63 protein-coding genes and 4 pseudogenes are annotated in these 57,671 nt (G+C 32.8%); 42 read left to right on the forward strand and 25 right to left on the reverse strand.

Translation table 11 applies throughout. From position 1 onward, the window contains the following. Positions 1–3: 3 nt before the first annotated feature. Complete coding sequence (locus L8T27_RS27065; protein ID WP_237944357.1) at positions 4–285, forward strand: hypothetical protein; 282 nt, start codon at positions 4–6, stop codon at positions 283–285. Between the two features lie 477 nt (positions 286–762). Here the strand turns inward: L8T27_RS27065 and L8T27_RS27070 are convergent, their stop codons facing one another. After that, positions 763–1,125, reverse strand: a complete 363-nt coding sequence (locus tag L8T27_RS27070; RefSeq protein ID WP_237944358.1) for a hypothetical protein — start codon at positions 1,123–1,125, stop codon at positions 763–765. Between the two features lie 457 nt (positions 1,126–1,582). On the opposite strand from L8T27_RS27070, the gene L8T27_RS27075 reads away from it, so the two are divergent. From L8T27_RS27075 to L8T27_RS27085, 4 genes are all read left to right on the forward strand, one after another. Beyond that, positions 1,583–1,903: a hypothetical protein gene (locus L8T27_RS27075; RefSeq protein ID WP_237944359.1), complete on the forward strand. Its 321-nt coding sequence runs from the start codon at positions 1,583–1,585 to the stop codon at positions 1,901–1,903. A gap of 87 nt (positions 1,904–1,990) precedes the next feature. Beyond that, positions 1,991–2,428 (forward strand): hypothetical protein, encoded by a 438-nt coding sequence (locus L8T27_RS27080; protein WP_237944360.1) that lies wholly within the window; start codon positions 1,991–1,993, stop codon positions 2,426–2,428. A gap of 32 nt (positions 2,429–2,460) precedes the next feature. Further along, positions 2,461–2,541 carry a hypothetical protein gene (locus L8T27_RS29020; RefSeq protein ID WP_481858883.1) on the forward strand — a complete coding sequence of 27 codons (81 nt, stop codon included), beginning with the start codon at positions 2,461–2,463 and terminating at the stop codon, positions 2,539–2,541. An 18-nt stretch (positions 2,542–2,559) separates the two neighbouring features. Further along, complete coding sequence (locus L8T27_RS27085) at positions 2,560–3,105, forward strand: hypothetical protein (protein ID WP_237944361.1); 546 nt, start codon at positions 2,560–2,562, stop codon at positions 3,103–3,105. Between the two features lie 479 nt (positions 3,106–3,584). Here the strand turns inward: L8T27_RS27085 and L8T27_RS27090 are convergent, their stop codons facing one another. Next, positions 3,585–5,204, reverse strand: coding sequence for a MutH/Sau3AI family endonuclease (locus L8T27_RS27090; RefSeq protein WP_237944362.1), 1,620 nt, complete (start codon positions 5,202–5,204; stop codon positions 3,585–3,587). Between the two features lie 131 nt (positions 5,205–5,335). Between L8T27_RS27090 and L8T27_RS27095 the strand changes: the two genes are divergently transcribed. Together L8T27_RS27095 and dcm are read left to right on the forward strand one after the other, a co-directional pair. Next, positions 5,336–5,554 (forward strand): helix-turn-helix domain-containing protein, encoded by a 219-nt coding sequence (locus L8T27_RS27095; RefSeq protein WP_237944363.1) that lies wholly within the window; start codon positions 5,336–5,338, stop codon positions 5,552–5,554. Continuing rightward, positions 5,547–6,941, forward strand: a complete 1,395-nt coding sequence (gene dcm, locus L8T27_RS27100; RefSeq protein ID WP_237944364.1) for a DNA (cytosine-5-)-methyltransferase — start codon at positions 5,547–5,549, stop codon at positions 6,939–6,941. Before L8T27_RS27095 ends, dcm begins: the two co-directional genes overlap by 8 nt. 48 nt (positions 6,942–6,989) lie before the next feature. On the opposite strand, the gene L8T27_RS27105 is transcribed toward dcm, so the two are convergent. Next, positions 6,990–7,634 (reverse strand): EcsC family protein, encoded by a 645-nt coding sequence (locus tag L8T27_RS27105; protein ID WP_248574515.1) that lies wholly within the window; start codon positions 7,632–7,634, stop codon positions 6,990–6,992. A gap of 591 nt (positions 7,635–8,225) precedes the next feature. Between L8T27_RS27105 and L8T27_RS27110 the strand changes: the two genes are divergently transcribed. The 4 genes from L8T27_RS27110 (at position 8,226) to L8T27_RS27125 (ending at position 12,913) form a co-directional block, all read left to right on the forward strand. Then, complete coding sequence (locus tag L8T27_RS27110; RefSeq protein ID WP_237944366.1) at positions 8,226–8,777, forward strand: hypothetical protein; 552 nt, start codon at positions 8,226–8,228, stop codon at positions 8,775–8,777. A 332-nt stretch (positions 8,778–9,109) separates the two neighbouring features. Next, positions 9,110–9,343, forward strand: a complete 234-nt coding sequence (locus tag L8T27_RS27115; protein WP_237944367.1) for a hypothetical protein — start codon at positions 9,110–9,112, stop codon at positions 9,341–9,343. Between the two features lie 132 nt (positions 9,344–9,475). Beyond that, entirely contained in the window at positions 9,476–11,629 is a 2,154-nt protein-coding gene (locus L8T27_RS27120; protein ID WP_237944368.1) for a DUF5011 domain-containing protein, read from the forward strand. A gap of 759 nt (positions 11,630–12,388) precedes the next feature. Further along, a complete protein-coding gene (locus L8T27_RS27125) occupies positions 12,389–12,913 on the forward strand; it encodes an RsfA family transcriptional regulator (protein WP_237944369.1) in 525 nt (174 codons plus the stop codon). A gap of 180 nt (positions 12,914–13,093) precedes the next feature. Here L8T27_RS27125 and L8T27_RS27130 read toward each other — a convergent pair. Beyond that, positions 13,094–13,797, reverse strand: a pseudogene (locus L8T27_RS27130) (family 4 glycosyl hydrolase); the annotation flags it as partial. A 773-nt stretch (positions 13,798–14,570) separates the two neighbouring features. On the opposite strand from L8T27_RS27130, the gene L8T27_RS27135 reads away from it, so the two are divergent. Further along, positions 14,571–15,134 (forward strand): sigma-70 family RNA polymerase sigma factor, encoded by a 564-nt coding sequence (locus L8T27_RS27135; protein WP_237944370.1) that lies wholly within the window; start codon positions 14,571–14,573, stop codon positions 15,132–15,134. Continuing rightward, the gene (locus tag L8T27_RS27140) at positions 15,097–16,098 is read left to right on the forward strand and encodes a DUF4179 domain-containing protein (RefSeq protein WP_237944371.1); all 1,002 of its coding nucleotides are present in this window, start codon (positions 15,097–15,099) and stop codon (positions 16,096–16,098) included. Before L8T27_RS27135 ends, L8T27_RS27140 begins: the two co-directional genes overlap by 38 nt. A gap of 75 nt (positions 16,099–16,173) precedes the next feature. Here L8T27_RS27140 and L8T27_RS27145 read toward each other — a convergent pair. Next, positions 16,174–17,297 (reverse strand): IS3 family transposase gene (locus tag L8T27_RS27145; RefSeq protein WP_237944372.1). Its coding sequence is split into 2 segments (ribosomal slippage): positions 16,174–17,051 and positions 17,051–17,297, totalling 1,125 coding nucleotides; the frame shifts between segments, so codons are not numbered across the junction. A gap of 24 nt (positions 17,298–17,321) precedes the next feature. Here L8T27_RS27145 and L8T27_RS27150 point away from each other — a divergent pair. From L8T27_RS27150 to L8T27_RS27175, 6 genes are all read left to right on the forward strand, one after another. Then, on the forward strand, positions 17,322–17,615 hold the full coding sequence (locus tag L8T27_RS27150; protein ID WP_237944373.1) for a hypothetical protein: 294 nt from the start codon (positions 17,322–17,324) through the stop codon (positions 17,613–17,615). A gap of 564 nt (positions 17,616–18,179) precedes the next feature. After that, positions 18,180–19,373 (forward strand): MerR family transcriptional regulator, encoded by a 1,194-nt coding sequence (locus L8T27_RS27155; protein ID WP_237944374.1) that lies wholly within the window; start codon positions 18,180–18,182, stop codon positions 19,371–19,373. Between the two features lie 2 nt (positions 19,374–19,375). Further along, complete coding sequence (locus L8T27_RS27160) at positions 19,376–19,897, forward strand: NUDIX domain-containing protein (RefSeq protein WP_237944375.1); 522 nt, start codon at positions 19,376–19,378, stop codon at positions 19,895–19,897. A 22-nt stretch (positions 19,898–19,919) separates the two neighbouring features. Beyond that, complete coding sequence (locus L8T27_RS27165) at positions 19,920–20,375, forward strand: hypothetical protein (protein WP_237944376.1); 456 nt, start codon at positions 19,920–19,922, stop codon at positions 20,373–20,375. Between the two features lie 143 nt (positions 20,376–20,518). Beyond that, complete coding sequence (locus L8T27_RS27170) at positions 20,519–20,962, forward strand: DinB family protein (RefSeq protein ID WP_237944377.1); 444 nt, start codon at positions 20,519–20,521, stop codon at positions 20,960–20,962. Between the two features lie 226 nt (positions 20,963–21,188). After that, the gene (locus L8T27_RS27175) at positions 21,189–21,725 is read left to right on the forward strand and encodes a DUF3916 domain-containing protein (RefSeq protein ID WP_237944378.1); all 537 of its coding nucleotides are present in this window, start codon (positions 21,189–21,191) and stop codon (positions 21,723–21,725) included. A 287-nt stretch (positions 21,726–22,012) separates the two neighbouring features. Here L8T27_RS27175 and L8T27_RS27180 read toward each other — a convergent pair whose 3' ends face one another. Then, on the reverse strand, positions 22,013–22,207 hold the full coding sequence (locus tag L8T27_RS27180; protein WP_237944379.1) for a hypothetical protein: 195 nt from the start codon (positions 22,205–22,207) through the stop codon (positions 22,013–22,015). Between the two features lie 376 nt (positions 22,208–22,583). Here L8T27_RS27180 and L8T27_RS27185 point away from each other — a divergent pair, with 376 nt between their 5' ends. From L8T27_RS27185 to L8T27_RS27200, 4 genes are all read left to right on the forward strand, one after another. Further along, positions 22,584–23,624, forward strand: coding sequence for a serine hydrolase domain-containing protein (locus L8T27_RS27185; protein WP_237944380.1), 1,041 nt, complete (start codon positions 22,584–22,586; stop codon positions 23,622–23,624). Between the two features lie 177 nt (positions 23,625–23,801). Then, positions 23,802–24,023 carry a DUF6366 family protein gene (locus L8T27_RS27190; protein WP_237944422.1) on the forward strand — a complete coding sequence of 74 codons (222 nt, stop codon included), beginning with the start codon at positions 23,802–23,804 and terminating at the stop codon, positions 24,021–24,023. Next, positions 24,004–24,384 carry a hypothetical protein gene (locus L8T27_RS27195; RefSeq protein WP_237944381.1) on the forward strand — a complete coding sequence of 127 codons (381 nt, stop codon included), beginning with the start codon at positions 24,004–24,006 and terminating at the stop codon, positions 24,382–24,384. Before L8T27_RS27190 ends, L8T27_RS27195 begins: the two co-directional genes overlap by 20 nt. A 159-nt stretch (positions 24,385–24,543) precedes the next feature. Next, positions 24,544–24,933, forward strand: coding sequence for a bleomycin resistance protein (locus L8T27_RS27200; RefSeq protein ID WP_237944382.1), 390 nt, complete (start codon positions 24,544–24,546; stop codon positions 24,931–24,933). A 158-nt stretch (positions 24,934–25,091) separates the two neighbouring features. Here L8T27_RS27200 and L8T27_RS27205 read toward each other — a convergent pair whose 3' ends face one another. Next, positions 25,092–25,370: an autorepressor SdpR family transcription factor gene (locus tag L8T27_RS27205; protein ID WP_237944383.1), complete on the reverse strand. Its 279-nt coding sequence runs from the start codon at positions 25,368–25,370 to the stop codon at positions 25,092–25,094. 61 nt (positions 25,371–25,431) lie between these two features. Next, positions 25,432–25,509 (reverse strand): Cas8a1 family CRISPR/Cas system-associated protein, encoded by a 78-nt coding sequence (locus L8T27_RS29025; RefSeq protein ID WP_435408114.1) that lies wholly within the window; start codon positions 25,507–25,509, stop codon positions 25,432–25,434. Between the two features lie 418 nt (positions 25,510–25,927). On the opposite strand from L8T27_RS29025, the gene L8T27_RS27210 reads away from it, so the two are divergent. From L8T27_RS27210 to L8T27_RS27225, 4 genes are all read left to right on the forward strand, one after another. Continuing rightward, positions 25,928–26,392 (forward strand): hypothetical protein, encoded by a 465-nt coding sequence (locus L8T27_RS27210; protein WP_237944384.1) that lies wholly within the window; start codon positions 25,928–25,930, stop codon positions 26,390–26,392. A 345-nt stretch (positions 26,393–26,737) separates the two neighbouring features. Continuing rightward, positions 26,738–26,995, forward strand: a complete 258-nt coding sequence (locus tag L8T27_RS27215) for a hypothetical protein (RefSeq protein WP_237944385.1) — start codon at positions 26,738–26,740, stop codon at positions 26,993–26,995. Between the two features lie 211 nt (positions 26,996–27,206). Further along, entirely contained in the window at positions 27,207–28,502 is a 1,296-nt protein-coding gene (locus L8T27_RS27220; RefSeq protein ID WP_237944386.1) for an IS110 family RNA-guided transposase, read from the forward strand. A gap of 536 nt (positions 28,503–29,038) precedes the next feature. Then, positions 29,039–29,497, forward strand: coding sequence for a YhfM domain-containing protein (locus L8T27_RS27225; protein ID WP_237944387.1), 459 nt, complete (start codon positions 29,039–29,041; stop codon positions 29,495–29,497). A gap of 21 nt (positions 29,498–29,518) precedes the next feature. On the opposite strand, the gene L8T27_RS27230 is transcribed toward L8T27_RS27225, so the two are convergent. Then, positions 29,519–30,511, reverse strand: coding sequence for an IS1595 family transposase (locus L8T27_RS27230; protein WP_237944388.1), 993 nt, complete (start codon positions 30,509–30,511; stop codon positions 29,519–29,521). Positions 30,512–30,783: 272 nt separating this feature from the next. On the opposite strand from L8T27_RS27230, the gene L8T27_RS27235 reads away from it, so the two are divergent. The 8 genes from L8T27_RS27235 (at position 30,784) to L8T27_RS27270 (ending at position 35,422) form a co-directional block, all read left to right on the forward strand. Continuing rightward, complete coding sequence (locus L8T27_RS27235; RefSeq protein WP_349238826.1) at positions 30,784–31,056, forward strand: NUDIX domain-containing protein; 273 nt, start codon at positions 30,784–30,786, stop codon at positions 31,054–31,056. 166 nt (positions 31,057–31,222) lie between these two features. Beyond that, positions 31,223–31,624, forward strand: a complete 402-nt coding sequence (locus L8T27_RS27240; RefSeq protein WP_237944389.1) for a GNAT family N-acetyltransferase — start codon at positions 31,223–31,225, stop codon at positions 31,622–31,624. A gap of 77 nt (positions 31,625–31,701) precedes the next feature. Then, a complete protein-coding gene (locus tag L8T27_RS27245) occupies positions 31,702–31,953 on the forward strand; it encodes a hypothetical protein (protein WP_237944390.1) in 252 nt (83 codons plus the stop codon). 312 nt (positions 31,954–32,265) lie between these two features. Then, positions 32,266–32,769 carry a DUF2716 domain-containing protein gene (locus L8T27_RS27250; protein ID WP_237944391.1) on the forward strand — a complete coding sequence of 168 codons (504 nt, stop codon included), beginning with the start codon at positions 32,266–32,268 and terminating at the stop codon, positions 32,767–32,769. A gap of 218 nt (positions 32,770–32,987) precedes the next feature. Next, on the forward strand, positions 32,988–33,800 hold the full coding sequence (locus L8T27_RS27255) for a hypothetical protein (protein WP_237944392.1): 813 nt from the start codon (positions 32,988–32,990) through the stop codon (positions 33,798–33,800). 178 nt (positions 33,801–33,978) lie between these two features. Beyond that, complete coding sequence (locus L8T27_RS27260; protein WP_237944393.1) at positions 33,979–34,560, forward strand: SMI1/KNR4 family protein; 582 nt, start codon at positions 33,979–33,981, stop codon at positions 34,558–34,560. A 130-nt stretch (positions 34,561–34,690) separates the two neighbouring features. Next, positions 34,691–34,930, forward strand: coding sequence for a hypothetical protein (locus tag L8T27_RS27265; protein ID WP_237944394.1), 240 nt, complete (start codon positions 34,691–34,693; stop codon positions 34,928–34,930). Between the two features lie 75 nt (positions 34,931–35,005). Continuing rightward, positions 35,006–35,422, forward strand: a complete 417-nt coding sequence (locus tag L8T27_RS27270; protein ID WP_237944395.1) for a hypothetical protein — start codon at positions 35,006–35,008, stop codon at positions 35,420–35,422. A gap of 273 nt (positions 35,423–35,695) precedes the next feature. Here L8T27_RS27270 and hepT read toward each other — a convergent pair whose 3' ends face one another. The 3 genes from hepT to L8T27_RS28855 all read right to left on the reverse strand — a co-directional run bounded on the left by hepT (position 35,696) and on the right by L8T27_RS28855 (position 36,935). Next, positions 35,696–36,094 carry a type VII toxin-antitoxin system HepT family RNase toxin gene (gene hepT / locus L8T27_RS27275; protein ID WP_237944396.1) on the reverse strand — a complete coding sequence of 133 codons (399 nt, stop codon included), beginning with the start codon at positions 36,092–36,094 and terminating at the stop codon, positions 35,696–35,698. A 320-nt stretch (positions 36,095–36,414) separates the two neighbouring features. Continuing rightward, entirely contained in the window at positions 36,415–36,804 is a 390-nt protein-coding gene (locus L8T27_RS27280) for a type II toxin-antitoxin system death-on-curing family toxin (RefSeq protein ID WP_237944397.1), read from the reverse strand. Continuing rightward, positions 36,801–36,935, reverse strand: a complete 135-nt coding sequence (locus tag L8T27_RS28855) for a hypothetical protein (protein WP_282581477.1) — start codon at positions 36,933–36,935, stop codon at positions 36,801–36,803. The genes L8T27_RS27280 and L8T27_RS28855 overlap by 4 nt, the downstream gene beginning before the upstream one ends. A gap of 255 nt (positions 36,936–37,190) precedes the next feature. Here L8T27_RS28855 and L8T27_RS27285 point away from each other — a divergent pair, with 255 nt between their 5' ends. Together L8T27_RS27285 and L8T27_RS27290 are read left to right on the forward strand one after the other, a co-directional pair. Further along, the gene (locus L8T27_RS27285; protein WP_237944398.1) at positions 37,191–37,607 is read left to right on the forward strand and encodes a DUF4304 domain-containing protein; all 417 of its coding nucleotides are present in this window, start codon (positions 37,191–37,193) and stop codon (positions 37,605–37,607) included. A gap of 621 nt (positions 37,608–38,228) precedes the next feature. Further along, positions 38,229–38,498 carry a hypothetical protein gene (locus L8T27_RS27290; RefSeq protein ID WP_237944399.1) on the forward strand — a complete coding sequence of 90 codons (270 nt, stop codon included), beginning with the start codon at positions 38,229–38,231 and terminating at the stop codon, positions 38,496–38,498. Between the two features lie 246 nt (positions 38,499–38,744). Here L8T27_RS27290 and L8T27_RS27295 read toward each other — a convergent pair whose 3' ends face one another. From L8T27_RS27295 to L8T27_RS27305, 3 genes and pseudogenes are all read right to left on the reverse strand, one after another. Then, positions 38,745–39,065: a hypothetical protein gene (locus tag L8T27_RS27295; RefSeq protein ID WP_237944400.1), complete on the reverse strand. Its 321-nt coding sequence runs from the start codon at positions 39,063–39,065 to the stop codon at positions 38,745–38,747. Between the two features lie 145 nt (positions 39,066–39,210). Further along, positions 39,211–40,499: pseudogene (istA, locus tag L8T27_RS27300) on the reverse strand (IS21 family transposase). 395 nt (positions 40,500–40,894) lie between these two features. Then, positions 40,895–41,397, reverse strand: a pseudogene (locus tag L8T27_RS27305) (DUF2716 domain-containing protein). Between the two features lie 216 nt (positions 41,398–41,613). Between L8T27_RS27305 and L8T27_RS27310 the strand changes: the two are divergent. Beyond that, the gene (locus L8T27_RS27310) at positions 41,614–41,997 is read left to right on the forward strand and encodes a VOC family protein (RefSeq protein ID WP_237944401.1); all 384 of its coding nucleotides are present in this window, start codon (positions 41,614–41,616) and stop codon (positions 41,995–41,997) included. A gap of 1,121 nt (positions 41,998–43,118) precedes the next feature. On the opposite strand, the gene L8T27_RS27315 is transcribed toward L8T27_RS27310, so the two are convergent. The 3 genes from L8T27_RS27315 to L8T27_RS27325 form a co-directional block, all read right to left on the reverse strand. Beyond that, entirely contained in the window at positions 43,119–44,153 is a 1,035-nt protein-coding gene (locus L8T27_RS27315) for a two-component system sensor histidine kinase NtrB (RefSeq protein ID WP_237944402.1), read from the reverse strand. A 538-nt stretch (positions 44,154–44,691) separates the two neighbouring features. Further along, positions 44,692–44,928 carry a DUF3953 domain-containing protein gene (locus L8T27_RS27320; RefSeq protein ID WP_237944403.1) on the reverse strand — a complete coding sequence of 79 codons (237 nt, stop codon included), beginning with the start codon at positions 44,926–44,928 and terminating at the stop codon, positions 44,692–44,694. A 365-nt stretch (positions 44,929–45,293) separates the two neighbouring features. Next, positions 45,294–45,653 carry a hypothetical protein gene (locus L8T27_RS27325; RefSeq protein WP_237944404.1) on the reverse strand — a complete coding sequence of 120 codons (360 nt, stop codon included), beginning with the start codon at positions 45,651–45,653 and terminating at the stop codon, positions 45,294–45,296. A 137-nt stretch (positions 45,654–45,790) separates the two neighbouring features. On the opposite strand from L8T27_RS27325, the gene L8T27_RS27330 reads away from it, so the two are divergent. Beyond that, entirely contained in the window at positions 45,791–46,609 is an 819-nt protein-coding gene (locus tag L8T27_RS27330; protein ID WP_237944405.1) for a helix-turn-helix domain-containing protein, read from the forward strand. A 125-nt stretch (positions 46,610–46,734) separates the two neighbouring features. Further along, positions 46,735–47,858 (forward strand): IS3 family transposase gene (locus tag L8T27_RS27335; protein WP_481858879.1). Its coding sequence is split into 2 segments (ribosomal slippage): positions 46,735–46,981 and positions 46,981–47,858, totalling 1,125 coding nucleotides; the frame shifts between segments, so codons are not numbered across the junction. A gap of 324 nt (positions 47,859–48,182) precedes the next feature. Here the strand turns inward: L8T27_RS27335 and L8T27_RS27340 are convergent. From L8T27_RS27340 to L8T27_RS27360, 5 genes and pseudogenes are all read right to left on the reverse strand, one after another. Continuing rightward, a pseudogene (locus L8T27_RS27340) lies at positions 48,183–49,334 on the reverse strand (IS3 family transposase). A 72-nt stretch (positions 49,335–49,406) separates the two neighbouring features. Continuing rightward, a complete protein-coding gene (locus L8T27_RS27345) occupies positions 49,407–49,889 on the reverse strand; it encodes a hypothetical protein (RefSeq protein WP_237944407.1) in 483 nt (160 codons plus the stop codon). Between the two features lie 66 nt (positions 49,890–49,955). Then, positions 49,956–50,564, reverse strand: a complete 609-nt coding sequence (locus L8T27_RS27350; protein ID WP_237944408.1) for a DUF421 domain-containing protein — start codon at positions 50,562–50,564, stop codon at positions 49,956–49,958. 247 nt (positions 50,565–50,811) lie between these two features. Further along, positions 50,812–51,048 carry a hypothetical protein gene (locus L8T27_RS27355; RefSeq protein ID WP_237944409.1) on the reverse strand — a complete coding sequence of 79 codons (237 nt, stop codon included), beginning with the start codon at positions 51,046–51,048 and terminating at the stop codon, positions 50,812–50,814. Positions 51,049–51,461: 413 nt separating this feature from the next. Beyond that, positions 51,462–52,661, reverse strand: a complete 1,200-nt coding sequence (locus tag L8T27_RS27360; protein WP_237944410.1) for a Ger(x)C family spore germination protein — start codon at positions 52,659–52,661, stop codon at positions 51,462–51,464. A 375-nt stretch (positions 52,662–53,036) separates the two neighbouring features. Between L8T27_RS27360 and L8T27_RS27365 the strand changes: the two genes are divergently transcribed. Further along, positions 53,037–54,467, forward strand: coding sequence for an alanine/glycine:cation symporter family protein (locus tag L8T27_RS27365; RefSeq protein WP_248574511.1), 1,431 nt, complete (start codon positions 53,037–53,039; stop codon positions 54,465–54,467). A gap of 188 nt (positions 54,468–54,655) precedes the next feature. Here the strand turns inward: L8T27_RS27365 and L8T27_RS27370 are convergent, their stop codons facing one another. Then, complete coding sequence (locus tag L8T27_RS27370) at positions 54,656–55,126, reverse strand: CBO0543 family protein (RefSeq protein WP_237944411.1); 471 nt, start codon at positions 55,124–55,126, stop codon at positions 54,656–54,658. Further along, a complete protein-coding gene (locus L8T27_RS27375; protein WP_237944412.1) occupies positions 55,116–55,613 on the reverse strand; it encodes a CBO0543 family protein in 498 nt (165 codons plus the stop codon). Before L8T27_RS27375 ends, L8T27_RS27370 begins: the two co-directional genes overlap by 11 nt. A 431-nt stretch (positions 55,614–56,044) precedes the next feature. Here L8T27_RS27375 and L8T27_RS27380 point away from each other — a divergent pair, with 431 nt between their 5' ends. After that, the gene (locus tag L8T27_RS27380; protein ID WP_237944424.1) at positions 56,045–57,376 is read left to right on the forward strand and encodes a TrkH family potassium uptake protein; all 1,332 of its coding nucleotides are present in this window, start codon (positions 56,045–56,047) and stop codon (positions 57,374–57,376) included. Positions 57,377–57,671: the final 295 nt, after the last annotated feature.

Genomic DNA, 57,671 nt, shown 5'->3' on the forward strand with positions numbered 1-57,671 from the left:
AGGATGAAGCTGTATTTTAAAGAAGAATATCTAGGTGATATACAGAATGCAAATAGAGAAGGCCCTTGGGTATATGGGACATTCAAACCGAAAGAGAACATTGAAAAGTATAAAATATTTTTAGAGGCCTTAACGAATGAAGACCATAAGTTTGAAGAAGAACAATTTGATGCAGAATGGTTAGATAAAAGGAACTGGTTTATTACCGATGACCAGGGGAATAGAGAAGGAATTGAAATTCCTGCTGTTTATCCAGATGGGGATATTAATTGGCGTTGGAGATAAGAGAATAGTGAATTAGGGAAAGAGCTGCTATTTGTGGCTTTTTTCAGTTAGAAAAATACCAAATTCTTTCCTGTATTAAAGTCAATAAAAAATAGGTTCGGTAAACAATTGCTATCACAAAACAAATTAAATGACGTAAGTATGACTATGAATATAATAACGGCCACTTTAAGGTTCATCTTTATAACCTGGCATCCAACCCCATTTTAATGGACTACATATGCTATTTGATGAAGTGGTTCAACAAACAAACAATAGAGGCATTATGTTAAGTGTCAATGAAGTTAGTAAATATGGCAATTACTTTTGAGCAAGTGAATCGCAAGACATTAAACTGAGTTATACCGCAAGAACCCTCATGTAAATTAGGGTTTCTCGTCTTAAATTTAAAAGCCTCACAATTTATTTAATCCTATACTATGGTTATTAAATCATGGTGTTTACATATGAGGGATAAAAATACAATAATCTAGTTAATTAACTAATTAATGAGGCAGAGTTATCGCCAAGTGTATCTAATTTCACTAAAGAAATCACAAAATTGAAGTGGTTTTTTAGTAAGAACCAATAATCTGGATAGATATAAACAAAGTCTTTCATCACCTCTTCGGAATAATATAGTAGATAATCTACTTTTTTTATTTCGAATTTTTCCAAATCATATAAAAGGGCGTGTTGGATGGTGTAATAATCATTAATTTGATAGATATTTGGTTTTACAATATTCAGGTTATTTGTTTGGATGTAGCTTAACAAATGCTGTTTTTGTAGGCCTACACTATCTTCTTTTGATAAACCTTCTAAGGATATCCGTTCATTTATAAAATAAATAGCATTCATGCATTTACCTCCGTATACAGTGTTATTTCAATGATTGACAGAGTTTGTATGAAATATTCTTTTATTGGAAGATAAAGAAATTTTTATAATCAAATAGGATCATTAAATTTGGAATAATAGAGAGAGGTAATTAACAAAATAACACCAGTTAAAGCAGAAGATAATGATTACTTAATTAAAGGAGAGGTAACGAGTTCAAGTTCACCGTAATAAAGAAGGGGGGGGAATTACTAATTTCTAGCATGTAGTTAAGTTAGTAAGATTAGGTACGATGAATGAAACAAAGAAGAATTATTTAGTATGATATCTGGGCGTAAGAATGGAGTAAGTAAATCTAAAGTTAATTCTGTCCTAAATGATTCAGATTTAGATGCGAAGTAAAATTTAATTGATATCGGCTGAATATTTGTATAATATTGTAATTAACAAAAATATACAAATAAGGTTGGGGATAATCATGAAACGTTTCATTGGTGGTATTATTTTTTTGATTTTGTTATCTGGTTGTGCAGAACAGAATAGCTCCTCCGTTGCAAGCGTAATAAATTACAATGATGAATTGTATATTGCTGCTCCAAAATTAGACAGTAATAATTACTCCATTGATAAAGAATTAGGTACTATACAAGACACAGTTTCACCAACAGATACGAAACCCCAGAAAAACTTTAGTTCGAACTATTATGAAAAAGGTACTGTCATATATTCTTCTAAAGAAGATGAAGATATTATACTAGTTAAAGAAAATGATGAGGTAATTTTATACGAGAAGGAATAGAATATTTTTCTATTCCTTCTTTTTATTTCCATTTTTATGATGTATACTTTATTTTGTCAGAATATTAAATATTTAGGTGGTGTTTTAATGAATGCTTGTAATGAGTTAAGTTTTATAAAGAAAGTAACATCCGTTTTATTGGGAATTATTTTGGGTTTATTAGTTTTGGATGGCTTTCTTTCCAGTGCAGCACCTACAACTGTACACTTGCTTTCAAGAAATGCAGTTGATGGAGGGAATAAGATTCACTATAGTGCTGCTACTGAATATGAGGACTATCTACCTTCTGGGATTTCAGGATGGAATAATCTAGGGGGTCCTAAGTTTGCAAAAGATACTGCTTCTACTGTTCAAGATTTAAAAATTTCTGATGTATATTCAAAAGGTGAAGCTACTTATGGATTATATGTACCGATTATAGGAGGACAGGATAAAATTTACTTTAATATCTATATGATGGACAAGCTACCTTCAACCAATCAAAAGAGTGTAGTAGCCCATGAATTGGTCATGCTATTGGTTTAGGAGATCACTATAGTGGATATTCCGGTGCTTTAATGTATGGTTATGGTAATTCTAATAAAAACACTAAACCACAATCTCATGATAAAAGTGACTTTAATAAACTTTGGAAGTAAAACAAGGGAGATATTAATATGAAATTTCATCTTAAATTTATAAAGGTAACCATTTTTTCTTTCATTAGTACTCTAGTATTGGGTAGTGGTGTATTTGGTGTTTATTCATACTTTTTTAAAGAAAAAGATTCTATTGTTAATGCAAACTATGCTTTTGACCCAAACGAAAAGGAAGAATTGGTGGGGTTCTCATCTAACGTTTTTGTTGGAACTGTTATAAAGAAAGAGACGGAATATCCAGATGAGCCTTTACCACTAACTAGTTATCAAGTTCAAGTAGATGAAAATATTAAAGGAAACCTCACTGGGCAGGTTAATGTTCTTCAAAGAATCGGCTATGATGAAAATAAAAATACTACTATAAAGTTCGAAAATGATGAATTTTTGTCAGAAGGGGAGCAATACTTGTTTTCTACTAACGAAAAAAATGAATTTAATGGATATATAATTTCTACTCCTGTTTTTGGCAATGAACTGTTAACTAAAACAAATGAAGACCAAGTCGTGTCTGAGTTTATAGTAGCAGAGGAAAATGAAGTGGATCCTATGGAAGAAATAGAGTAGTATATTTTATTGAAAGAATAAGAGAACAAAGATTGATTTACTAATTTTTATAAATTATTAAAATAATTTGCAACATGTTACTTTTGATTAGGTATTACCAATGAGGAAAAGTGGATTTTTAAAATACAGATTCATTCCTGTAAAACTCTAATACAACCTCACATTTTAACGAATTAAATATTGTTTTAATTAAATAAAAACAGAGCCATTATTTTAACGGCTCTTTTTAAACTAATCAAGCATTATAACAAAATCTGGGTTTGCAATACTAGCTTTTCTCATAGACATTTCGCTTATCAACCCTTTTTAAATATTAATTCTATTATACCTTTTCTAAATTCCATAATTTAAGTTGTCAACTAATTGCTAACTAAGCAACCATCTTATCTCTACTATGTATTTTTTGCCTAATTCTTAGTTTGGTTCAAACCTTTGAATACTTTTTTCTGAAATCATTTTATTGGTTTAATCGAGTAATCTCATTCAAAAAATTCTTTTACTTGGTGGTACATATAATTTTTATTTAACCAGAGGGCTTGTTTTACCATATAATTATCTGTCAAAATATCTTTCATATCCTCTGGTCTTTCTTTCCAATTTGCAGGAGATGGTAGCCGATCTGAATTTTTACTTTCAAAATAGTCCGACTCGACAGCTGAAGGTCGAATGTGAAGAATTTGAGGACCACTCACTTGGCTCGGCAGATTATTCTCTATTTGGTAACCCTTCTTACTCTTAACACGTTTATACGTTAACTCGACACCATTAATGAGTGTTTGTTTAATAGTTTCCCATGTTTTTTTGACGGTACCCATGAGGTCGTCTTCTGGCATATACCAAAATTTCGCACCCTTGAATATCTCTCCTTCTGGTGTTTCCTCGTAAACAACTAATAAGAATTTTGTTGTGGAAAGGTAGTCATACACTCGGGTATCTTCCCAGTCTAGCATACTAATATCTTTAATGAAGCTAACATTCGATTCAAGTTTAAATCCTTCAGTTGTGATTCTTTTTTCGGATGGTTTTTTTCTCTGATTAGCATTGACGGTAACTATTTTTACAGCAATTCCAGCTTTCTTAAACTCATCTGTTTCTTCTAAATCACCTGTTAGATTAAACATCTTCTGAGCAATTAGCCTTGAACTTGCTTTGTCATTCTTTTCCTTAATTTTTACACCAAATTTTTCTGCTAAGACTTTTTTATCCATATTGTAAAACGGTTTAAACTGATCGAGAATGATTTGTTCAAACGTTTTATGTTTTAACTCAGATAAATCTTTTATGATATGCTCTTGAGGACCAATTTGCTTAGCATCGATGGTTTTATGTAATTCAGGATAGTCATCTTGATAAGAAGAGTAAGTAATTGAACTCTTTAATTCGCCCTGTACAATTCGTTTTGTAATTTCCTTCATGTACGATGGCCTTAAAGAAAAGGCTCTTCTATGTGCCTTCTTATCACTAAAAGGTTGTTTTGTTTGATTCTCTTCACTTTTACTTCCTTTTGTCACTGCGCCAAGGTATTGAGTCATGCCTTCGGAAATATCCTCAGCTTTTCCCTGACGAATCATATCCATTATAATGTTCCAATCATTTTCAATGATTGCCCAATCATCATCTAATAAATCGTTCAAATTAAAAAGAATTGCGTGAGTCATTAAGAAATCTGGATAGATTGGGTATTCTTTTCCTTCAAATTGATAAAAGTTAACTGGATCATATTTATACAACAGGAGTTCTATAAGCTTTGATTTCTTTAAAAAAGAAGAATTTCGAAACTCTCTCTTGTATTCTTCATTGTAATCAAAAATGTTAAGAACTAGTCTTTCTTTGGCCCCCCAGGAGTTTTCTTTTTTGAAAAATTTGAGCCCCGCACATTTGAGCTCTACACCTAGATTATTGAAATCTGCCTCAGGTCGACTGTTATTCGCTAGCCCGAACCAATCTTTTTCAACAGCATTTCCAAGCCAACCTTTATTTCTTGGGCTAGCGTACCACTTATTGACATTCTCTTGTGTGACAAGCTCCTTTATCATTTTACCAACAGCAGCTTCACCACGTTCTTTTATTTCTCGAATTGTTTTATATTCTCTATCCATTGCCATCTCCTTAATAGAAAAACTTAATCTACGGTGCAAATTCATTATAAAATACCTTCAACTTTTTGTCTGTATAGGTTATAATAATTCAATGATACGATATCCCGTATTTTTTAAGGGGAGTAAAAGCTATGATTAAACTACGCTTGAATGAAATTCTCAAAGAGAGAGAAATGCGCCAAAAGGACTTAGCAAAAGCTAGTGGGCTTCGTGAAAGTTCTATTAGCGATATGGTTCGAGGCATCCGTACTACGGTAAATTTAGAACAACTCGAGAAGGTGATGGACTGTTTGGAAATTACCGATTACAACGAAATCTTTGAGAAAGTTGAGGAAAAAGTGAATGTCTAAATATAAAGTATTTTCAATGTTTGACGGGGTTGGGGGCTTCGTGGTAGGTCTTGATAACGCAAACTTAACACTCAAAGAAACGTTCTTTGAAACAACAAACACTAATCAATTTGAACCATCTCGTAAATCACAAGATGCCTTTGAAGTAGGTGTCTATAATTATCCGCATGTTCATCACAGTAATGTTGATATCATGCAGGTTCCAAATGAATATTTCGAGGAAATGAAAGATCAGGGTGTAAACATGATAGTTGGTGGATTCCCTTGCCAAGACTATTCTGTTGCTCGTTCTAAAAAACATGAATTGGGTATCCAAGGGAAAAAAGGTGTTCTCTTTTGGGAAATTATTCGTGCGGTTAACCATATGAAACCTGAATATTTGATTTTAGAAAACGTTGATCGTTTACTAAAATCACCATCTTCACAACGTGGACGAGACTTTGCAATTATGCTTGGGGCATTTGCTCAACTTGGTTACTCTGTTGAATGGCGTGTGATTAACGCTGCTGATTATGGACGAGCTCAACGCCGTCGCCGTGTTTTCTTTTACGTGTATCGAAATGACACACCATTTGCCTTGGCAATGGATGCAAAGTATGGAAAACCTGAGAAAGAGCATAATGACATAACATTTGATGAAGCGACTTTTGATAACTACATCTTCCAAGATGGGTTGTTCGCCCGTCAATTTCCAATTGAACAAGATGCATACAAGAAACGTCACTACTCAGATACATTGTCTATTAAGGACATTCTCAACGAAGAGTACATCGTAGACATTTCTGACAATTTCACAGGTACTATTTGGAATACTGGTATTATGCGTTACGGCCAATACTTCACGATAGATACGGAACCAGTTAAGGAAGCACCAAAAACATTGGGGGAAATTGTTCAGGAAGCGAAAGAATATTATGTCCATAAAAATGGAGAAGAAGCGTACAACCAATATATTGCAAAATATCAGTTTGACGATGAAGACCAAAAGCTTAAGAAATTTGAATACTTACGTGGTCCTAAAAAAATTGAGCGAGTAGCTGAAAATGGCCATAAATATACTTTTAGTGAAGGTGGGATGAGTCCGTATGATTCTCTTGACTTGCCGGGACGTACAATGCTTACAAGTGAAGGTTCTGTAAACCGATCAACACATTTGCTTAAAGTCGATGGAAGATACCGACTGCTCACACCGATTGAAGCTGAATTATTGCAAGATTTCCCACCAGACTGGACAAAGCTCAAGAAAGATAGTCTTGGAAATGTTCATGAGGTTTCAGACCGTATGCGTTTGTTCTTCATGGGAAATGCCTTAGTTACAGGAATTGTTGAACGTATAGGTATTGAGTTAGGAGAAATCGTACGAGAGTATAGTACAGTAGAAGTTTAAAAGAATATGGTGTTTAGCTAAAGGACTCATAATCGAGTCCTTATCTAGCTATACCATATCAATAATTTCAGGGTCATCATTACTATTAATGCTTGGGTCTTGAATAAACAGCTTGAATGCAACATTCCCTATAGTATTTGTAGCAACCGCATCTACGGTACCGCCAATAATTCCTCCTGCAAAAGGCACCATCTTACCTAAATTTATGACTCCTTTTTCTCCAAACTTTGTTAGTAAACGAAAGCCTACAGTTTGGTTGATTTTTTTTATTACTTCGAAAGGGATTTTTTTAATACCGGTTACTGCAAGTTTTTTTCCTAACTGAACACCAGCATTTTTAAGAATATCTTTAGCTCCATTTCCGGCTAAACAGGCATAAACAAAAGATTTAACCTGGTCATCTTTTACATCATAGCCACCCATATGTGCAATAGCTGCGACCATTCTCATTTGAACTAAAATAACGCTAGTTATATTAACGGGTACAGCAACAGGTAATGTAATAAGTCCTCCCAAACCTGTTAAAAATCCACTTGTAGCACTTTTAGTGTTTTGCCATAATATTAAATTTTTAACTTTTTCATCTAAGGTTCCACTTTTATGTAAGTAACTATCAGCTAATTCTATGGCCGTGTCCATTCCAGGCACACCACCATTAATTGCTTTATCATAAGACCAATCTAAAGCCTTCATTATTGTGTCGTGTGTTAAAGATTTAGTTTTAGACAATTTCCTCACCTTTCTCTTAGAGAAATTATGGTAATATTATACTATAAAACCAAGTGCGAAAAATACTATTTTTCTCTTAAATAATAATAAATGATGTGTGAGTTTGCCTATAGAAGTTTGGATATGGAAGGTAAATGGCGGTAAAAGGTAGATATTTCTGTAATTGAATCAGATAAAAGTTAGAAGATATATTGTCGGTAGATTTCTCTATTCTATCTAAAAATCTTTTAAAAGTTCAAACAGAGTATGGAAAATATATAGATATGCTCGCAATAGATGAAGAGGGAAACCTACATATTATTGAATTAAAGAACAAATGAGCACCAAAAGAAGAAGTAGCTCAAGCATTAGGCTATGCTTCCTGGTACAAAATCTTTCATATGAACAAGTATTAAGAAATTTTGAGGATGAAAATAACGGACCCTTTGAAGAAGCATTTGCTGGAAAAACGGATATAGAAGCTGTTAAAGAAAACTGGATAAGATGAAGTCTAAAACTAGAAAAGAGAAAGAAACAGTTATTGAAAGTGGAACTTCTTTTTAGTGAGGTATGAATATGTTGAAAAATAATAATACATCAGTTGAGAATTTAGTTTATAAAAGGGCTGTAGATTGGTTAGTAATAAACTATAATGCAATAAAATTAATGGATCCAGAATCTAGACATACCTTTCAAAATAGTACGAATTTTATCCAAGGTTTCGTATATAGATGTTTAAGGTCCTCTGCAAAAGAAACTTTAGATATTAATTATGATTGGAATGGTATAGGGGTACATAAATATATTTCCCCAATAGCTTTAGAATTGTATGATAATAACAAAAAAACTTCATACATAAAGGAACACGTAGTATGTAAAAATATATATTTCAAAGATATAATTAAGGAACTAAAAAAAGATTCTCCTGATGAAGGGACCATTGGTAATGTCCTATTAAAGTATTACTTTACAGCTCTCATAACTAAAGAAGAGGATAAAAAATTAGATGAAAAAGGTCTAAGAAGGGTAATGTGTGTAAATGAGGAATGGGATTATGAAAGTTTGTTTATAAGGTATGAAATAGCAGGGGTCGAATTAGTTGAAAATCCATACTATGTCTTAAAGTAGAGTTTAAAAGTGTTGTTGATGATAATGGAAATTATAAGAAAAACACCAACAATGAACACTACTGACCGCTCGTTAGCACAAAATGATTCCGCTTTAAGGAAAGGTTTCAGCTTATTCCCTTTTTCGTGAAGAAGACCGAGGGCGTTCTGAAGAAATTATCAGAAAAAAGGATAACTATTTGTTTTCGTATTCTTTATATCTCATTTGTTCACCTCTTTTTTAATAGTCCAGTAAAGGGTTTTATTCCTATTTAATAAGTTGATTTCATTTTTTGTGATAATCTGGTAAATTGTTTAAAGTAAGAAGTTGCTTTTAAACAGGGGGACATTAGATTGGAAAAAAAACTAGTGAAAACGGGGATTTATACATTTATTGTTTCATTTTGCCTATTAGTAATCTTTAAGAATCGAGAAATAAGTGAGACAGATGAAGAGGGTTGGACATCAGTTACTGAAATCCCTTATTCTGAGCATTTCTTTGCTATTTTTAAGTATTCTATCATTATTTCTCTCATCGCTGTTTTAGTCATGTTGTTATGTATATTTGCAAAAAAGACTAAATCATAAATATTAAAGACATTAGCTGCTTTGGCAGCTTTTTTATTCCTTTTTTTAACAAAAAAAAGGAATAGTTGTAACTGTAAACCTGTGATAAACTAACCATAAAAATATCATGAAGCGAGAGTGGAAAACAATACTATGAAAAAGGTATTCTGTTACGGACTAATTTTTTCCTTAATATTATTATTATTACCTCATCAATCATTGGCAGATAATAAGATTGAGAATACAATTAAGTATATTCCTAATAAAGATAATTTATTAACAGGGGCTATTGAACAAGAAGGGCAAATTAATACTTATGAAATAACTCCTACGTCAAGTGGAGACATGGCTATTACTCAGATAGATGATGCTAGGATATGGGCGGTCCTTTATGATGAAAATATGAATTCTATGGATATGATTCGCGATCCTTCTGTTTTTCAAGTTGAAAAAGGACATCGTTACTACTTAAAGGTCAAAATGTTAATTAATATCCCTGAAAAGACGAGTAATTACCAATTTAAAGTTATTATGCCTAATGATAATCCAAGTTGGGACGAATGGAATGAACCTAATGACACTAATGGTTTAGCTTACCCTCTCCAAAGCGGGAAGGAAGCTGCGAGTAAGTTAGAGTATAAAGGTGATCGTAATATATATAAGATTAACGTCACAAAGGAAGGACAAATTTTTGGAACAGTATCAAATGAAAAACCATTTATTCAAGTGTATGATAGTACCGGGAAAAATGTAACTTGGAGGATGGGACATAATCCTGATGGACAATATATAGAGCCATTTGCTTGGGTAACTCCTGGAATTTATTATATAACTGTTGGATCTCCCACAGATGAACTGGAATCCTATAATATAAAGTTCACTTATCCTACAGATGTTAAAGTAGAGCAAGACGTGTTCGGTGAACCAAATGATGTTTTACAAGAAGCAAAACTTATAGAGCCAGATAAGATGTATAATTTTAAATTTGAAGATGAATTTGATGTTGACTGGTATAAGTTTGTTTTAACAGAACCTAAAAAAGTAGCTTTTGAGGGCAACCATGACCAATTAGATATTGGTATTATTAAGGGATTGAATGAACAAGGTGAATTTATAGAAGAAATATATGGAGAATCCAAAATAGGAAAAGATAAATTCCAGCAAACTTCTGATGTGTTACAACCTGGAACCTACTATTTTAAAGTTTATAGATACAATAGTTGGGGAGGACAGGAAAAAAGTCTAAAGAAAGGTAACTACACATTAAAACTAACTTACGTATCTCCTAATGATGTTAATACTATAGACTTGCCCTTAGAACAACCATTTACATCTACAATAGATTATTCTTTTGACAAAGATGGTTATTATTATCATGATCCTAATTTTACTGGAGTAATGCAAATACGTATAAAGTCAAAAACACCTGTTGATATTTCAGTATCCAACCCATATGTAAAACCAGTAATCACCAAAGAAGGGGAAGAAACAGTCTATACTTTCTTTGTATGGAAACAAGAAAGGTATGCTATTGTGGTCTCCTCTCCAAAAGGTGAGTATGGGGACACAGCAACTTATACATTCACTGCAACTAGAAAAGAAAAAACTACCGGACCTGAGATAAGTGGAGTACAAGACGTTTCTATTCCGATGGGAGGGTCTTTTGACGCTAAAGAGGGTGTCACAGCCTTTGATATTTCAGAAGGTAACCTAACCAGATGGATTGACATAAGTGGAGAAGTTGATGTTAAAATGCCTGGTACTTATAAAATAATATATTCAGCGCAAGACAGTTTTGAAAATAAAACGATAATTACTAGAAAAATTACTGTTTATGATAATGTGAGACCTGTTCTACGTGGGGTCAAAGATAAAACAATCAATATTAATTCTAAATTTGATCCAAAAGAGGGAGTATCTGCAGAAGATAATATAGATGGGAATATCTCTAAAAATATTATAGTCACTGGAAAAGTAAACACTAAGGTTAAAGGAGTTTATACTCTTACTTATAGTATAAAAGACAACAAGGGTAATACTTCCAAGCTTACACGTAAAGTAACTGTAAGAGATAATGTTAAGCCAGTAATATCAGGAGCGAACAACAAAACAATTAAAAAACACTCCTCATTTAACCCCCAAAAAGGAGTTACAGCGAAAGATAATGTAGACGGTAATTTGACCAAAAACATTAAAATAACTGGTATAGTGAATACGAATAGGAAGGGGAGTTACACAGTAACATACTCTGTTATTGACAAGTCAGGAAATAAAACTACTGTAAAAAGAAAGATAACAGTAAAATAGCACAGCATGGATTAAAGAAATCCTAAGAAGATATTTGTCACTTATTTAGAGTTTAATAACTAAAAATACTCGATATATTACTAGAAGCATTGATCCAGTAGGATTAATGCTTTTCTTTTTAGAGTTTTATCTGTACCTAAGGTGGGAAGCCAAACTTTTATTATTAAGAAGTTTCATTAGGAAAGGTAATTATGAATTGAAACGAATTGATTCTATCATGAAAGATTATGGGCTTGTATCTTCCTACAAAGTAGCACACCGTTCAAGCCACAGAAAACTCCCTGTGTAATGATTCAGCTCAGCCAAACGAATAGAAATGTAAGTTTCAGCAAACAGAAGTAAAAAAAATAGTCGTCAGTAATTTAGCATACGATAAAGTCAAAAATAATGGCATTACGTTACGTATGTATCTTTGACGATTTCTATCGCGAAATCATTGGCTTCAGCACAGGGCCCAACAAAGATTCGAGCCTTGTCTCACGAGCTTTTTTCCATTCAAGGTGATCTGCGGGATATACAGCTGTTTCACACCGACCATGGTAGCAAGTTTAAAAATCACCTTATCAACTAAACCTTAGCGGTCTTCCAGATTGGCCGCTCTCTAAGTATGAAAGGATTCCCAAATAATAACGTTGTGGCGGAATCTACATTTAGTTTCGGGAATATAAAGATTATTAGCAAAAAGCATGTTTCTATTCTATGTTTTCTTTGCTCTGCATAATAATTAATATTCTAAAATTAGAATAGGAGTGATTAGTAATGACTTCTACAAGACAAGATGCCTGGAAAGAGGAAGAAGACAAATTATTAGTAGATGTTGTTCTCCGTTTAATCAAAGAAGGTGGAACACAACTTCAGGCATTTGAAGAAGTGGGGAGAGAATTATCTAGATCGTCTGCTGCTTGCGGATTTCGTTGGAACTCATTTCTTCGGAAACAATATAAGGATGACATTACGATTGCAAAAAATCATAGAAAGCAGCTCAAAAAAGGAGTACTTATTACAATTGAAAAACCAATATTAGAAGAGAAAGAAGAACAACTCCCTGCTTCAGCAATAAAAGATGATGATGAGTTTGAACAGATTATACAATATTTAAAAGTGATAAATAAGAAGGCTTTAGAGCTTCATAAAGTAGAGGAATTTGAAAAAACTATATCTGACTTACTTACTGAAAATAAAAAGCTCCAAAAGGAACTTTCTGAGTTAAATACCTCACATAAAGATTTATTAAGCTTGATGGAGAAGGCAAGGGAAATGGTCCTTTTTGAAAGAAGAAATTAAACATGTTACCGTAACTAACTTATTGATAAAATAAGCAGCTTGGTTGCACCTTGCTGCTTATTTGCATTATTTTTTTCAGCCATAAACAATTAAGTAGTAAATAATTTATTTTGTTTATTTTTTAAGATAGTAGTAAAAGAAACTCAAGAATCAATCCAACAGTTTAATTGATTTATAACACTAGCAATGCGTTTCAAGCTTTCTTTCATACCATTGTTTAGGGATGATATTCCTTTCTAATTCTAATAATCCCTCAATGATTTGTTCTGCATCAGCAATGGAGTTAACAAGAGGATCTGTCAACATGGCTCTTCTAAGCTTGTTATAGCTTCCTTCAACAACTACTTCAGCTGTATGTTCATGTGTATCCAACACTAACTCTTCCATGCCTCGAATTCCTCGGGGCATTTCACCACTAAGTAAAGGTATTATTCCATCCATATTGACTTCGCATAACAATTCAAGGAAAGATTCATCATTCATATTGGTTATGGCACCTTGATTAAGTGTGTTATGGTAGAACGTTTTCCCTAATCCGCCCACCATACTTTCAATAATATCTGTAGCATGATCTGGTCCAAATGTATTCATATACTCGCTGTTAGGTGTTTTACCACTAAGGAAGCTATCAATCTGGTGCCACATCTCATTATGTCGTTTATAACGGTCTTCCGTTTCCCAAATGGATAATGGTGGTATCGTATCTTTTAGCTTTCCGAGCCCTTGCCAATAAGGAACATATTCCTTGGTATGAGAAGTACAGGTTGGTACATAGCCAAAAATATTGTATAGTTGGTAGCTTATGAAATCGTTGTAAAGAGCCTTGCACCAGTATCATCACCTACAGTTTCTGTCTCCGCTGTAAGTCTCAATGATTCAGCAATGGAAGAAACCCGGAAGGTTAACCTAAAAAATTAAACTATTTTTGTGAAACCTAATTAATAAATAAACGTATAGAAATAAACAAGATAATACTATTTTGTAAAACATGGTGAGAGAAGTACTATATACAACTAAAAGGTGAGAAGATATCTTGATGGCTCATGTTAATTAAAAGATTAGACGAAATATTATTAAATGTAGAGCTTTACTTATTAGGTAAGGCTCTTTTTTATTTTATATAAACAATTAACATTTTTGTATACATAGTCAGCTCAGTTTCGTTATAAGTGATGAAAGGAGTGAAAATGGTGCAGCCCTCAAATGAAGAAATAACAAAATTATCAAACGAAATATATCAATAGCTATGCTCGATGGGGGAAAATCCTCAAGATGCTAAGGAAATTGTTCAAGAATCTTAATATCGGGGTTTCTTGTACATAGAAGGGATAAACACAAGCTCATTTATATTTTGGCTTTACAGAGTTTCCATTAATCAATATTACGATATATATAGGAAAAACAAACGTTATACAATCATAAATCCCCCTCTTTTTTTCATGAACAAAAGCACTACTCTACAAACTATGTAACAATTTTTTAGATAGAGAGTGTTATTCAGGCTATTTTAGAGATTTCCTTCGAGTTTTAAAAAATCCCACCCACTTTTTTTTAATTAACTTTCCATTTAACTTTTGTAATAGTTATTTTTTAAAAAAGTTGAAACGAATTGAAATGTTCATTTATCTAACAGTTAGTAAAGAAAGGAGAGGCAAAAGTGGAAGAAAAGCTGAAATTAATAATCAAGGCTAAAAAAGGGGATGCAGTTGCTTTTCAAGAATTGATCCATATGGAAAAAGAGAAACTATATAAAATGGCCTATATATACATGAAAAATGAAGATGAGGCTTTGGAAGTTTTCCAGGAAACGGTTTATCTGGCTTTTAAATCAATAAAAAAGCTCAAAGAGGAACTGTATTTTTCAACATGGATTATCAGAATTCTAATCAATACATCAATTTCAACTCTACGAAAGAAGAAGAATGTGGTATTGCTAAACAAAGAAATATTAGACAATATGGCTAGTTACAAAATGGAGGATAGAACGGATGTTCAAATTGACTTAATTAATGCATTAAACGAAATAGATGAGAAATATAAGACAGTCTTGTTACTAAGGTACTATCAGGATTATACAATCCCACAGATTGCTGTTATTTTAGAATGCCCAGAAGGCACTGTTAAGACGAATATTAGCAGGGGAATTGAGGTACTCAAGGGGAAAATGAAGGGGGTTTACAAAGATGACAGACAAATTTCCATCATTCAAGGAAGAGTTTGATTCTATTCATGTTCCAACAGAAAAGTTAGACGTAATCATATCTAAAATCGGTTCGGAGAAGAAGATAAAGAGAAAAAAAACTCTATTAAGTAAAGTTACTATTTGTGTTGGAGCAGCAGCATTGGGGTTTAGCATTCTTATAGGCTCCGCATCTGTTTCACCTGCAATGGCACAAGTTGTTTCGTCTATTCCATTAATTGGTCAAATCTATAAAAACATAGGTGATATTGGATTGAAAAATGTTTCTGAAGCAGGGTTTACTGATTTTTCAGGAGAATCTAAAACTATCAATGGAATTACAATAACATTTGGAGAAGTCTATTTTGATGATGCAAGGGCAACAGCAAGCTTTTCAATTGATTCTGAGAATCCAATCGACTCAGATTATTTTAATATTAATCATAATTGGAAAGGGGAACTCCCTTCATCTAATGCTGGGGTTACATTAAGCAAAAGTTCACTAACAAATTGGACAGGAATTTTACATATTAATTACTATAGTTTTAACCCTGATACACTTGAATTAGGAGTAACATTTGAAGGTAAACAAGGAGAGTTATTTGAGTTTAAGAAGACAGTTGTAAAAGCCCAATATGAAAATAAGATAGATATTTCAAAGTCTCAACAAGTAGATAACTTGAAGTATGAGATACATAATTTTAAGTGGGGAACTCCTGGATTACTTATTTCATATGATGCCCAGTATAAGGAAAAAAATAATCTAACCGATGTTATTAGTGAATATGCAAGAGACGTAGCAATTGAATTTCAGGTTGTCGATTCCTCTAACAAACAGTTAAAGGAAATTAGCTCAAAGTACGGTAAACAATTATTTGAACCAATCGGTCCTAATGTGGATGAATTGACAGTTATCCCTTATGCTAAATTTGAAATTCAAAAGGGCGATGATCATAGAGAATGGAAAGAATATAAGTTGGAACCATTTAAGGTAGCAATTCCATAAATACTAGTCTTGGCGAGAAGTCCTTATGTTGTGAGACAATACTAGCTGGAATGTCAACACCAAACTGGACAACTTTTATAAGGCCTGTTTCTTGAATTCTACTGGCGTTAAGTAACCGAGTGTTCCATGAATTCGAATATGGTTAAACCAATGAACATAATCATTTAATTCCAGTTTTAGCTGTTCAAGAGAAGTAAAATGTGCTCCATTTGCGAATTCCGTTTTGAAGACTTTGAACATGGCTTCGGCGACGGCGTTATCGTATGGACATCCCTTTGTACTCAAAGATCTTTGAATCCCAAATGTTTCTAAAGCCTCGGAAAGTAGTTTATTATCAAACTCTTTTCCTCGGTCTGTATGAAACATTTGAATGTTATGCAAGTTACCTTTAATGCTTGCCAATGCTTTATATACCAGGTCAGCTGTCTTATTTGGACCAGCACTATAGCCGATAATTTCTCGGTTGAAAAGATCGACAAATAAGCATACGTAATGCCATTTTTTCTCGACACGGACGTATGTTAAATCACTTACAACTACTGTTAATGCTTCTTCTTGGTTAAATGGACGTTTTAACTCGTTTCGGGTAGGAGCTTCATTACTGGATTGTTTATATGGCTTGTATTGTGCCACCGTATAATTCGATACCAAGCCTAGTTGTTTCATAATCCGACCGATTCGACGACGAGAAACGATCCAGTTTTGCTTCTTTAACTCTACTTTGAGTTTGCGAGTACCATAGTTACAACGACTTCCCTTAAAAATGCGTTGAATTTCATTGGAAAGCTCCACTTCTTCTCTTTCATGGGCTTCTTTTTCGCACAAATTGGCTTGATAGTAGTAACTACTTTTGGGTATATGGAGGACGTTACACATTGCTGATACTGAATATTTGTGTGTGTTATTTCGAATCACATTTATTTTCGTCCCATGATCAGCGCAGCTTGCTTTAAAATGTCATTCTCCATCATTAAGCGTTGGTTTTCTTTGCGCAATCTCATTAACTCGTTCTCTTCCTCTGTACGATTATCTTTCGCAGAAAAGGATCCAGTTTCTTGATGATTTTTAATCCAACGATCTAATGAGGATGGTGTGATTTCATACTCTCGGCAGATATCCGCACGGGACTTTCCATTTTCATATAGCTTTACTAATGGAAGTTTAAATTCGGCTGTAAAAGTTCTACGTTGGCGCGGCATTGTACCAAGCTCCTTTAGGTTAGTATGTTTAGTGTACTAGCCCTTATAAATTCTGTCCAACTTAGTGTAGCCGATTCAGAAGGTATGGCTTTAGGCTATGAGAAAATTATAGTTGATCTGCAAGTAATCCTCCATTCTGAGGCGAATAATAAGCTGTCACTTTTAAAGGTTAACGCAGATAAGTTTGAAAAGTTAGCGGAATTATTTAAGGATAAATGGAAAGAGGATGAGATGGATTACAGAAGTGGATTTATGCAAGGGGAAATGTCTGCATACACCCTAATCAGCATAGAAATGAAAGAGATTTTGTCTATATAGTTCCTAAATTTAAAAAGTTAAGGGAGTGATTATTTGAGTATTCTACATTGGTATGATTGGATACAACCTACAAATTCATACGCTTCCTTGTTTTTCGGATTAATTTTTACCATTATCATGGCAATAACAGTTTGGTTTAATACAAGAAAAAAGACAAGTACAGGTTTTGCAGTTTTAACGGGAATTTCTTTTTCAGCAATATTGGTATATATTTTAGTATTAACAGGATTTTATAGCTAAATTAATTTTATATCACAACATAAGACAGAAAGTAAATGTACTAAGATATCGGGGACATTAATCCATAAAGGATAAATGTCCTTTTTTGTTTCGGCACTAACATGGCAGAATAGTGAAAGAAGTGGTTATTGGAAAATAGTGGATAATCACATATCCTTAATAAGTTTTTTGGAGGGGTTCTTTTGAGTGCACGATTACAACCAGGTAAGTGGTATATCGAAATGAAAAAGTGGAATTTTTGCTTGAAGGTGACGTTACGTTACCATGTACAATGAAATTTGTAGAATGTATTGAAGGAGATTTCGTGATAAAGGAGGGAAGGTTTTGACGAAAAAAAGAGATTATTTGACGACCGGACAACTTGCTAAAAGTACTGGGATAACCGTTAGGACATTACGATATTATGATCAAATTGGTCTATTAATTCCCCAAGAATATGGTACAGGTTCAACTCGTTTGTATACAAAGGAAGACATAATACGACTTCAGCGGATTCATGTACTGAAGTATTTAGGTCTGTCTCTTCAAGAAATTCAGGACATTCTGGATACTGATACTCAATCTAAAGGAGAGATTAAACACTCTTTACAGGCGCAACGTGATGTTATTTACCAGAAAATCGCTCATATGGTACACGTTGTTCGCGCAATTCAAAAAATAATGGAGATTACGACAAATGGATCCCATGAAATAGATCAATTGGTAGATGTTATTCAAGCCATACAGATGGAGCAGAACTGGGGGGAGCAGTATCGTACTGCGTCCCTACTTCAATCCAGGATAAACCTGTACGATAAGTTCAGTACCAACCCTCTTGGCTGGCATCGTTGGGTTTTTAATCAGTTAAAGGTAGGCAACAACGATGCCCATGTTCTCGAATTAGGCTGTGGAGATGGTACCTTTTGGGTAAGAAACGCTGAAATACTTCCAAGCAATTGGCGCATCACGCTTACTGATATTTCGATTGGGATGGTGGAGGAAGCACGGTGCAACTTGGCTGGTAGAGAAGCGCAGTTTAAATTTTTGGCTGTTGATACGCAGCAAATCCCTTTTCATGACGGACAGTTTGATTTGGTCATCGCGAACAATATGCTCTATCACGTACCTGATATGCCAAGGGCGCTCCAAGAGATGAATCGTGTATTAAAACCAGGCGGTGTGGTGTGTCTCTCTACTATGAGCACGCGGCATCTTCAAGAAATAGACCATTTAGCTGCGGGGTTCGATTCCCAATTACGCGTTCTAGACGACGTCATTTATCGATTTCACCTTGATAACGGAGAAAGATTATTGTCGGATTACTTCAAAGATATCCAACTACTCCAATATGAAGATCGTCTACTGGTCACCGAAGCTGAAACTCTAATTAACTATATGATATCGACACCCATGATCATCCGTGAAAAGCTTTCTGGAGATGCGATTGACGAATTTCGCTCTTATATCAACCAAACTCTTAAGCAGAGTGGAATAATGGAAATGACAAAAGAGAATGGAATTTTTCTAGGGAGGAAATGACGATGACAATGGAAAACGAAAAACTAAGAGTAAGAAACATAAACGAAGAACTTCTATCGAATAATTGGTACTTGCTTAAAAAGGTTACGTTTGATTATAAAAAGGAAAACGAAGAGTGGGAGACACAATCCCGTGAAGTTTATGACCGCGGGAACGGTGCTACGATTTTGCTGTATAATCGGCAAAAACAAACTGTGGTACTGACTAAACAGTTTCGGATGCCTACTTATCAAAATGGCAATGAGTCGGGAATGCTTATTGAAACCTGTGCAGGTCTTCTTGATAAAGAAACACCAGAAGAAAGTATTTTGAGAGAGACTAGGGAAGAAACGGGATACCAAGTCAACCGTGTTCAAAAGGTTGGCGAGGCTTATATGTCACCGGGATCCGTAACAGAACTTCTGTACTTTTTTGTGGCTGAGTATACGGAGGATCTGCTAGAGGGACAGGGTGGAGGTTTGGAAGAGGAGCAGGAAAACATCGAAGTGATCGAACTTCCGTTTCATAAAGCTCCAAACCGGTGAAATCCGGGACGGCAAAACGATCATGTTGCTTCAATACCTGCAAATCCATGGACTACTTAAGGTAAAGAAAAAGCTTCAGAAACCTCTACATATCCTTGTTGCAGGTCCTTACCGTTCCGGTACAAATGACGACCCTAAATTAATTGAACAGCATGTCCAATTTATGAATGAAATTGCTCTTCAAGTTTACGAACTAGGACACTTGCCGGTCCTTGGGGAATGGTATGCACTACCTATTATCGCGACAGCCGGATCAACGAATATTGGGGATGAAATTTTTAATCGAATTTTCCATCCTTCTTCTGTTCGGCTACTTGACCACTGTAACGCAGTGCTACGGGTTGGAGGAGTGTCGCAAGGAGCTGATGAAATGGTAAAGGTGGCAAGGGAGAAGGGCCTTCAAGTTTATAAACGAATTGAGGATATTCCACTAGTAGTAAAGACAATGGATAAGAAGAGCAACCAAGTGTGTATTTGAAATTAAGTTGAACCGTTTTAAAAAAGAGAGAGCTTCTCAAAAAACTGAACAGGCAATAACTATATTGGCATTTTAGTTAAGATGGAGTATTAATGGATAAGAAGAATATTGATTTTTAGATACATGTTAAAGGGGTGTTGAGAGTGGAGAATATAATTAATGAAATAAACCACTGGATACAAGCATTACCAAAGAAATACAACTCTATGTCAGATATAGAAATATCAAATCGTCCATTACCAAATAAATGGTCTAAAAAAGAGATATTAGGACATCTTTGTGACTCTGCAATAAATAATATTCAGAGGTTTGTAGAGATTCAATATACGGAGCAACCTTATGTCATCAAATCGTATAATCAAGAACAATGGGTCGTAGTTCAGAATTATCAAGAAAGACCACTTGATGAAATACTGACTCTTTTTCAAAACCTCAATAAGCAAGTGATTAATATCATTAAGAATATTCCTTCCGAGAAATTAACCTATCTTTGTGATATTGGGAATACTCAAAAAACATTACAATGGCTTATACAGGACTACCTTAACCATATGGAGCATCATATTAACAAGCAAATCTTGATTTAATTGAGTTAACGGGGCATTACTGAAGCATCAGTAATGCTTTTTTCTACTTTAAGTAACAGGGCAGCATTCCTGTAATAACTGAAAATAACCACTCTTATGTCACAATCAGGGCAGGATACTTTAAGTAGATTTATTCACAAAGTATCTATAACTTTGAATATTAGAGATTGAAAAAATATGTGTTATTATTACTTATACTTCAAGAGCAAAAATAGGAGGATTTAGTGTGGTTCGATGGAAATTTGATAACGGCTCCAAAAAGAAAGTTAGGGGTTTTAGGAGAAGATACAATACTTTTGTAGAGGATTTAACTGACTTAACCAAAACAATGCCTAATCCCAATGATTATGGTTTAGGTTATTGGCATTTACACTTACCATTCAGCCAAGAGTACATAGATTCGATAAACACTCCGAACAAATTCAGACGAGATATTATGCAAAAATTAATTGAACGGGTCGAACATTTAATAAACAAAAAGACGAAAGAACAAAGTGATTATTGCATTTATGCGATTGTATCATTACCCCATTTGTTTGACTCACAGATTGTAGTAATTCCAGATAAAAGTTGGTTTGATAGTTTTTTCGAGAGAAACTCAACAGAACAAAAATGGATACCCCTTGGTTGTGAAAGAAATTTATTAAAAGAGTGGAATATTGTTTTATCTTCTGATTTAAATGTTCGGGGTTTCAAGGAAATAGTTTCAGACCATGACTTCAATCATGAAGGAGAAATCTGGTTTATTGGTGAGTTAAATTAGATTAATAGTATTCTTAAAACCAAGCTGCTACTATACTTTTATAACTTTGTGAAATCTTACACTTAAAGTACTCAGGGATTTAATCGAATAAGGATTAATGCCCTTTTGTTAAATTTCTTATGGCCCTATAATGGCAGTTTAGCGCAAGAAGGATAGTTTAAAATAACCTAAGATAAGTATCTAGATTGAATAATTGGAAGAGCTACAAATAGTAGCAAGAAGAATCATTACATAAAAATTACATAAAAGAAAAGAGCAATTTAATAATTGCTCTTTATTTAGAATTATTATTTGGATTTTTTAATCTCTATTATTTTAACAATAGTGAATGTAACTAAAGATACAGCAATAATACCTAATAGTATATTTGTTACATTAAATATGTTAATTAATTGTTCGGTTAGGTTATTGGTACCATTAGTAAGGTTATCAGACATTACACCTATATAGTCTATTAGTGTGTTCCCTTGTTCTTCATTCATTTTTATTCCTCCTTCATAATAATGGAAAAATTTATGATTAATAAAAAACAATTATGTGAAAATATGTTAATTTCTATAAATTATATCACAAGTATCTGAAGACAAGACTGGTAAAATATATGGCTATAAAGGTTGATGAAACCTATAACGTAGTAAGAAAAGGGAGAAATTTGTAAAGAGATACACTTATACTATAGGGGGCTTTTCTTAAATACAGGGGAAGCCTTTTGTTATGTCACAAACAGGGCAGCATTCCTGTAATAAATGAAAACTGCTTATGGAAGTAAAGGGCAGTTTAGTTGAACAAGAAGAAAAGAAAATCAATCCATATATACCCACTAGTGTTAAAATATAGGTATAAATATGGAGGGATGATATGGGACTTGTTAATAAAAATATTAAAGAGAGTATGGATTTTTATAACGTAACGGGTTTAAGCCTTTCGGTAATTAAAAATAGTCAAATTAGTTTGGAACATTATGGTGAGCTTGAAGCTGGATCGGCTAAATTCATAAATAGTAATACTATTTTTAGTGCATGTTCTATTAGTAAGTTTATAACAGGCATACTTGTAATGTTACTAACAGAACAAGGTCTTGTTAATTTAGATGAGAATATTAATAAAAAGCTAAAAACGTGGAAAATACCTGAGAATAAATTTACTAAAAATAAAAAGGTCACATTAAGAAACTTGCTTTGTCACCAATCTGGAATAGTGGATCCTGACGGAAGTTTTACTGAACTTAATTCGAATGATGATTTTTCTTCAATAGTTGATTTATTAAATGGAAAGTCATCCTACTATAAAGTACCTATTGAATTGCAATATGAGCCAGGAAGTGATTTTCAATATTCAGATGCTGGATATTGTATTATACAACTACTAGTAGAAGAAGCTACCGGAAAGTCTTTTAAAGATATAGTAAGGGAACTAATATTCCAACCATTAGAGATGCACAACAGTACATTTACAATGTCTATTTCAGAAATTGAAGGAATAAACTTTTCTCGTGGTCACGATAAAAATGGAGACCTAGTAGCTGGCAAATATACAATTTATCCCTATCCTGCAGCATCAGGACTTTGGACAACATCTTCGGATTTATCTATTCTAGTTACGGAATTAATCAATTCTTTAAAGGGTAGGAGTAAAATTGGATTATCGTTAAGTAAAGCACAAGAAATGATAACTCCTCAAGGTTGTAAAGACTGGAGTGGACTAGGTTTATTTTTAGATGATGCAAAAGGGCAACTTGAAATATCATCGCTTGGTTGGGGAGTGGGATTCCAAAGTATGATAGTTGCATATCCTTATTTAGAAAATGGTTTGATTGTAATGACTAATACGGATTTGGGTGTCCATCAGCTTAATGGAATTATTGGTGATATATATAAATCTTACGATTTTGGTTTGTGAAAAATGCAACTTAAACTGATGTTCATCGAACCAAGAAGGGATTTATGACTTATATTTTCAAGTAACTTAGGAACAATAGGGCTGCATTCCTGTAATAAGTGAAGCCTTCTTATGGTAGAGGAGTTTAATAAGGAAAAAGTATAAGGGATGATGGTTAAAACTATAGGGGTTGATAAAATGCGAAATGACAGAGGTATTCCTGAAGTGAAAAGAGAAAAAATGAGACAAGAAGAATTAAAAAGTCCTTCTAGTAGTATTCACGGGAGCAATCTTGCTGATTTAGTGGGGGGGTTAAATTGGAAAGTTACTGGGATACTTATTTTCGTAGTAATTATTGGTGGTGTATATTTTTTATTGAAAATTAATCCACCTTTGGAGATTGGCACTTGCTTCAAATGAAGATAATAACTCAGTTGTAGTTGGAATTGGTAACAATGGTTTTCGTGATGTGAAAATATTAGATGTTTCTGTAAATAACAATGAAAAGCCTTTAGAAACGAAATTACAAGTTAGTAATTCATTACAAGGTTTTGTCTTAACAGATGATTATAAGAGTGAGGAAGCGAAAGCATATGGTTTTACTAACATAGATGAGGTAGCTATAAAAGCTGGTACTTCATTAGATGATGAAACTGTTTCAAAAGATGATGAAATTTATGGGGTTAGTATCATTTCTAATGAAGAAATAAATAATGTTAATATAGAATATAGCTATTTTGGAATGACATTTAATGACACTGTGTATTTTAACAATTATTGATATATAGGGGTTTTTAAAGCCATTTTCTCAAGTAACTGGAGCTTTTCTTATGTTACTAACTAATGGCAGGATAGTGTAAGTACACTTCTTCACAAAGTAGTTGATTTATATTACATTTGTATAAATTATATAAATGTAGAAGTTAAAAGGAGCAAATATATGAATTTTAATAAATTAATACCAGAATTATCAGTTAAGGATATTCAGCAATCAAAAGAATTTTATCTAGGTGTATTGGGTTTTAAACTCGAATATGAACGCAAAGAAGATAAATTTGCTTTTATTTCACTAAATGGAGCACAGATGATGATTGAGCAATATAATGGCTTTTGGCAAACTGGTGAGCTTAATTACCCATATGGACGAGGCATTAATTTTCAAATAGAAGTAGAGGATATAGAGGAGATTCTAAATGGAATTAAGAAATATAATATTCTGCTCTTTAAAGAAGTTATGGTAAGTACCTATAGTGAATACATACAAAAAGAATTTTTAGTTCAAGATCCAGATGGTTATTTGTTGAGATTTTCACAAAATATTAGACCATAATTTTTATATTTATTCATATCTAATGTAGTAAGGGGAACAAAAGATGGAATATACAAGTGTATACTAACTGCCGAATGGATAGTTTTTTTATGTAACAATAATGGCAGGTTAGTCAAAGAAGGATTAAGTAAAACCATCAATGCTAATTATTGATGGCTTTACTTATATTTTTCTTCCTCCACTTTATTCATCAACTTCATAAACCATCCCATAATTTCATGAAGGACAGTCAAATTCAATGAATATTTGACATACTTTCCTTCTTTACTGGATTCAATTAACCCACTGTTTTTTAAAATAGAGAGATGATGAGATATACTTGGCTGCGATATGTTAAAATACCCCGTAATTTCATTTACAGTCATATCCCGTTCCTTCAGAAGTTCTAGAATTTTTCTTCTAGTAGTATCTGAAAGTGCTTTATAAGCATCAATCACATTATCTAACTCCCTTCACAATAACAAATAGTTATTTAACTATATGTTATTGTGAATACAATTAAAAGTAAATGGGGCTAAAAAATAAATAGAAATTGCAATAAGGGCAATTCTTGAGATTTTTACTTGAATGCGAGATTTTTGTCTAATCATTAATAGTCATAACTTAAGGATTACTACACTATGTTATGATACAAATATGGAAGCATTCCTGATAAACGAAGAATTAGTAGCTTATGGAAGAAACAGGGCGGATTAGTGCAATAAGTATGCGGAGCGAAATATATGAAAATTTTTCGTGTGTTTTATCAGTTTTAACTGTTTTATTAGCTTATTATGAACTAATAACGAAAAATTGTGAGTTTAACTCGATCAATCAAGAATTGTAGAAAAACAATTTGATTTAAAAGATGTAATTTATTTGAGGTAGTTAGCCGGATATTAGCGAACATATTTTTGAAGATAAATGGAAAATTCATGTTTAAATTATTAAAGAATTTGTATGACTGTTTTTTTGAACAAAACGAACCAGATGAATTAAACCAATGAGGTGTGATATGAAATTATTTTTTAAATTATTCATAGGAACGCTCTTTGTTTTTACACTAACAGGGTGTTTTGGCGAAGACTATGATGTGGGAGTTCCAACTGCTCATTTAAATTTCGATATTTCATCTGTTCAGTTAACAGAAGCAAATATCAGTTGGAATACCGCAAGTGAGGATGTGCATGAAACAATTGAAGATATCGAAGAATACGCATCATCACTGGACGAAATAAAGGTATTTTCAGGTCAAAAGGTGTTTTTAGATTTTAAAGAGAACGAAGAAAATGGTGGAGATATTTGGACTGACCCAAAGATAACAGTTGCCCTATTAAAAGATAACAAACAAACAGAAATCTCATTGGATGACTCAAGAGAATTTAAATTTCCAACAGACAAAGGGAATTATGTATTAGAGGTTGAATTTATTAATTCGGCGGGCAGTGCTCAATATGTAGGGAATGTTGTTATTGAGTAAGTTATTTCACCTCAAAAAACGCTCAGAGTAAACTGAGCGTTTTTACTTGCCATTTATATTGCTAATTATGTTAGTTCCAGTGCTAATAAGTATATTACTTACATTTTTATAGCAATTTTCTCTTTCAAAACGGAACCCGGATGGCTAAGTAGTTGTTAAATAAAGGCTGATTTTCTTATTAAAAGAAGTATTTTCCTTATTAATTATCAGGCAGCATCCTGTAATAAGTTAAACCTGGCTTATAGTAGAAAAAGGGCAGGTTAGCGAAAGAGCGAAAAACAAAAGGGGAAATTATGTAGATGTGTAGAAAGTTATAGTAAACAGTTATTGAAGGGAGCAATTTTTATGACTGAAGTAAGGTCTCTGTCCATTCCTGATCCAATTACAGCATTAATGCAAAATTACTTTTTGACTATCGAAAGGTTATATTTAATCTATACAATGTTACCAGATAAGGATATAAAAGATAACCCGTTATATGAGTGCGCTGAAGAGTACTACAGTGCCTTGAAGTATTTAACACAAGGAATGTATAAAGATTATCCGGAGAAGATTTTAACCGTAGAAGAGTTCTTATTAGAAATAGCTGAGAGAACTGATTGATATTAATTAATGAGATTTAAATTAGATAACTCGAGACCTCATTAATGGAAGATTTTCTGAATAAATGAAAAAATAGCTTATGGAAGAAACGTGGCAGCATTCCTGTAATAAGTGAAAATGCGGTTTGAAAGAAAAAAGACCTCTTGATAAGATAAATGTGTCCTGAGCCAGCCAGCTAAAAGGGACAAAATATTTATTCGGAGGTCTCATCATGAATTATAACCAAAATCATAAAATAGCTCAAATCACACCTAAAACCTTAGTGGTTGGTATTGATATTGCCAAACATCATCATGTAGCTAGAGCTCAGGATTATCGTGGAATGGAGCTAGGTTCTACTTGCTTTTTTGATAATACCCAAGAAGGATTTAGGACATTTATTGATTGGATTAATCAAATAAAAGAGTCATGCGAAATGGATTCTGTCATTACTGGAATGGAGCCTACAGGCCATTATTGGCTTAATTTAGCTCATATTCTAAAGGAGGAACAGATTAAGTTCGTAACGGTCAACCCTTTACACGTCAAGCACAGTAAGGAGTTAGATGATAACTCTCCAACAAAAAATGATGTAAAAGACGCAAAAGTCATTGCACAGCTAGTCAAAGATGGTAGATACGCCGAACCAACGATACCACAAGGAGTTTTTGCGGAACTACGTGTGGCTAAGAAATTACGTGATCTATTAAATGTAGACTTACAAATTGTGCAAGGACAGGTACACAACTGGATTGATCGATACTTTCCAGAGTTCTTTACCGCTTTTAAAAGTTGGGAAGGCAAGGCAGCTTTACATTTATTAAAACTCGAAGCTTTACCTTACGAACTAGGTGAATATACAGATGAAGAACTACTGGATTATCTAAGGCAAGCAGTGAAAAAAAGTGTAGGAATAAAGAAGATTCGTGCCTTAAAAGAAGCCGCCAATCGCTCGATTGGCATTCGTCAGGGTGCCATGATGGCTAAAATGGAATTAAGAACGTTAATTCAAAAGTATGAACTCATTCAAGCCAAGTTCGAAGAGCTTGACCAAACTCTGGATACACTACTTCAAGATATTCCAGGCGTTGATCAAATGTTAGAGATAACAGGAATTGGACGCGATACAGTGGCGGGTTTCTTCGCTGAAGTAGGCGATTTGAGTGAATACAATCATCCTCGCCAGATAACCAAACTGGCAGGACTTAGCTTAAAAGAAAATACATCAGGTAAGCATAAAGGGAGGACCAGAATAACCAAACGTGGTCGAAAGAAATTACGAGCATTGTTATTCCGGGCATCTATGATTCTAGTAGCCAAGAACAAAGCCTTTAAAGCCCTACATCTTTACTACACAACGAGACCTGACAATCCGTTGAAAAAGATGCAGTCTTTAATTGCTTTGTGTAATAAGCTCATCCGTATACTCTTCTCTATTGGTAAGAAACAGTTTGTATTTCAAGAGGAGAAGATGTTGAAGGACATCCCTCATATGCATGCATTTATCCAAGAACCAATAGCAGCTTAATCACTATAAAACTAACTTTTAATAAATAGATTTGGAAAGATGAACGGACAAAATCAGCATGGGATTAGTCGGCAACGGAACTAACGTAAGGACAACGATCCTGTGTGGCAGCATGACCGACATCCACCTTATGGAAAGGTTGAACGAAGGAATGTAGGAGCGTAGACTCTGTGAGACTTGGGAGGGTAGACCCCCGTAAGATATGTGGACATCCATTGGTGCGTACATACCTATTTATCCAACTTTTTGAAATGAACCGAAGGTTGGCTAGTTTCTTGCGCTCATTTTCTTTATAAGTTGTTTATTTATGATCTTTTCACAATAACCAAATCTATAAAGTTAAACAAGTTAGATAGCAATATGGAGAATAACTGCGTATTTAAGAGATAAGTGTTTATTTATGGCTCTTTACGTAAAGTTTGTTGTTTTTTAGTATATAGGTTTCTAAGTTAAAGTTATGTTATAGAAACATTTGGAGGATTTGACTCGTCTAAATAGAAAGGTAGTTAAAAATAAACTTTTGGAGGTAATTTTACTTGAAGAAAAATATTCTTTTGATGGTTTTCATAATATCCATTTCTTCAATTCTTCTTGCTTGTCAATCGAAAGGAATCACTACTGAAATCTCTGCAAATCCAACTGCTAAATCGGAAAATGATAAAAGACTATCAATCAAAAATGATTTTAAAAGCATTAGCATTTCAAAAACAAACGGTGTCAATGAAATCACCTTTGATGACAAAGATACCTTAAAAGCCTTTCAAGTCATCTTTTCAAGTGCAGTAAGAGAACCTGGTATAGTTGATATGGCTGCCCCCGAATTTTATATGGATGTCGTTTATGATAAGGACAATCAACAAAGTTTATATTTATGGATAGGCGAAAAAGGACAAAGAAGCACATTTATGAAAACGGAAGATACAAATACTATCTATACCGTTTCAAATGATATGACTGATAAATTAATTGAATTAGTAGAATCTCGATTTAATTAAGACTTCGTACGAAGTCTTTTTTTATGCACTTCTTAGCATTTCAACAGTAGTCTTATTGGATTTTCGACAGGCTGAAACAAGCATTTGTTCTACTCGTTTATCAAATGCTAAGTTTTTCCCTAATTCAAGCCAACGGAACCAGTAGAGGTAGTTATCAAGATATTTGGTAGCTACACCTTGAAACCTAACCATCCAATCTTCCAAGCGTTTATGAACGTGGTATATACCCTTTTTGACATACCCTTCTTTACTGACATTAACCGTTTCGTGTTTTAACCCCTTAATCAAAGCGAACTTTTTATAATTCGTTGCTGTATCTGTACATAACAAAGCAGAGGGGTCTATATGTTCCCCAATTACGGCATCTATTTCTTCTGCTCGTACACGCCCACGACCAGCCTTTCGTGCAACTACACTACCATTACGGTCTTGGGCTACAACCACTGCAATTTTAAGGTTGGAAATGCCCCTCTTTTGGTCTTTACCACCACGCTCTTTCGGTTCTCTATGTGTTAATTTTCGTTTTCCTTTCATAGACTCTTTAAGGAATGTTTCATCGCTTTCAACAATCCCTTTGAGTTGGTCAAATCCGAGACTACCTAATGCGTTCAAGATTTTATGTCTCCAATAAAATGCAGTGGAGATGTGTATTTTAAGGCGTTCAGCGATTTTAGGCAAAGTATAGCCTTCTACCATTAATTCAATGTACTTAACCCATCTTTCGGGATAACGAGAACCTGAAAACGGGGTGTTTGTCATATCGTTAAAGGTCTTCCCGCAATCCTTACATAGATAACGTTGGCGTGTTTTGTATTTGCCGTTCCGCTTAACAGAAGTGCTTCCACAATGAAGACAACCCATTCCTGACGCAAAACGAGCTTCACGAATATCTTTCAATAGCTTCGTAATTCTGCTTGGGTCATCTGGGAATAGGTCTTGATTCATTGCATTGAACAACGCTATCTTCTCAGAATCGGTTAATTCGCCAAACTGCTCATAAACATCTAACCACATAATTGAACGCCTCCTGACCGCATTATATCAACCTTTTTACAGTATGGTCAAGATAGTAACAATCTATGCGAAAACAGCCTTATTTATTGAGGGAGTTTTGTTAAAGAAGGAAAATCATTATTTCTATAGAAATAATATTAACTACTATATTGTTAGGGGTTAATAAACATGGCTTATATCAGAGGAAATGAAGTGTTTTCAAATTCGGTTTCAAGAGCTAAAAGGAATTTTGAAAAACATTATTTTAATAATGAAAGTTATGTGGTTGAGTAATGCGAATTAGAGGTTCAGTGGTAATAGTTGAAAATGCAAAGGTTGCTTTAATAAAGAGAGAAAGAAATGATTCCTTTTATTATGTTTTTCCTGGTGGTGGAATTGAAAAGGGAGAAACATTAGAAGATGGGACAAAAAGAGAAGCATTTGAGGAATTAGGGTTAGAAGTGAAGCTCAATAAATGCATTGCAACATATGAATTTAATGGTTTACAGTATTTTTATCATTGTGATGTAATACAGGTACTGGTGAAGAATTTACAAATAAAATAAGAGAAAGAGGATCATATCAACCTATTTGGATGGATATTAAAAAACTCTTATATATTGATGTAAGGCCTAAAGAAGTAGCTTTAAAGGTATTTGCATTATTTAAGTAAAATAAAGGTTTTTTTACCGAATTATTTATATTCAACAAACGATAAAGGGGTAGTGTAATTTGGAAAAAGTCAGTTCGAAAACTATTCATTCATCAATCCGTGAACTTCTTTCCTTTGCAACTACATATTCTAAGGTTGATTATGAATATGAAAAGTACTTAAATACATCTAACAGAGAGTTATTCTGTCTTCAACAATACGGGGAAATTGTTGGTTGCATCGGAATAGAGATTGTTAGTCCAAACGAGTGTGTAATTAAACATATTACAGTATCTACAAAACAAAGAGGAAAATCTTTTGGTAGCCAGATGATTAACTTCCTTTCTCAACAGTATAGAGTTATTTCGGCTGAAACAGACAATGATGCAGTGGGATTTTACCGGAAAACTGGATTTAAAATAATAAGTTTAGGTGAAAAATACCCAAGTGTAGAACGGTTCTTATGCAACTATACGAATTAAAATATTTCAATAATGGAAACGTGGCACTATGCTAAAATGAATGAAATATTAGTTATGGTGGGGGGGTAGTAAAGTAAATGATACATAAACATTTTCTTAATAAAAAATGCGAAGGTAATAATTGTAAGTTAAGAGGTAGTCGCCCCTTAAAGAATTGGAAGATGACAGAAATGAATTGGTATTGTGAAGAACACTTTCATGAATATGCTGAATTAAGAAATCAAAAGTTAAGTGCTTTTATAGAAAAAAATAGAGATTCTGAACAGAGGAAAAGTCTTAGTGAAGAAGAATTAAAAGTATACAAACATTACACGGAAGAAAATTCTTAATGCCAATTATTATAATTGGCATTTTATTTGTATTATGTTCATAACTTAATGGTTACTGAGGATATCTTGTGGTATTAAAGGGGCAGTTTCGCTGAATAAGAATTTTTATGAAACCATTAAAATAGCCATTCGTAGATAATAAGAGGGTTTTAACTTAACATAAACTTTAATAAGTTAAATGAATGATTACATTAAATACGGTTGCATAGATCCAGTTAGATTAATGCCGTTGCTGGTACTAACATGGAGGTTAGTTCAACAAGAAATGATATAATAATATCCAATAAAAGCATCGTAAAGGTGGCTATTCAAATGGAAAATTGGGTTGAATTATCTACATTAGAATATAAAGAGGTATGGGATAGGATATATGATGACTTTAATTTTGAACCAAGCATATCAAACTTCCCATCTTTTGATGTTCACAAGCCATTTATAACTTATGATGTATCCTCATATATAAATTGGTCTGGAGATATAGATACTTATAATGAGATGTATTATGACCTAGAGGATAAGTCATTGCTAGTATTTCAAGAACTCACACAGAAGAATGAATATATGTATGCGTTAGATTGGCATCATCCAGGTTATTGGATAAACCCCCGTTTAGAGTTTTTAAAAAGTGAGTTTGATGAATGGACAGTACCCATCTTTCCAAACGGTGATTATTACTTTTTTATTCATAAGAATTTTGAATGGGGATTATTGGGACACCCTTGGGAAAGAACCATCACTATTTTTGGAAAAGAATTGATAAAAGGTTTTGAAAAACATCAACCGAGGATGTTTCAAAAGATATTACGTCAGGGATAATTTAATTGTGGCTTTCCTTAATAAAAGGAAAGGCTTTTTCTTTATGTTGCAGAAGGATTCCTCACAATTTGCATTGAATTATTATATTTATTACATACACCTTAAGACAATGTGTTAACGGTACATTTTGTTATAGATACTGATGCAGATATAATTAAAGGCATCGTCTTTTTATGCAGTCCAATTACTTAGTCAAACAACAAGATAGGAGTTTAAATATGGTTGATAAGAAAGCAGTTAAAATACTCTTTAAGCGTTATTGGTCTTCTGCTGGATGGACAAATACCCACCTTAGTAAAGAGGAATTACAATACGCCAAAGAAGCAAGGATTATGTTCGAACCAATAGAACAATCCCATGATGAAATTATCCATAACGTTAATGAATTTGTAAATATATTAGATTTAAAGGAAATTATTGAACAATTTATTGCAAGTTTATCTACAAGAAGACTTGACCTTCGATCCGCTTTAGGGTCTTACATAGTAGGCAAGCATCTATTAACACACACATTTACAGGGACGGAAACTTATTGTATTTATTGTGGATCATATAGTAAAACCCAAGAAAGACAAGATTTAAATATACTTAATTTTGAAAGGTTTAAATGGGGTGGAATACGTCACTTAGACCCTTTATATATAGCCTTTGATTTGAATCAATACTCAAATTCAGAAAAACTGGTACCTACCTCAGAAGATTATGAAATCTTAAATAAGATATTAATTGCTATAAATGAACTCCCTCCAGAAGGAAAAATAAGAAATTTGGAAAAAGCACTTACTAAAATTATTAAATCAAATAAAGAGGAAAGGGAAGTATTACTACAAATATTAGGTTATTGTTCTATATTGTCAAATAAAGAATATCCAGGTTTTATTAATAAGTTTATTCCATTTGTCGAAAGGGAAGAGCCCAATCATTATAAAAATGATTGGACATATCCAGTTTGCTTTTGGACTGGTAAAAGTGGATTGAATAGAGAAGCTTTAAAGATAATTTTTCCTAATGCTATAGAATTTGTAAATTGAAAAAGTATTTCCACCACTTTGTGAAGAAATGCACTTAAATATTGGGGGCTTTCCTTAAAAAAGGAATGTTTTTTCTTAGTTCTTATGTCGTTAAAGTGACAGGTTACTGAAAGAAGGAAGCTAATTATAAATACCGAATTAGTAATTAAAAGACCAGATAAATAGAGGGAAAAATAGTATGAAAAAAATAATTGAAAAAGCGTTAAATTATAATGGTCCAATCGAGCAGTTTAAACAGAGTGGGTTAACTATTATCTATCTTTCACAAGAGTTGAAAGAGGATAAGAAAATTGTTTTTCCCGACAATGTTGCTCATGCATTTTTTTCACCAGTAACAGATGAATTAATCTTACAAACCGAAAAAGAGCATAATATTAAGTTTCCAACTATCTATAAGGAACTAATTAAAGTGAGCAATGGTTTTTCATTAGAAAGTGGATATTTAGCCTTTTTTGGACTGCCATTAGGGTTATGGAAAGGTTTTTCTCAAAAGGAAAAAGCCTTTTTTTACCACGACATAATTCAAGTAAATAAGTCCGATGCTCCTAAGAAAATAACGAATAGATACTTTGTAATAGGTCAGGACTATGGTAATAATAATTGGTTCGGAATTAAGGATAATAAAATATTTGTTATTAATAAGTACGGTAAGCAGTTAGGAGAAATTGATTTTATTAACGAATGTATAAAATCGGTTGAGAAATATAATAGCAACTCTGATGAAGCAATCGCTTATATTAAGGATTTATTTGAAAATTGAAGTTAATCTTATTGTGCTAACGAGGGCGTTAATCCAGTAAGAATCAATGCTTCTTTATTGCTCTGGTACTAACGAGAGTTTAATGGCATAAGGAATGTTATAATAATTTCTAAAAAGAGGGAAAATCAGCATGACTATTTTAATGATTATTTTGGGTCTTTTTTCATTTTTTGGTTTGATATTTTTTTCCTTTAAAAATAAAGAATTTTATCAAGAGGAAAGTTTCGATAATATTGGCTCTTCAGGAATTTTAGCTGAAATATTGCTTTATATAATTAGTTTATTACCTTGGTATTTAATAAAGTTGTTTATGATTCTTCTTTTCTTAGGTATGTGCATATTTTGCTTGTGTTATTTTATTTATGCTTAGAAAAGACAAAGGAAACATTAGTCATAGAAAAGAGAAGAATAAAAATGCAAATTTTGAGGAAGAGTGGGTTGTTAAATGAACAAAGAAATAGAAGAAATTATTGTTAAATCTTTCTTTGAAAAAAGATTACAAAAAAGAGTGCTATTCGAATTAACGTCCCCCAAAAAACGAAGTAATGCATTAGATAGATTGAACCACAATTATCTAATTACACTTCGCAAGGAATTTTTGATTGAAATTGCCAAACCAAATTCAGACCCGTATGAAATAGAAAAAATAATGAGAAAGCAAGGAGCTGGTAATAGTTGTTATGTAATGTCGTGTGATTCTAGTTTGGATGGGAAAGAACTGCCTACATCAACGGCAATAGAACAATTAATTTGGTATCAAGCTGCTTCAATTATATCCTTTATACCTGGAAAATTAGCATATTTTCAAGCAGAGTTGGATTACGGATTTCTCCCTAGATTTATTTTAAAAAGTTCATTATAAAGGTAATCAAATTATTATCATTTAGTGACTTAATAAGGGGAAGAACTGTTTTTGCTATTCTTTTTTAACGTCTGAAAGTAAGAGTGTGAAGAAATGCACTTAAGCTATCGGGGGCTATAGTGAAATAAGGGGATGTAATTTGATTTCCCTAAGAGTTCAGGGAAATCAGGGGTGAAATTGACTCAATATACTCAGTTATCCGCTAAACAAGAACAATTGTTCGTATAATACAATTGTTACGAATAATTGTTTACATAATATTTTTATGGTTTATTAAAACGAATTGATTGTCTTAGTATATTCAAAAAAATCAACTAAATTAGTATCTAGGATTGTTTGTAGATCAACTAAGTTAATTCCATTACAATCTTTAACAGCTACCTTACAAAATGCGACTAAATCCTTCATTTTACTTGAAAGACAAGGAGAGAGAATACCTTCTAGTAAATTAAAAGCATCTAGAGTAATATGCGGAAGCCCGAGCCTAAGTATAGCCACTATGTGCATTGCAAGATTAATACTAGCTTCGCAAGCTCTTTGTAGATTCAAAATAATGGAATCCTGTTTGGTGTAATTCTCTAAGTTTTTTGGATTTTGGTTATATTCCTCAGAAATCCGACTAATACAACGTTCAATAATAGCTACCTTATTTAAAATTAGATCACTTTTCATATATAATCACACTCTCAATTATTTGTAAGATCAGTTAAACCAAAGAGAAAATTTCAACGACTGCTGCTAATTTGTAGATATTAATGATAGATTGTATTTGCATATTACATAGGAAAAATAGATATGTCTATTTCAAAACCTATTACATGTTTACACCTGTATCTAAAAGTTTATTTATAAACTGTTCTTCTTAATCTCTCTTATACTATTCGTAAAATATGGATTATACGAATAGTATTAAATTTCCTATTTTATAATTAAACCAAATAATTTATGTGCACAATGAAAAAGAGACTCGTTTAATTCGAGGCTCTAGCTTCTTACTTATGATACGTATTTTTCCTTATAATTTCTACTGTCTCTTCAAAAGTTATTCTACCTGTAACAAAATCCACCGTTAAATCGGCTGCATGTTTCTCGTTCATTACACAAACATGACCATTGATGAATAGAAAGTAAGTCATACAAGCAAAAGCAGTTCGCTTATTTGCGTTGTGAAAAACATGATTTTTGGCAATTGACTCAAACAAAGCAACAGCCTTCTCAAAAATGTCCTTATATAAGGAATCCCCAAACATGGTTTGAAATGGACGATTAATTGCACTATCCAATAAATTAGGCTCCTTAACTCCGACCATTTCTCCTTCGCTATATCTTTCAATTAACTTTCGATTAATCTCATATGCTATCTCAGCAGATAGATACTTCATCTTTCCACCAAATCCTTGAAGGTCTCGTCATACAAGCGAAAAACAACGTCTAAGGCTTCTTGATCAATCTTTTTTTCTAACTGAACCTCTTCATTTTTCTCGTTTCTTTTGTTCTTTTCAAATTCGCTCATGTCATCACCCGTTTTCTCCAAATTTCTTACCTTTATTATACCAAAAAGCAAAGCTCCATACTTATTTTACCTTTAAACTTATCTTTGTCTTACACCCATTTCTTAAAGAACATTTTCACCTGAACCAATTCGGTGAAAATCAAGAACTGGATCATACGTAGCCATTTATTACTGGAATGCTGCCAAGTTTGTTCTAACAAGGAAAAAAACTAAAATAGAATATATAACAAAAAAACATTCTAAGGAGTACTTCAAATGGCTTCTATTGAAAGAAAGAAAATGGATAATGCTTTAAAACAGGTAGTAATTCCAGTATTAAGAGAACAAGGTTTCAAAGGTTCTTTAACTCATTTTAGAAGAATGAATGAAAATAATATTGATTTATTAACATTTGAATTCAATAAATGGGGTGGGTCATTTACTGTGGCGGTAGGAATATGTCCCAAAGAAGGTGTAACATGGGAGGGAGAAAAAATACCATTAAATAAAATTAACGTTTACGATGTAGAAGATCGGTTAAAATTGGGAAACAAAACTTTTGCTGATGGTAATACTATTGTTTTTGATTATGAAAATGCAAAAACAGAAGAAGATTACAAACGAGTTGCTGAAGAAGTTCTTAGTTTATTAAAGACATCAGACGTTTCTTGGATTACTTCATTAGTTAAATAAAATACCACTAATAATAGACCCTTACATTTAGAGAAGCCGTTCTTTCAAGAAGGGCTTTTTTACTTATTGATCTATTACAGAAATGCTGCCCGGTTTGTACCATAAAAAAACCACCAACGAGGTGGTCATTGAAACCATTTATTTATCTAAGAAACGATAGTAAAGTGCTATTACATAATTACCTATAATAAATACTGCATACATTTTAAACATAAATGCAAAGAAACCTTTGTTTTTGAAATTTAATAACAGATAAAGAATAGACATTACTAATACAAGAATATATAAAGGTGCTATTACTAACTTTGAATATAGATCTGGTAACGTCATTTTTTTCTTTCACCCTAGTTGAGATATTTCTTTTTTGCTTGCAATGAGTTTATTATATCTCTAGACGACATCCTTTGAATACTTTAACTTATTGGATTTCTGATTGCAATAATCTGCCATTCCTGTTTTATAAACGGAAGACCTTCCCTTTTTGCAGCAATACTACCCTGTTTTTTTATGTCTTTTACCAATAGTCCTCACATTTAATTTATATCATTAAATGCCTAAACATAATTGTCCATTTGCTTTTTTTGTCTGATAATTATTAGTAAAGGGAGTGAATGGTGAAAAATGAAGAAATTTCAAGTACATCTAAGTTTAAAGAATGGTAATAAACATACCTTTATTGAGTGGGCTCTAGGAGATCGAGAAATTATAAATAGAATTACAAACTCAGCTCTCGGTCGTTGGTATGTATTCACCGAAAACTATGTTAGGTACCAAGTATTAAAAGAAGAAATAGTAAGTATAGGCATAACCTTAACAAATGAGCAAATGAATGATTACAACAAACAGCAAAATGATTATTTACAACAATATGGTGATAGTGAATCCTATTAAGAATAAGAAAAGACATCCCTTTCGAGAAGGATGTCTTTTTAGTTTGAGAGCTAGGAAGGATTAATAACTGTCACTGGTGACAAAACACTACACTATCAATGGCTTCCTTTTATTAACTTTGTGAATAAATGTACTTAAATAAAACTGTCACTTTAACGCCATAAGATCTAAGAAAAAACTTTCCTTTTTTAAGGAAAGCCCCCAAGGTTTAAGTACATTTCTTCACAAAGTGGTCGAAATACTTTTTCAATTTACTGATTCTATAGCATTAGGAAAAATTATCTTTAAAGCTTCTCTATTCAATCCATTTTTACCAGTCCAACAGCAAACTGGATATGTCCAATCATTTTTATAATGATTGGGCTCTTCCCTTTCAACAAATGGAATAAACTTATTAATAAAACCTGGATATTCTTTATTTGATAATATAGAACAATAACCTAATATTTGTAGTAATACCTCCCTTTCCTCTTTATTTGATTTAATAATTTTAGTAAGTGCTTTTTCCAAATCTCTTATTTTTCCTTCAGGAGGGAGTTCATTTATAGCAATTAATATCTTATTCAAGATTTCATAATCTTCTGAGGTAGGTACCAGTTTTTTTGAATTTGAGTATTGATTCAAATCAAAGGCTATATATAAAGGGTCTAAGTGACGTATTCCACCCCATTTAGGTTTCTTAATAACTGTTGATAATTAGTAGATGGATTCATTATTTATACACTTCTCCAATCGTTGCTAAATTTTTCTTTGCCAAATCATCGATTTCAGGATAGTTATAGTAAGGCGCTGAAACAGCCAAACTTGCTTTGTAATGTGCCTCTTGATAATTTAGCTTCGCTTTGCTGATTGGATGCTGTGCAATGAGTTTCATGTTATAATAAATCCATAAATAGTTATCGTACACTTGTAAACCTACATTCTTCCCTTGATATTCTGGTGGTACGGAGTACTGGTTTGATTTGTAGGAGATCATGTTGGATGCATTGACCTTTACTTGTGTATGCTTAATGCGATAGGAATCTCTTACTTTTTCAGTTGGTAGCTGGAGTAAGTGGTTCCTTTCTTTTTTAAATTCAATGATCGGGATTTTCCCTGTCCCTTGGTGAATCTGACGATTCACTCGGTTGGCTAAATCCAGTATAAATTGTTGCAGCTCCTCTAATGTGAATTGACCTTGATAGGCATGTATTTCGTCTAACAATTTCATTGTCGTTTCTATTTTCCCCTTTGTCCTTGGGCGTCCAGCGATACAAGCTTTTACTTTAAAACCAAAGTCTTTTGCGAATTGCTCAAACTTCGCATTTACTTTACCTGAAGAATGTTCTGTTCTTGCTTCATCCATCACTGTTTTCATATTATCTGTAAGGAGTTCCGCAGGAACACCTCCAAGCGTTTCAAAAACTTCTGTTAGAAAGGAAAATAATGTACTTTGTGACTTTGAGATACTCATGTAGAATACTCGTAATCTTGAGGTCGATAGAATGAGTGCAGCTACATTTATCTCGATCTGTTTACCATCTTTTGTTTCATATCGGATATTCTCCTTCCAATCTAATTGAGCTTGCTTACCTAGGGGAGTTTCATAACGAACAGTCCCATTGGGAGAAGCAATACGTTTATCTTCTCTAAAGTAAGCATTAAATTCGGGTATGCGTGCAATATAAGCACGAAAGGTCGAAGCACCGCATTCTAATCCATGATTATCCTTTAAGTACTGCCAAAGTATCCTCCGATAATAAAACACCTGTTTAGAATCCTCTGATAAAAGTGCAGCGATTACTTCATAGTATTCATCAATCTTTGAAGACTTTTTCCGTGTCCTCTTAGGAACAAAACCATTTAAGTATTTGTCAACTGTTCGGCGGTCTACCCTTAATTCCTTGCCAATTTACTCTTATTAATTTTCATTTTCATATGCTCCATTATTTGTTTAAATTTTGGTAAGTCTGAAAGACTATTAATCTCAAAATCAACATCGACATTAAATGATATATACATAGCTAGTCACCTCAAGACTAGTATGTAAAATGAAAGCAACTTTGTACATATTTATTCAAGCATTAATGTACATATTTAAAATAGCATTTCTACTAAGGTGGGTATTTGTCCATCCAGTGGTAGACCAATAACGCTTAAAGAGTATTTTAACTGCTTTCTTATCAACCATATTTAAATTTAAACCCCTATCTTGTTTGATTAAGTAATTGAACTATATAAAAAGACGATAAAGTTAATTATATCTGCATCAGTATATATAACAAAATCTACCTTTAACACATTGTCTTAAGGTGTATGTAATTGCTAATAAATATAATATTTCAATGCAAATTGTGAGGAATCCTTCTGCAACATAAAGAAAAAGCCTTCCCTTTTATTAAGGAAAGACAATTAAATTATCCCTGACGTAATATCTTTTGAAACATTCTCGGTTGATGTTTTTCAAAACCTTTTATCAATTCTTTTCCAAAAATAGTGATGGTTCTTTCCCAAGGGTGTCCCAATAATCCCCATTCAAAATTCTTATGAATAAAAAGTAATAGTCACCGTTTGGAAAGATGGGTACTGTCCATTCATCAAACTCACTTTTTGAAAACTCTAAACGTGGGTTTATCCAATAACCTGGATGCTGCCAATCTAACGCATACATATATTCATTCTTCTGTGTGAGTTCTTGAAATGCTAGCAATGACTTATCCTCTAGGTCATAATACATCTCATTATAAGTATCTATATCTCCAGACCAATTTATATAGGAGGATACATCATAAGTTATAAATGGCTTGTGAACATCAAAAGATGGGAAGTTTGATATGCTTGGTTCAAAATTAAGGTCATCATATATCCTATCCCATACCTCTTTATATTCTAATGTAGATAATTCAACCCAATTCTCCATTTGAATAGCCACCTTTACGATGCTTTTATTAGATGTTATTATATCATTTCTTGTTGAACTAACCTGCCAAGATTGTTACATAAGCACGATTCCATGTTTGTCCAACTAGTGTTCTGTATTAATGTATTGCGACAAAAAATTTTCAGGGTTTTAAAGGTATTTCTCTTCTTTTATTGAATTCTGTAAATTGACTCCTATTTAAAGGTGGACTGTTCTATGAATTCAATTTCTTCTCCTATTGCTTGTAAAGTAAATAATGTTTTTATCCATGTTAGTAACCTAGAAAAATCATCTGAATGGTACAGTGACTTACTTGGACTACCATTCACTAAGGACAATGTTGAATCACCTGTTTACAACATTCCCATTACTTCTGAAACTGGACTTACTTTGGACGATCACACATTTGACCCAGAGTTTAAACTAAATCCTTCTGACCACGTTTTATTTAATTTTTTTGTTCCAAATATTGATGAAGCTTATGAATTTGTAAAAAGCAAAGGGATTACAATTGTTAGAGAAATTGAGCGAATTGGTGATTTTGCTTATTTTAACTTTAAAGACCTAGATGGAAATGTACTAATGATTTGTAATTGCTAACGGTCTAAGCTATGGTTATTTGAACCATAGCTTCTTTTTTGACAATTATGAGTTTAAAATTTCTTCTTCCACAAACCTGCCATGATAGTGCTATAAAAATGGTTTAGTTATTACAGGAATGCTGCCATTTTAGCTCCAGAAGACTCCCTATTATCTTTGATAATCAAAAGTTTCTCTTTATGTACCCTTAGTTATTCACCTACTTAAAAACTATTTAGTAAATAAATATTTATTGCTACCAGGCTGTTTCTTGATTTCATTCCAAGCTTTAATAGCTTTCTCACGACTTACTCCTTGATTCTTAGGATCTGAATAAAAATCACGAATGAATTGATTATATTCAAATTGAGGGGCTATGGTTTTCTTAAACGAAGGATTTTTCTTTAGTTCTTCCTCTTCATTCCAGGCTTTAACTACTTCACGATATGTTTTTCCAACATTTTTGGGACAACCGTCTTAAAAAAAATTCTCTTACATTTTGACTGCAACGATGGTTTTCAGTGATAACTGTATCCAAACTTAAGTTTCCTTGGGGCTGAGGCTTCTTATTCATATTTGATTTTCTCAAAGGTTTTTTAATTTCCCCTGTTCGAAGGAATGTTTCAATCCTATTGGTAATCTCTATTTAACTTTTTTGTGTCCAAATTATTGACTCAAATCCAATTTTTGTTTATGTAGTTATTTAGCTCCCAAATGTCCTATTTATCTAAGAGAAAAAGGCAATTAATTCTACGTTTAATCCCCCTTTATTATTTAAAAAAATGATCTTAAAATAGCGTTAAAGTCCTTAATATCAGCAACTACTATATTAAGGGAATTCTATTATATTTGGCTATATTTTTGAAGGATAGCAAAGGATTGGTATGTAAATGTCCTATATAAGTTCCGATAATTTATATTTCAAAAATCTATTAATTTGTAGAAGTAATCCTTAAACTAATCCCATAAAAGGCAAACGCTTCCACGAAACCAACTTACAAAATTCCGATATCAAGAATGTAGGCAGGTAACATTCTTTTTTATTTAATGGAAATAATTAAACTAGCACAGTAAGTATGTAAATTATATCTACGATTCCTTTAACAAAGGTAATAGTGTATTAGTTTAACATTATATTTTTGTTAAATAGGGATCTCTATTGTAAAAACAGTTCCTTTCCCTTCCTCGCTATCAATCCAAATTCTACCATTATGACTTTCGATTATATTATATGTTACCATTAGACCTAATCCAGTTCCTTCTGGTTTATTTGTAATAAATGACTTTCCAATACTATCAATTAGTCTCCTTGGTATACCAGTTCCATTATCTCTAACGCTAATCCTCACATCATCCCTATTCTTAATTACATTAATATGTATTTTTCCGTTATCTGAAATAGATTCTATTGCATTTTTTAATAAATTTAAAAATACCTGCTTTAGTTGAGTTTTATCACCTTGAATATATATTTTTTCGGAACACTTTTCCAAAAAAATCTCAACATTTCTTTTAAGAGTTTTTGTCCCAAATAAATTGATAGATTCCTGTAAAATTGGTATAATATCTATCCTCCTAAAATTAGTTTGTTTAGGTTTGGATAAATGTAATAATTCATTTGTTATATTCTCGATTTGCTTAAGCTCCGTAAGAACAATATCAGCATATTCGTTTTTCGGAAAGTCATTTTTTAGCAATTGTAAAAAACCCCTTATGGATGTCAAAGGATTGCGAATTTCATGTACAATTCCTGCGGCCAATTCTCCTATTAGTGAGAGTTTCTCTGTTTGCATTATTCTATTTTGAATCTCTTTTTTTTCTGTAATGTCTTTTATTATGACCTGTGCTAATGTTTTGTCAGCATGGCTGTAAGGTGTTGCTGTAATTTCTACATCAATAATTTTTCCATCTAATTGAATCATTTTCTGTTCCATTAAAGGCACACTTTCTTTATACTCTATAACCCTCTTTAGTCGTTCTTTACAAATTGAATGGAAATCTTTATGTAGAAACAGATCAAAACTTTGATTGATTATATCTCGTTTGGAATTTAAAGATAATAGTTCTATAGTTGCCATGTTGGCGTATACTACATTTCTATTATCAAGAACCAAATGGGAATTCAAGCTATTTTCCATTAGTTCATGAAAGTTAAGGTTATCTATTACTGCATTCACAAGATCTTCCTCTCCCTTAATTAATTGTCAGATTATTTATTATAATATAATTTCAAGTAGCAATAAGTAAAGGATTTATCAAATATTAATTAATACTTTGATATGCAAAGCGTAAATGCCACTACATCCGCGAAATGGGATTATTAACCAGAATAAAAATATAATACAAATGAAAGTTTCCTTTCTTCCTACAAAACTTCAGTAAGATGGAAATTATGAGTAAATAGCTACACATAAAGAATTTTCTCTACATTAATAAATCTTAGTACAAGGCACCAAAAGCTCGTCAACTAGTGGGGATAATATAAAGTAACAACCTGGGGTTAATGATAGCTTATTTCCTTCTTTAGGTAAAACCTACCTTTGAAATCTTAAGAATTACATTTGGGCTAGTTACTTGAATGATTAAATAAAAAACGTGTTATTAAAAGAAAACAATAAAAGCGAACTAATTTTTATTATTTTCTTTTAAAAACCTTGTAGCATAAGATCTATAACATTCTTAAGAATTATTATTTGGGATTTTATATGTATTCTCCTAAGTTTCAAATAACAGGATGAAAATAGACCCAATTATATAGAAACCACCTAGCAGCAACATTATAACCGGAGCAATTTTCCTTTCTTTCATTATTTCAGTAAATCCTATAACTAAAAATAATAATCCAAGAAATAAAAACATTAAAGCCAATATTAGAGTACTACCAGTTACAGTTCCGATAAGGGCTAGTAAAGCTGCGAAAATGGCAAAAACAACTTTTAAACCTCCGGACAAACTATATTCCCCTCCTATACAAAAAAACCTGTTACCAAAAGACATAGATGTCCCTCGGTGACAGGCTCCTCCAATTAAAGTGATATATTATCCACCATGTTAGCATATTCAGTTAAAAAGGTCTAGTTAAACAACCCATTAGTCCAGTCCTCTGTTTTTGCTTTGGTAACGGGCATCTTGAGTCAACTCCGCCCTTTTTCCCTGAACCGTAGGAAGATCTCCTACCTTTCAATTCAATAGCTACTTATTGCGCTAAAGCCCCCGATTGTTTAAGTGAATTACTTCACAAAATTATATTTAAACACTTAATTTAAGCCATATTACACTCATAAAAAGCAGCCATTTAATTGGCTGCTACTCTAATTCTATTTATCAATTTTATATGTCATATTAACTCCACGATACGTAGATAGTGTGTATTGTGTCTGATAAACAAAACCTTCTGTATCCTTAGTATGAATTAATGGATGACAGCTTAAATTCCAACCATTAAGATGAGAGTCTTTTTCCTTATATTCATTTTTCAAATTATTAAGTTCTTCCTGCGTGTTAACTTCAAAAACTGCAATACCACCTAGTGGTCTGTTTGCAAAATGTTCATGGTAAATTACTTTTCCTAATGCTTTGTTTTTGATCCATTCATTCAAAGCATAATTTGATCCTTTAGCGTTCAAATCTTTAGGCGCAATCCCATAAACTAAATAACATTTCTTCTTAAACATCATTATTTTCACCTCAATAAATTAATACAAGTAACTTACCTTTATATTAATAATGAAGTAAAATTAAACAATAAACATTACATTAGTTGCTTTTATGAAGAGCAATTTTAGATGAAGAAAGGAGTTAAAACCTATTTAAGATGATTGATTTTCACATAAAGTTACCAAACGTAAAGTTCCTACAGATTAGTGGACAAAATTGGTGTGATTCTATTCATACACATGATGATGTTTATCAGATCTCTATCCCCATTAAAGGACAACTAAATACTGTAATAGAAAATAAAGAGACAGTTATATCATGTGGGCAATCAATTATAGCTAATCCTTTATCCGTACACGGTCATCAAATAAATAGTACTCCAAGTTCCTTTTTAATTATTGGTTTTAAAAGTGATGTGTTTAATAACTGGGCTAAAGAAAATTTTTTAATAAAGCAAGAAATAGAATTTTCCAAAGAACAAAATCTCTTTATAAATGATTTGCAAAGCAACATGAAGTTGTGGTTATCACCATACTTATTTAACGATAATCAATTTTCTAACACATTTTTGTATGATTTAGAAAATACTATCTTTAATTATTTATTTAAGACACTGAGGGGTAGCCAAAATAATAAAGAAATTAAACTCCAGCTATTATCTGATACATATCTGAATACTGTCTTAGATTTTATTCACTCAAATTATACAAGAGAAATTACCATTGAACATTTATCTCAAATATCCAGACAAAGTAAATACCACTTCCTTAGAACTTTTAAGAAAACTACAAATTATACACCTCATCAATATATTTTAATATTACGTATCAATAAGGGAAAAGAGTTATTAAAGAAGACAAATAAAACCATTTTAGAAATAGCAAATGAAGTTGGTTTTTCTTCAGAAACTCAATTTTATCGTAATTTTGTAAAACTAATGGCTTGTACACCAAGTAAATATAGAAAACAATTGTAGAAGACCCCCCTTGCAACCAAGGGGGTTCTTCTTCTTTCGCTAAACTGTGAATCGGCTACACTAAGTTGGACAGAATTTATAAGGGCTAGTACACTAAACATACTAACCTAAAGGAGCTTGGTACAATGCCGCGCCAACGTAGAACTTTTACAGCCGAATTTAAACTTCAATTAGTAAAGCTATATGAAAATGGAAAGTCCCGTGCGGATATCTGCCGAGAGTATGAAATCACACCATCCTCATTAGATCGTTGGATTAAAAATCATCAAGAAACAGGATCCTTTTCTGCGAAAGATAATCGTACAGAGGAAGAGAACGAGTTAATGAGATTGCGCAAAGAAAACCAACGCTTAATGATGGAGAATGACATTTTAAAGCAAGCTGCGCTGATCATGGGACGAAAATAAATGTGATTCGAAATAACACACACAAATATTCAGTATCAGCAATGTGTAACGTCCTCCATATACCCAAAAGTAGTTACTACTATCAAGCCAATTTGTGCGAAAAAGAAGCCCATGAAAGAGAAGAAGTGGAGCTTTCCAATGAAATTCAACGCATTTTTAAGGGAAGTCGTTGTAACTATGGTACTCGCAAACTCAAAGTAGAGTTAAAGAAGCAAAACTGGATCGTTTCTCGTCGTCGAATCGGTCGGATTATGAAACAACTAGGCTTGGTATCGAATTATACGGTGGCACAATACAAGCCATATAAACAATCCAGTAATGAAGCTCCTACCCGAAACGAGTTAAAACGTCCATTTAACCAAGAAGAAGCATTAACAGTAGTTGTAAGTGATTTAACATACGTCCGTGTCGAGAAAAAATGGCATTACGTATGCTTATTTGTCGATCTTTTCAACCGAGAAATTATCGGCTATAGTGCTGGTCCAAATAAGACAGCTGACCTGGTATATAAAGCATTGGCAAGCATTAAAGGTAACTTGCATAACATTCAAATGTTTCATACAGACCGAGGAAAAGAGTTTGATAATAAACTACTTTCCGAGGCTTTAGAAACATTTGGGATTCAAAGATCTTTGAGTACAAAGGGATGTCCATACGATAACGCCGTCGCCGAAGCCATGTTCAAAGTCTTCAAAACGGAATTCGCAAATGGAGCACATTTTACTTCTCTTGAACAGCTAAAACTGGAATTAAATGATTATGTTCATTGGTTTAACCATATTCGAATTCATGGAACACTCGGTTACTTAACGCCAGTAGAATTCAAGAAACAGGCCTTATAAAAGTTGTCCAGTTTGGTGTTGACATTCCAGCTTCTTATTTAAAAACGAAGGAGGAGTGATGCTAAAAAAAGGGGGCATTGTTACATATAAACGGAAAGAGTATGAAATACTACATTTATATAGCAGTGGTTATGCAGAACTAAAAGAAAAAAAGAATATATCAACTTCTATAAAGTTCATTTAGTACCTCTATCACAACTCCAAAAAAGATAAATTTATCCATTAACTAAACCTCCATTTGAGTCTTTAATAAAAAAACAAATAATAAATACTCCCATTCATTATGGATTTGAGTCAATAATTTGGACACAAAAAAGTTAAGTATTAAGCGGTTCTTCTAATCTGATCCTCCATAGCTTGAGGTGTTTGATAGCCGATGCTGCTGTGAATTCTGTTTCTGTTGTACCAGCCCTCTATAAACTGAAACATGGCCAGCTTCGCTGCCCGGTAGTCTGTGTACTGGGTATGATAGACTTCTTCTTTCTTTAATATGGCGTGAAATGACTCTATACAGGCATTGTCATAAGGACAGCCTTTCTGACTGAAAGACTGCCTGATTCCGTATTTTTGGACATGCTGAGTAAACTCACTGCTGGTATATTGTGAGCCAAGATCGGTATGAAGAATTAAGCCCTTTCGGGGCTTTTGAGAAAAACAGGCGTTTTGAAGTGCTTCGATCACTAATTCCGAAGTCATAAAACGAGAAAAAGAATAGCCAACAATTTTTTTCGAATGCAGATCCAATACAGAGGCCAGATAGCACCAGCCGTCTTTTACCGTAGGAATATACGTAATATCCGCCACCCATTTCTCATTGATTGTGCAGGTAGAGAAGTCTCTTTTTAAAAGATTACCCAGCTGCACAACCTTTTCTTTTGAGGGGAAAGGACGGTATTTTTTCCTGGTAATCGAACGGATGCCTGCCTTTCTCATTAAGCGCTGGGACACGCTTCAGGCTTAAACAAACCCCGTTGTTTGATAAGGTCTTATGGATTTTCGGTGCGCCATAACGCGCCTTACTTTCCAGGTGAATCCGTTGGATTTCCTGCGTGAGTTCCTGGTTTTCCAGTTCACGTTTTGACGTCGTTTTTTCAAGGGAGCCATAGTAACTGCTTCTTGGCACGGCCAGTACTTCGCACATTTTCTGGACGGGATATTGATCCTTGTGTTCCTCGATAAAATCGATGAGCTCTGATTCGGTTACTTTTTCGCGAATATGGCCATAGCCTTTTTTAGGATTTCTACCTCCTGTTTTAACCGAAGGTTTTCTTTCTGAATCTCGGCTAACTCTTTTGGTGTCAGCGCCTCTTTTTCTGAACCAATAGGGGTAAAGTCTTTCACCCATTTATAAATCGTTACTTCTGATACGCCATATTCGCTGCTTAATTCTTTAACCGGGCTGCCGGAATGATACAAATCCACAATCGTTTTCTTAAAATCATCGTTATATTTTTTGCCTGCAGGTTTACGTTCCAATTCGGACACATCCTCTCAAAATAATTGTAAGGACTTAATTAAATTGTGTCCATGAAACTATACTAACTCCAATTATTTGTTTTTTACTTTCTCCTTATCTAAATGTTCCATTCTTTTTATCAATTTATAAAACTGTAAAAGTATTAGAAAAAGTAAAATATCGATAATTGCAGAATATCTTAATTTCCACCATCCATAATGAAAAAATCCCCATGGCTCGGGCAGCAAGGTGAGTCCTTCATAAACTAAAATACCAATAACCCATAAAGTAATGTAAAAAAATTGCTTCCATTTCTTTTCATAGTAAGGATACCAATTTAGAAACATCATGTTAACTGATGGAATAAGTAGTGTATGAGCTAAAATTCCTACCCAATCAACTTCCTGATTGAAATACCAATAACCTTTATACTTGATTTCCACAAAAATATCAAAAATATTTTGAAATGCAATTGTAAAGGTCCAAATATTTAAAATTTGAACATTGGACAACTTAGTACAATATTTAAAGGCAATAGTATTGAATAGTATAATGGAAAAAATTAGTCCTATCATGTTTATTTTCCTTTAGTATCCAAATTATAAAAATATTGGTTTATATCTTTATTTGGTAATTATATCTTATTTTAAAGATTTATTATGTTTCTGATTATTTCTCCCTTTTAATTCTTGAAAAATGTTAGGGTTTTTATACTCATTATTATATTGAGTATTACTTTGATTTGATTTGTTTTTTTCTTCTATCATAGCCATTAGTTTTTTAAAATCACTAATAGTTAGTGGCTTTGCTTCTTCTTTTAACTCATATCCTAATTGACCATTAGGTTCTATTGTTGCTGTTTGAATATCATTAATACTTGAAATACCTTTGGTTCTGATTCTCATCTCTAGTTGATCAACAGTCATGCGTATTTTTTTTAATGTTTTATAATCTATCTGTCCATTTTCTATAACAACCTTTGATTTTCCTGTAATAAATTTTTCAATAGCATTTACCTTAAGCTGTAGTACTTCTAAAATTAAAATAGCAATAATGAAAACTACAGCACCACCAATTGCTTTTATTACACTCTTTTCAACAATTGGCTGAACAATGATTGTACCTAAAGAAATCATAATAATTGTTTGTGCTAACGTCATTTGTGAAATAGATTTTCTTCCAGATACCCTCAGCAATAGAATTCCAGTAATTATTAATACTGCAGATTTCCAAATAAATGATAATTCCATTCTGTATTCTCCTTATCACTAATAAAGTCCTCAATATATTGAAAATAAAACCCCTAAATGGTTCATAAATAGAAGATTATTTATATATATCTTTTTGATATCTAATATAAAGGAGCTTACTCTTTATTATCCCTAAACCCCAAATTTATATACCAATACATCGGGTAGAAGTATCTTCTATGAACGGAGATGAAAGCTATCGAATGAAAAACAGAAAAAATATATTCTTACATTTTATAAACTCCTTTTATATTTGGAACAACATAATGTACAAGGATCCCAATATAAACAAACCAGCTAGAAGTATCATTAATATTGGAGCAACTTTTTGAATGCTCTTTAGTTCGGACAATCCTATTACTAAAAATAATAAACCAAGAAATAAATACATAAAAGAATATATAAGTGTACTATCTGTTATTGTTCCCAGAAGAGCTAGTATAGCAGCAAGAAAACCTAAAATAACTTTAAATTTCCCAAACAACTTAATTCCCTCCTATACCAAAAGAAACCTATCATCAATAGACAAAAAATGTCCTTGATGACAGGTTCCTCCCATTTCAGTTAATTTTATTATTACTATGTTAGCATATATTGCTAAAAATTACATATCAAACAACAATATTTTAAATTTAATGGCTTCTTTTATGTTGATATTAAATCTAAATAAATTACTTACGTTTGAATTAAGATCAAGAAAGAGAATAATCCCATCAGGACTTGAAAAATGATAATTCTAATAATTTTTCAGAGGGTGTCTCTTGGCTTCCTAATATAAGAAATACCAACTTGATCAATAAAGGCAGAAAAATTTCTAAGAATTTCTGCCTTTATATCCCTATCAAAAACATGCCTTGCAATATTCATTTAACTAAGATTTAGATTTAAACTAAAAGGCTAATTTGTAAGGAAACCACCTTTCCTTAATCCACTTCTTTTAATTTCCGAGTTGAAAGAAATATGCATTTTTGCATTAGCATATCCATCATCCCATGTATCTTTATATTTTTTAAAATTTTTATAATCCTGTTCTCTTAAGAGATCACCAAATCCAAAAATATCTGCATTAAATTGCTCTTTTGTTTTTATTATAAAGTCTTGTATTTCTCTTTCCATTATTTTATTTATAGATAATTCTAGTTTTTCAAAAGTACTTTTACCTTCTAACTTATTTGCACAAGTTGTACCATCCAATATTCCTTCTGTCTTAATTTTTATATAAAAATGTGGGATACCTTTCACCTCTTTGGCTGTTATTTTCGTACTTGAATGTGTAACTCGATATTCAAACTTTTTATCTCCTTCTTTAGCTCCGACTTCACAGTTTGCGGTAATAGCTGTATTTTTTATATTATCTTGGACGAAAAGCAAATCCCTTACCTCACGTAATGATGCATACCCTACTAGTTTTCCATTTTTGAATGCTCCCAATGAGTTCACTTTAACTTGACTATCAGGGTCTTCACTTTTCAAATTTTCAACATTTCCACCTTTCTTCGGATCTCCGATTAATTGAACTGCAGGAAGGACTGGAGCCTGTCCTTCTGAATTATAAATACGAGTATAATCGTTCAACTTAATATCAGGTGCTCCTCCCCAATCTTTCTGCATCGTAGTTAATTGCGAAAATAATTTAAGAGAAGCACTTTTTTTGTACATATTATTTACTTTTAATATTTCTTCTGCTTTTCCTGCTCTTGCGATAACAATCATAAAGTCATCTCTAATTTGGCGATTCCGATCAAAAAAGTCCATAAAATCTAACATTCCATCTTTAGCAATTTCCTCGCTAATAACCAAAACTCTCATATGAGAGTAAATGGGTATGGTCGCATTGACAATATTAAATTTGGAAGCAAGTTCCGCAACTGAATTCCCTTCTAAAGAAGCAATATTAGAAGGAGCTAAGCCACTTGCAGTCTGTGGTGTCATCTCTCTTGCTTCTGTTGTTTCAATTGTTAGCTTATATTTAAAAGACTCCCCTTTATCAACTGCCATCCCAGTAACAATTGAAGTTTTGGATAACTCGGTTCTATCCCAACAACCTGATAAAAGGGGTATAAAACTTAACAGTATAAACCATTTTAACCATTTCATAAAATTAATCTCCTAAAATTGTTGCTTAGCTCCATTTTTTTATCTTGTGACTTATAAGTTAAAATTATCCAAGGAATACAATGAGAAATTATGAATTAAATGAGTTTTTTCAAACATTAATCCATCTATAAAACAGAAAACAAAATCAAGTGCTCGTCATTTTATTTTTTCTTAGAATATTTTCAGATTAATAAAATTTTTTAAAAAAATATTTTATTTAACAGCAAGCAAGTTAACGCTAGTAACCATAAGGGCTGATGTCAATTTTGTAATCTCACCCTTTAAAGAAACAACTGCAAAAGAACAGCAAATTTATTTGACAGATATAGTTTTTTTCGAGATAATCGGAAACATAAAATTTTTGGGAGGGGTTGCGTGAATATTATTGAAAAGTTTATCACCGGTGGAAACACTGTACTTTGGGGGTATGTGCTTATTGCCGTCTTGTTACTATTAGGTGTTTATTTCACCATTGGATCGAGATTTGCACAAGTCAGGTATCTTAGGGAAATGTTCCGACTATTGAGAGTGAAAGAGAAAGATTCAGAAAACACCAGTAAAAAACAAATATCTTCTCTACAAGCATTTTTCGTAGGGGCAGGTACTCGAATTGGTACAGGCAATCTTGCAGGAGTAGCTATTGCCTTAGCAATTGGGGGACCTGGAGCAGTATTTTGGATGTGGATGGTTGCCATCCTTGGGAGTGCAAGTTCATTTGTTGAAAACACATTAGCTCAAATTTATAAAGCAAAAGATAACGGACAATTTAAAGGCGGTCCTGCCTACTATATGAAAAAACAGCTAAATAAAAAATGGATGAGTTTCATTTTTGCTGTTATGATGATTCTGTCATATGGTACCACCTTTAATGCTGTTCAAAGTAATACTATAGCAGTTGCTTTAGAAAATTCTTTTGGTATCAGCCCAGTTATTGCTGGGGTTGCACTAGTAATTCTTACTAGCTTAGTTGTGTTTGGCGGTATAAAAAGAATTGCTGATATTTCTTCTATTATTGTCCCTTTTATGGCCTTTGGCTATATTCTACTCGCTGTCTTTGTAGTAATTACAAATATTACAGAGATACCTCATGTTTTATCATTAATCTTTAAAAGTGCTTTTGGAATGGAGCAAGTCGTTGGTGGAGGTATAGCTGCAGCTATTATGAACGGGGTAAAAAGAGGACTTTTCTCCAATGGTGCTGGAATTGGAGGAGATCCAATTGCCGCTGCTACAGCATCTGTCTCTCATCCAGCTAAACAAGGTTTTATTCAAGCTTTAGGTGTATTTTTTGATACTTTGCTTGTTTGTTCTGCTACAGCTTTTATTATTCTTACCTCAGATGCCTATGGATCAGGACTAACTGGTATTGAATTATCACAAGCAGCAATGGTTGAACACTTTGGAACATGGGGTGGCATCTTTTTAGGAATAGCGATTTTTCTATTCGCCTTCACCTCCATTATTGGCTGTTATTATTATGGGGAAGCAAACTTGCCGTTTATCAGTAAAAGCAAAACCTTTTTAAACTTCTATCGTATACTGGCACTCGGAATGGTTATGTTTGGTGCAGTAGCTAACCTGCAAATCGTTTGGGATTTAGCGGACCTTACAATGGCAATTATGGCACTAGTTAATCTGACTGCAATCGCTATCCTCGGTCCTATTGCTTTTAAAGCGCTGGACCATTATATGAAACAGCGTAGACTGGGGAAAGAGCCCGTTTTTTATCGTGATGATATTAAGGGTTTAAAGGGTGTAGAAGCTTGGCCAATTAGAAAGAAAAAAAACATGAATAATGTGGTTTAATGCGTTCCATAGAAACAAGTAGTTAGAAAAATCAATTGAATATTCCGGTTATATGCGTACAAAAAATGATCTCTATAAATGATTAGAGATCATTTTTTATATCAACGTGGTATTAACAGTTATTTTACTGTGAAAAATACATAATCGGCGTTGGACATACATCAGAATTTTTTTACTAGTAATTGTACTCATTCCATTAATCCCCTTTTAAACCAAAAAACAAATTGTTTAACTATATATAGAATAATAATATTGCTAATTACACCTATAAAAAAGTTCCAATTTCTATATTCAATTAAAGAAATGAAAGTACTAATAGCATATGTAAAAATAGAAATTAAAATGGAAAAAATTATTATTTTTACTATTATAATTCTTTCTCTATTTAAATTTGATATAGATCGGATAAATAATACTGCAAATGTAGGATAAACAATATAGTGAAGAGTAAAGCTCATTTTTGTTGCTTTACTAAATTCTCTCCCTGGGAATTCTAAGAATCCCATCACTAATTGAAAATATTGATATATCCAGGCTATTGTTGATGTAAATAAAAAAGTAACTAGGTACATCCGTATGTTTTTTTGGTGAATGAAAATGACTAATATTAGAAATGAAACTAACCAAGAAATACTTAAAATGATTGGTTCAATTTTCATGTTCTCTCACCATAATAAGTCCTTTCTTGCACCACCTGTAAAACAAATCGTTTATTAATAAAGAAATGATAACTGTTATAAAAGTCCAATACCACTTCCATTCATGATACGTTACTAAGGTCGTGGTTCTTTCTAATACCACTTCAAACATAGTAAAAAAACCTGAAACCCCTACATAATAAAGAAGAACCAAATACCAATATTTTCTTTTTGGAAAGTATAAGCTAAACATGATTGCTACAATTGGAAAGAAGAAGAACTCAAAAGAGAAACTAGTTTTATTATAACTATTTGCATCAGGAAGTAACTGAGTAGGATATTCAATCCAACCCATTTCAACTGCAATTAAGCCTGCTGGCCAAGTAATAACCTGAAGAAATAAAAATAATACCCAGGCATCTCTTTTTTTTTCTTTTGGAATGAACTTAATTAAAACTAACAAGCAAACAATTGAAAATATAACAAGGAACCATCTCTCTAAATTCAACGTTCTATCTCCTTTTATCAAAATTAAAATACATATATTTAGTATGGATGTTAATAGCAAGATATAGTCACTATTTGCTATATTCGCTTATGCTTTTGGTAACCTATCTATGAAAGGAGAACTGATAATGATGTATAAGGGAAGGAAGTTTCGAACCTTTTCTTATTAATATTGCATTTGCATACATATCTTATTGGGCACCAGATTATTCATAACCATTAAAAAGTAAACAGCAAACAAATAATTTTGTTTAAAACATAATTCATCTCATTAGAAAAAACAGTAACTAGGCAATTCCTGAAGGATACGGTTCTTTTAATTAGATAATAAAAGTGAATTGTAGAATATAACAAAAAGGTGTACACTTCATTTGTATATATGCTATTACTATTGGAGGATACATTGTGAGAATAACTAAGCGAGAAAGTAATATGGGGAAATTAATAAAATTTAATCCGGCACAAATATTATCTATTGGTTTTCTATCACTCATTTTTATTGGTGCGCTTTTGCTTATGTTACCAATTTCAACTAATGATGGTCATGAACTTTCTTTTCTTGATGCTATCTTTGAAGCAACTTCTGCTGTGTGTGTTACCGGTTTAGTAGTAGTTGATACTGGAACTACCTTTACCATCTTTGGTCAATGTGTTCTTTTGTTTTTAATCCAAACTGGCGGTTTGGGGTTTATGACAGTTGGTGTTGTGATTGCCATATTTCTTGGTAAGAACATTGGATTAAAAGGAAGATTGATGATTCAAGAATCGTTAAATCAGCTTTCACTAGAAGGTATGGTAAGATTAGTAAAGTTTATTCTTCTTTTCACCTTACTATTTGAAGCTATTGGTGCTTTGTTTTTATCTATTCGATGGTCTGTTGATCTTGGTTTCCCGACTTCTATCTATTATGGTATTTTTCACTCCATCTCTGCATTTAATAATGCAGGTTTTGATATAATGGGAGATTATCGAAGTATCACTAGTTATGCTGGAGACTTTATTGTAGTTTTTATCCTAACTTCTTTATTACTTATTGGTGGATTAGGCTACACGGTCATCCTAGATATTTGGCGAAAAAAATTCACGGGAAAACTTACTCTTCATACAAAATTAGTCCTATGGATTTCAGCAATTCTTATTGTTTTTCCTACTATCCTTATTTTTGTATTAGAATTTAAAAATCCTGGAACGTTAGGATCTTTATCTTTAAAAGACAAAGTTTTAGGTGCTTATTTTCACGCAGTTGTTCCAAGAACAGCAGGATTTAACAGTTTAAATATGTCTGAATTATCACTAAGCACTCAGTTTGTTACAATGGTTTTGATGTTCATTGGTGGAGGATCAGGTGGTACAGCTGGTGGAATTAAAGTGACAACATTTCTTATAATCCTTCTAGCTATTTGGAACCTAATTCGAGGGAATGATGATATAAATATTATGGAAAGACGCATTTCTAAGGATTTAGTTTACCGATCATTTGCCATAACAGTTTATTCTATAGGGATCGTGTCCATTATTTCCTTTATTTTAACCATTACAGAGGATGCCCCATTAAATGTCATTTTATTTGAAGTTATCTCGGCTTTTGCAACGGTGGGTATGTCCTTGGGCTTAACGCCTGATTTAAGTCCGGTAGGAAAAATTGCTATTTCACTACTTATGTTCATTGGACGGGTCGGACCATTGACAATAGCATTCGCATTAGCCAAAAAACAAAACAAATTACCTTATAAATACGCAGAAGAAAAGATAATGATTGGTTGATTTTCATAGTACGCTTTTAGCATACTCCTCCTATTCGGAGGAGTTTTTATCTACTTTGTGAATAAATGTACTTACACTATCCTCCCTCAATAAACAAATACTTATCTCTTAAATACGCAGTTTTTCTCCATATGGCTATCTAACTTGTTTAACTCTATAGATTTGGTTAGTGTGAGAAGATCATAAATAAGCAGTTTACAAAGAAAATGAGCGCAAGAAACTAACCAACCTTCGGTTCATGTCAAAAAGTTGGTTAAATAGGTATGTACACACCAATGGATGTCTACATCTCTTA

The organism is Niallia sp. Man26 (assembly GCF_022049065.2).
Lineage (GTDB): Bacteria > Bacillota > Bacilli > Bacillales > Cytobacillaceae > Niallia.

Coding starts and splice junctions, on each gene's coding strand:
- L8T27_RS27065 (WP_237944357.1), top strand. CDS start 4: ATGAAGCTGTATTTTAAAGAAGAATATCTAGGTGATATACAGAATGCA.
- L8T27_RS27070 (WP_237944358.1), bottom strand. CDS start 1,125: ATGAATGCTATTTATTTTATAAATGAACGGATATCCTTAGAAGGTTTA.
- L8T27_RS27075 (WP_237944359.1), top strand. CDS start 1,583: ATGAAACGTTTCATTGGTGGTATTATTTTTTTGATTTTGTTATCTGGT.
- L8T27_RS27080 (WP_237944360.1), top strand. CDS start 1,991: ATGAATGCTTGTAATGAGTTAAGTTTTATAAAGAAAGTAACATCCGTT.
- L8T27_RS29020 (WP_481858883.1), top strand. CDS start 2,461: ATGTATGGTTATGGTAATTCTAATAAAAACACTAAACCACAATCTCAT.
- L8T27_RS27085 (WP_237944361.1), top strand. CDS start 2,560: ATGAAATTTCATCTTAAATTTATAAAGGTAACCATTTTTTCTTTCATT.
- L8T27_RS27090 (WP_237944362.1), bottom strand. CDS start 5,204: ATGGATAGAGAATATAAAACAATTCGAGAAATAAAAGAACGTGGTGAA.
- L8T27_RS27095 (WP_237944363.1), top strand. CDS start 5,336: ATGATTAAACTACGCTTGAATGAAATTCTCAAAGAGAGAGAAATGCGC.
- dcm (WP_237944364.1), top strand. CDS start 5,547: ATGTCTAAATATAAAGTATTTTCAATGTTTGACGGGGTTGGGGGCTTC.
- L8T27_RS27105 (WP_248574515.1), bottom strand. CDS start 7,634: ATGAAGGCTTTAGATTGGTCTTATGATAAAGCAATTAATGGTGGTGTG.
- L8T27_RS27110 (WP_237944366.1), top strand. CDS start 8,226: ATGTTGAAAAATAATAATACATCAGTTGAGAATTTAGTTTATAAAAGG.
- L8T27_RS27120 (WP_237944368.1), top strand. CDS start 9,476: ATGAAAAAGGTATTCTGTTACGGACTAATTTTTTCCTTAATATTATTA.
- L8T27_RS27125 (WP_237944369.1), top strand. CDS start 12,389: ATGACTTCTACAAGACAAGATGCCTGGAAAGAGGAAGAAGACAAATTA.
- L8T27_RS27140 (WP_237944371.1), top strand. CDS start 15,097: ATGACAGACAAATTTCCATCATTCAAGGAAGAGTTTGATTCTATTCAT.
- L8T27_RS27150 (WP_237944373.1), top strand. CDS start 17,322: ATGTTTAGTGTACTAGCCCTTATAAATTCTGTCCAACTTAGTGTAGCC.
- L8T27_RS27160 (WP_237944375.1), top strand. CDS start 19,376: ATGACAATGGAAAACGAAAAACTAAGAGTAAGAAACATAAACGAAGAA.
- L8T27_RS27165 (WP_237944376.1), top strand. CDS start 19,920: ATGTTGCTTCAATACCTGCAAATCCATGGACTACTTAAGGTAAAGAAA.
- L8T27_RS27180 (WP_237944379.1), bottom strand. CDS start 22,207: ATGAATGAAGAACAAGGGAACACACTAATAGACTATATAGGTGTAATG.
- L8T27_RS27185 (WP_237944380.1), top strand. CDS start 22,584: ATGGGACTTGTTAATAAAAATATTAAAGAGAGTATGGATTTTTATAAC.
- L8T27_RS27190 (WP_237944422.1), top strand. CDS start 23,802: ATGCGAAATGACAGAGGTATTCCTGAAGTGAAAAGAGAAAAAATGAGA.
- L8T27_RS27200 (WP_237944382.1), top strand. CDS start 24,544: ATGAATTTTAATAAATTAATACCAGAATTATCAGTTAAGGATATTCAG.
- L8T27_RS27210 (WP_237944384.1), top strand. CDS start 25,928: ATGAAATTATTTTTTAAATTATTCATAGGAACGCTCTTTGTTTTTACA.
- L8T27_RS27215 (WP_237944385.1), top strand. CDS start 26,738: ATGACTGAAGTAAGGTCTCTGTCCATTCCTGATCCAATTACAGCATTA.
- L8T27_RS27220 (WP_237944386.1), top strand. CDS start 27,207: ATGAATTATAACCAAAATCATAAAATAGCTCAAATCACACCTAAAACC.
- L8T27_RS27230 (WP_237944388.1), bottom strand. CDS start 30,511: ATGTGGTTAGATGTTTATGAGCAGTTTGGCGAATTAACCGATTCTGAG.
- L8T27_RS27235 (WP_349238826.1), top strand. CDS start 30,784: ATGCGAATTAGAGGTTCAGTGGTAATAGTTGAAAATGCAAAGGTTGCT.
- L8T27_RS27245 (WP_237944390.1), top strand. CDS start 31,702: ATGATACATAAACATTTTCTTAATAAAAAATGCGAAGGTAATAATTGT.
- L8T27_RS27250 (WP_237944391.1), top strand. CDS start 32,266: ATGGAAAATTGGGTTGAATTATCTACATTAGAATATAAAGAGGTATGG.
- L8T27_RS27255 (WP_237944392.1), top strand. CDS start 32,988: ATGGTTGATAAGAAAGCAGTTAAAATACTCTTTAAGCGTTATTGGTCT.
- L8T27_RS27260 (WP_237944393.1), top strand. CDS start 33,979: ATGAAAAAAATAATTGAAAAAGCGTTAAATTATAATGGTCCAATCGAG.
- L8T27_RS27265 (WP_237944394.1), top strand. CDS start 34,691: ATGACTATTTTAATGATTATTTTGGGTCTTTTTTCATTTTTTGGTTTG.
- L8T27_RS27270 (WP_237944395.1), top strand. CDS start 35,006: ATGAACAAAGAAATAGAAGAAATTATTGTTAAATCTTTCTTTGAAAAA.
- hepT (WP_237944396.1), bottom strand. CDS start 36,094: ATGAAAAGTGATCTAATTTTAAATAAGGTAGCTATTATTGAACGTTGT.
- L8T27_RS27280 (WP_237944397.1), bottom strand. CDS start 36,804: ATGAAGTATCTATCTGCTGAGATAGCATATGAGATTAATCGAAAGTTA.
- L8T27_RS28855 (WP_282581477.1), bottom strand. CDS start 36,935: ATGAGCGAATTTGAAAAGAACAAAAGAAACGAGAAAAATGAAGAGGTT.
- L8T27_RS27285 (WP_237944398.1), top strand. CDS start 37,191: ATGGCTTCTATTGAAAGAAAGAAAATGGATAATGCTTTAAAACAGGTA.
- L8T27_RS27290 (WP_237944399.1), top strand. CDS start 38,229: ATGAAGAAATTTCAAGTACATCTAAGTTTAAAGAATGGTAATAAACAT.
- L8T27_RS27310 (WP_237944401.1), top strand. CDS start 41,614: ATGAATTCAATTTCTTCTCCTATTGCTTGTAAAGTAAATAATGTTTTT.
- L8T27_RS27325 (WP_237944404.1), bottom strand. CDS start 45,653: ATGATGTTTAAGAAGAAATGTTATTTAGTTTATGGGATTGCGCCTAAA.
- L8T27_RS27330 (WP_237944405.1), top strand. CDS start 45,791: ATGATTGATTTTCACATAAAGTTACCAAACGTAAAGTTCCTACAGATT.
- L8T27_RS27345 (WP_237944407.1), bottom strand. CDS start 49,889: ATGATAGGACTAATTTTTTCCATTATACTATTCAATACTATTGCCTTT.
- L8T27_RS27350 (WP_237944408.1), bottom strand. CDS start 50,564: ATGGAATTATCATTTATTTGGAAATCTGCAGTATTAATAATTACTGGA.
- L8T27_RS27360 (WP_237944410.1), bottom strand. CDS start 52,661: ATGAAATGGTTAAAATGGTTTATACTGTTAAGTTTTATACCCCTTTTA.
- L8T27_RS27370 (WP_237944411.1), bottom strand. CDS start 55,126: ATGAAAATTGAACCAATCATTTTAAGTATTTCTTGGTTAGTTTCATTT.
- L8T27_RS27380 (WP_237944424.1), top strand. CDS start 56,045: ATGGGGAAATTAATAAAATTTAATCCGGCACAAATATTATCTATTGGT.